The organism is Streptomyces sp. TBY4 (genome assembly GCF_024213195.1).
In the GTDB taxonomy this organism is placed as follows: Bacteria; Actinomycetota; Actinomycetes; order Streptomycetales; family Streptomycetaceae; genus Streptomyces.
Window position 1 is genome coordinate 78,846 of sequence record NZ_JANAVF010000024.1, and the last position, 43,341, is coordinate 122,186.

The following is a 43,341-nucleotide window of genomic DNA, read 5'->3' on the forward strand; positions in this document are numbered from 1 at the left end:
GGCGTCTGCGTGATCATCCCGGGCCGCGACACCCACAACTGGGACTAGCAGCCGCTCCCGCAGGGGCCTTCGGAGAGAAGAGACCGACAAATGATCTCCGCGCCGGAATTACCCGGCGGCCCGGTCCCCGCGATATTCGATCTTCCTCGGCTCTTCCCCGCCCTTCTGATCCCCGCCCTCCTCCGATCCTGACCATCCGGCTTCCGGAAACGAACTTCCGGACCGAGCACAAGGAGAGAAAGTCCGATGACCGCCTACTCGGTGCTCGTCCCCTTCGTTCCGAGCCGCCCCGAGCAGCTCCTGCCCTTCGCCGGGCTCGTCCACTGGACCGGGGCCGAACGCCTCTGGCAGGGACAGAGCCTGGTCACCGAGACCCACCAGGCCTTCGCCCACGCCGCCGGCGCCGGATTCCGGGTCCCCGTCGGACTCGGAGTGACCCTGATGCCCCTGCGCCACCCCACGGAGGCCGCCCTCCAGGCCCGTTCCCTCGCGCTGATGACGGGTCAGCCGGTCCTCGCCGGCTACGGACCGGGAGCCCCCGCGGTGCAGAAGGCCCTGCTCGGAGCCCCGTACCGGAGCCCGCTCACCGCCGCCCGGGAGTACCTGAGCGCCGTACGCGCCGCCCTCGACGGCACGGACGCGGTCCTGGACGGGGAGTACCTGCACCAGGAGGCGCTGCTGCCGCCGGTGCCCGGACCGCCCGTAGAGATCGGGCTCGGGGTCCTGCGCCCCGGCATGGCGAGGCTGGCGGGCGAGGTGGCCGACGCGGCGATCTGCTGGCTGACCCCGGCCCGCTACCTGGCCGACACGATCGTGCCCGAGGTGCGCAAGAGCGCCGAGAGCGCGGACCGGCCGGCGCCCAAGGTGGTGGCCATGGTGCCGATCGCCCTGGCGGCGCCCGACCGGGACCCCGTACGCCTCGCCCTCGCCTCCAACCGGCACCACCTGAAGGCGCCGCACTACCAGGACATGCTCCGGCGCGGCGGTGTCGAACTCCCCGCCGCCACCGGTGCGGAGGCGGACGACGAGCGTGCGCGGGGCGCGGCCCTGGTCGCCGGCGACGCCTTCCTCTACGGGGAGCCCGCCGAACTCCTCGCGAAACTGGAGGCCTTCCGCGAGGCGGGCGTGGACGAGATCGTCCTCAACGTCACGGGAGTGGCCCAGCTGTACGGCGCCCAGGTCGCGAGCCGTGAACTGCGCTCGCTGCTCACGCTCCTGGGGCTGGCCTCCTGACCGGAGGCGTCCCGGACCCTCCGCCCGCAGCTCCGTACCGCAGCTCGCTCCGGCCCCCGCAGCTCCGTACGCCCTGACTTCCGGCCGCCCTCGGCCGATCCCCTCCAGCTCCGCGTCATCAGGCGCCCGCGTCCACCCACGCACTCACGTTAGGCATGTTCATGACACTCACTTCCGTCAAGGCCCACGCCTTGCAGTGGGGCACCGGACGCCCCCTGGCCGCACTCGCCCCCCGCCCGCCGTTCACCGCGACGGTCGTCCTGGAGGACGCCGCCCACCTCGACGCCCTCCTCGGCAGCGGAGTGGCCGGACCCGGCACCGTCGTCCTCGTCCCCGGGGACGAGCCGACCGCCGAGCCCGAGCCGCACGAGGCCACCGGCGCCCAGGTCATCGTCTGGCAGGGCTCCCTCGGCGAACCCGGCGCGGAGGCCGGCCTGCACCCCGACTTCTACCTCCAGGTCCAGGCGTACTCGATCACGCCCTACCTCTCCGTCCTCGGACCCACCCTGGTCCGCATCGCCGAGGAAGCCGACTTCCAGGCCTTCCTGGAGGACGCCGACCGGGCCCTGGAGGAAGGCGAGTTCTCCGCCTTCCTGACCCACCCCTCGGTCCAGCTCGCCGACCTCGGCGCCCTCGGCGGCAACGGCGACGGCGACGGCCCGGCCCTGCGCCTCTACGTCGCCGCCGACGGAGCCGTCAGCGTCGCCCCCGGAGTCACCCCGCTCGGCCCCGTCGGCACCCCCGCCGCCGCACTGCACCAGGCCTGGGAGGACTCCGCCGGAGCCCTGGCCGGCGTGCTCGACGAGGACCTGCGCCGCGAGCAGCTCGCCGCCCGGCCCTGGATCTCCCGCTACCTGGCCGCCGTCGGCGCCATCCGCGAAGCCGTCACCCGGGGTCTCGAACACCCCCGCGTCTCCGGCTTCGGCGGCCGCCTCGTCCCCGCCCTCGCCGACCACCCCGCACCGCAGGACACCTCCGGCGACAGCCCGGTGCTGCTCTTCACCGCCGAGCAGGCCCTGATCCACCACCCCGGGGACCGCCGCACCATCGCCCTCTCCCCGGACGCCGCCCAGGCCGCCGAAGCCCTGCTCGTCACGGGCAGCGCCCAGGCCGCCGCCGACCACGCCGACCCGGCCACCGTCGACGCCGTCGCCGCCTACTTCGCCGGCATCGGACTGCCCCTCACCGAGTCCGCCGCACCCCGTACCGCCACCCCCGACGCCACGGAAGGAGCGACCATCTGATGGGCGCCATACTGCTCAGCCCCGCCGCCGCGGGCACCGGCCTCACCGGCCGCGCCGCCGAGGCCGTCGCCGAACTCGGGGACCGCGCCGTCCTGTGCGACCTCTACGACGAGGCCGGCGCCCCCGTCTACCACGACATCGCCGGCACCACCCCGCACGAGGTCCGCGAACTCCTCTCCGCCCTGCGCCGCGTACCCGGCCCGGTCCTCGACCTCGCCGCCGGCTCCGGCCGGCTGACCTTCCCCTTCCTGGCCCTCGGCCGCGAGGTCACCGCCCTCGAACTCTCCGGCCACATGATCGGACTGCTCCGGGACCGGCTCGCCGCCACCCCGGCCTCCCTCCAGGGCCGCTGCACCCCCGTCCAGGCCGACATGAGCGACTTCTCGCTCGGCCGCCGCTTCGGCGCCGTCGTCCTCGGCACCACCTCCATCTCCCTCCTCCCGGCGGAGGCCCGCCCCGGCCTCTACCGCTGCGTACGGGAACACCTGGCGCCCGGCGGCAGGTTCCTGCTCACCACCGTCGAGGTGGACGCCGCCGACGACGGCAGCGACGAGAGCGAGATCCTCGCCCCCGGCGAGATCACCGGCCGCTCCTACCGGATGATCGAACAGTGGACCTCGGGCAACAGCTCCCGCACGGTCACCGTCATCCCCGCGGACCCGCCGGCCGAAGGCCCCGTCCACGTCGCCACCACCACCATCGGCGTGATGCCCGCACCGCTGCTGGTCGCCGAGCTCGAAGCCGCCGGCTTCGCCCTCCGCTCCACCACGCCCATCCCCGGCGGCGGCCGCCACCACGACGTCCTCCTGGAAGCCGAGGCCCTGTGATGACCACCGCCCTGCCCGCCCTGACCGGACGGGACGACGAGACCCCCGACCACGGCCACCCGGCCCTGTGGACCTCCCTGCTCCCGCCCTCCGCCCACAACGACGACGCCATCTGCGCCGTCTCCGCCCAGGGGATGTACGTACGGTTCGCCGACGGCAGCGAACTCCTCGACGGCGACTCGGGCCTGTGGAACGCCAACCTCGGCCACGGCAACCGGCACATCGCCGAGGCCTGCCACCAGGCCCTGCTGAGCGCCTCGTACCTGAGCGTCTTCCGCTACGAACACCCCTACGCCCGGCAGGCCGCCGAGGCCCTGGTGGAGCTCTGCGGAGCCGACCACTTCGCCCGCGTCCTCTTCTCCACCTCCGGCGGCGCGGCCAACGACCTGGTCATGAAGACCGCCCGGCACTACCACGCCCTGCGCGGCGCCGAGAAGCGCAAGATCATCGTGGGGCTGCGCGGCAGCTACCACGGCCTGACCTTCGGCGGCTTCGCCCTCACCGGCGAGAACCTCGGCCAGCAGGTCTACGGGGTCGACCAGCGCCTGGTGCGCCACGTCACCCCCAACGACCCCGCCGACATCGAGAAGCTGATGCGGGCCCAGGGATCCCAGATCGCCGCCGTCGTCGTCGAACCCGTCCTCGGCAGCGGCGCCCTCCCCCTCACCGACGAGTACCTCCAGACCCTCTTCCGGCTCCGCGAGGAACACGGGTTCCTGCTCGCCGCCGACGAGGTGGCCACCGGATTCGGCCGCACCGGATCGATGTTCGCCTCCCAGCTGTGGAGCGAACGCCCCGACCTGCTGGTCACCTCCAAGGGCCTGACCAACGGCACCTGCGCGGCCGCCGCCGTCATCGTCTCCCGGACCATCGCCGACGCCTTCCGCGAGGCCGACGCCACCCTGACCCACGGCGAGACCCAGGCCGGCACCCCCGTCACCTGCGCCGCGATCATCGCCACCATCGAGGAGATGCGCCGCCTCGACGCCGTCTCCCGGGGCCGGCGCGCCGCCGAGACCCTCGGCGCCCACCTGGACCGGCTCGTCGCCGAACACCCCCTCTTCGACTCCCACGACGGCCGCGGCCTCTTCCGCTCGCTGCGCATCCTCACCCCCGGGGGCGAACCCCTGCCGCAGGCCCGGGTCCTCGACCAGATCGCCGCCATCCGGGCGGCGGGCGCCATCGTCCACGCCGGCTCCCACGGCATCCAGATCATGCCGCCGCTCACCGCGACGGACGCCGAGATCGACGCCCTCATGGAAGCCGTACGGACCGGAGTCGAAGCCTTCTCCGGAGGGCTGCGGTGAACATCGCCTGGTCCGGATCCACCCGGCTGCTCATCGGCCCCGAGGGGCTCAGCGACTGGCTGGCGGACTTCGACGACGCCCACCCGGCAGGGGGGAGCCGTCCCGTCACCGCCCTGCTCCTCGACCCGGCCGTCGCGAACTCCCGCATCACCGCCCTGGTGACCGCGGAACTGGACCGGGCGGGACACACCACCCACACCATCGTCCCCGACGGAGACGGAGGCCCGGACGAGATCCTCGCCCTGGCCCACGACACTGCCGGCGCCGGACTCGTCGCCGTCATCGGCGGCGGAGCCCTCCTGGACCGCGCCAAGCTCCTGTCCGTGGCCCACGGGGACGAGCGGGCCCGCGCGGCCCTGCGCACCACCGGCCGCAGCGGACTGCTCACCCTGGACCCGCGCACCCGCCGCACCCGCCCGCTGCTCGCCGTACCCACCACGGTCGGCACCGGATCCGAACTCAGCCGGGTCGCCTGCCTGCCGCACAACAGCGGCAAACGGCTCGTCATGGGCGACGCCCTCGCCCCCGACGCGGCCCTGCTGGACCCGGCCGCCACCGAGACCCTGCCCGGCGAGCTGCTGATCGAAGGAGCCCTCGAAGCGGTCTTCCGCACGGTGGGCCCCTACGTCGGCAACCTCACCGACCGCGCCGTCGAGGACGCCCTCGCCCAGACCGCAGCCACCCAGCTGGTCCGCCTCGGCGGAGCACTGGCCCGGCAACTGGCCGACGGACAGGCCCCCGACGCCACGCTGCGCACCGACCTGGCCCGGCTGAGCGGACTGACCCAGTCCACCTGGCTCTGCTACGGCAGGGACCTGTTCAGCACCGAGGGCTGGATGATCGCCAACGAACTCTCCAGCGCCCTGGGCATCCGCAAGATGACCGCCGTCGCGGCCATCCTGCCGGCCCTGTGGCGGGCCGTCCTCGCCGGCGACACCCGGCTCGGCTCCGCCGCCCGCCTGCGGGGGATCTGGGAACTGCTCCGCTCGGCAGACAGCAGCGGCGACCCGCTGCCCGCCGAGCCGGTGGCAGGGATCAGCGCCCTGATGAACCGCTGGGGCATCGTCCGCGACATCGCCGTCACCCCGCAGCTGCTCGACGCGGTGGCCCGCAGGACCGTACGGGCCTGGGGCGCCGGCCTCCCGATGCTCGGCGGGCTGCGCGCCGCCGACGTCAACGCCCTGCTCAGCGAAGCGGCCTGACCACCTGCGCCGCACCGCACCCACAGACTTCCGCGCCGGCTCGGCGCGGGGACCGCACCACACCACCTCTCACGGAAGGAAAACCGTCATGGACAACACGTTCGAGAACGTTGCCGCCGATGTGAACCACCTGGAGCTCGGTCTGCAGGAGCTCGAGGTCATGGAGGCCCCGGGTTGGTGGACGACCGGTGGCGTCGTCGTCGGCATCTCCCTCGTCTCGGTGGTCATGACCTGATCCGACCCGGATCAGTTCCACCGCTCCACCCCCCCTCGTACACCCACACACAGAGAAGGAGTCAGTCATGAACGAGAAGTTCGAGGCCCCCGCGGCCGATGTGAACCACCTGGAGCTCGGTCTGCAGGAGCTCGAGGTCATGGAGGCCCCGGGTTGGTGGACCACCGGCGGTGTCGTCGTCGGCATCTCCCTCGTCTCGGTGGTCATGACCTGATCCGACCCGGATCAGTTCCACCCGCTTCACCGCACTCACTCACACACCACACACGAAGGAGAACAGCCATGAGCGAGCAGAACTTCGACAACGCGGCGGTCGTCGCGCAGGACGGCCTGGAGCTGGGCCTGCAGGAGCTCGAGGTCCTCGAGGCCCCCGGTTTCTGGGAGGGCGTGTCCATCGGCATCGCCATCTCCACGGTGACCATCGCCACCTGATCCACCCGCTTCACCCGCTTCACCGCACTCACCCACACACCACACACGAAGGAGAACAGCCATGAGCGAGCAGATCCTCGACAACGCGGCGGTCGTCGCGCAGGACGGCCTGGAGCTGGGCCTGCAGGAGCTCGAGGTCCTCGAGGCCCCCGGTTTCTGGGAGGGCGTCTCGATCGGCATCGCCATCTCCACGGTGACCATCGCCACCTGATCCCGCCCCGGCACCCCCGCTCGCAACTGAGCGGCGCCTGAAACGGATCGATGCGGACCGGGCCCGGCCGGGAAACCCCCGGCCGGGGCCCGGCCCTCGGCACCACCGCTCGACCGAACCACCCACACACCCGGCACACCCCGGAAAGGACGCGGCAGCGATGAGCAGCAGCAGCGACCCGGCCGTCTCGCTGAACGGCCTCACCAAGACCTACAAGGGCCTGCGCGCCGTCGACGCACTGACCGTGGACATCCGCGCCGGCCGTGTCACCGGCCTCCTGGGCCGCAACGGCGCCGGCAAGACCACCACCCTGCGGATGCTGCTGGGGCTCGCCACCCCGACCGCCGGCACCGCCACCATCCTCGGCAAGCCGTACGCCGAACTCCCCGACGCGGCCCACCGCATCGGCGTCAGCATGGACGGCATGGGCGGCGTCACCGGCGCCACCGTCCGCGGCGAACTGCGCATCTGGTGCACCGTGCTGGGCCTGCCCGCCGGCCGCGCCGACCAGGTCATGGAGTACACCGGCCTCGACTACGCCGCCGACCGCCCGGTCAAGGGCTGCTCCACCGGCATGCGCCAGCGCCTCGCCCTGGCCACCGCCCTGCTCGCCGACCCGGAGATCCTCATCCTCGACGAGCCGGCCAACGGCCTCGACCCGGACGGCATCCGCTGGCTGCGCGCCACCCTGCGCACCCTGGCCCTGGGCGGCCGCACCGTCATCGTCTCCAGCCACCAGCTCGCCGAGCTGGAGCAGACGGTCGACGACGTCGTGATCATGCAGCACTCCCTGCGCTACGCGGGCACCCTCGACGACCTCACCAGCGACGGCGCCGTCCGCCTGGAGGAGCGCTTCTTCGAGCTGGTCGACCCGGCCGCCACCGCCGTACCCGCCGCCGACCCGGCTCGCGCCGCAGGAACCCGTACCCCGGAAAGGAACTACTCCCGTGCGTAACCTCATCGCCGGCGAAACCCGGAAGGCCCTGACCGGCCGCGCCTGGTGGGCCCTGCCGCTCGCGGGAGCCTGGCTGTGCCTGATCACCACCTTCGGATACGTCTCCGGAGGCGAGAAGGCCATCGCCGACGGGTCCACCTCCCTGGCCGTCGGCCAGGACGTCGCCCGTTCCTGGATGATGATGTTCCTGCTGGCCGCCGTCTTCGGCGCCGTGCACGTCACCCGTGACTACGCCTCCGGCACCATGGTCCGCTCGGCGCTCCTGGCCGGCTCACGCTCCCGCCTCTTCGGCGCGAAGCTCGTCGTCGCCACCGCCGCCGGAGCCGCCTTCGGCCTGATCGCCGCCGCCCTCGGCGCCGTCAGCGTCTACCTCGGCCCGCTGCCCTTCGGCCTGGAGGCCGCCGCCGACGGCGAGACCGCGCTCATCCTGCTCGGCGTGTTCGCCTGCTGCACCCTGGCCGCCCCCTGGGGCGCCCTCATCGGCTGGATCGTCCGGAACCAGACCGGCGCCGTCGCCACCCTGATCGGCCTCACGCTCCTGGTGGACCCCGGGCTGCAGAGGCTGATCCCCGAGGCCGCCAAGTACCTGCTGACCATCGCGATGAGCTCCGTCTACCGGGACGTGAAGCCGGACCTGCTCTCGCTGCCCTGGGCGTACGCGGTCATCGCCGCCTGGCTCGCCGCCGCCTTCGTCGCCGGCCGCCACCTCGTCCGCACCCGCGACATCGCCTAGAGGTGCCCCGCAGATCCGGTCCGTCCGGCCCCGACCCACCGGACACGTCCTCATCGCCCCCTTGATCCGAGGTGCTTCCACCATGCCCGCCAAAACCGCCTTCGCGCCCGATCTGGAGCGGCCCCGCACCGCCGACGACGTGGCCGTGCGCGAACCGCTCACCGAAGACGCCCCCTGGGTGATCCAGCGCGGGGAGCACAAGCACTTCCGTACCGGCGAGGACCTCGCCCGCCTGGTCCGCCTCCTCGACGGAAGCCGCGACCACGACCAGCTCGCCGCCGAACTCGGCTCCCCCTGGACCCCCGGCCACATCGGCCGCGCGGTCCGCAGCCTCGCCGACTCCGACCTCCTGGAGGACGGCCGGCCCGTCAAGAAGCCGGCCCGGATCCGCTTCGCGGGCCCGCTGACCATCCAGTTCACCCTGGTCAAGCCCGAGCGGATGCTGCGCCGCCTCGCCCCGCTGGTCCGCCCGCTCGGCCACCGCCTCGTCCTCGGCGCGGCCGCGGCCGTCGTCCTCCTGGGCGTCCTGGCCCTCGCCGCCTTCGGCGCCACCCTCGGCGAGGCGCTCTCCAGCCCGATGCCCCTGTGGGCGTACGCCTGCGTGATGCTCGGCGTGGTCGCCACCACCGCCGTCCACGAGATGGCCCACGGAGCGGTCCTCACCCATCACGGCGGCACACCCAGCCGGATGGGCTTCATGCTCTTCTACATGTCGCCGGCGTTCTTCTGCGACGTCTCCGACGGCTGGCGGCTGCCCGGCAAGCACCAGCGCGTCCAGGTCGCCCTCGCCGGCATCGCCATCCAGGCCGTGGCCGCCGGGACCGCCGCCCTCGCGGCCCTCGCCGTCCCCGCCGGACCGGTCCGCGAGACCCTGCTGCTGGTGGGCCTCGTCAACTACATGGTCTGCCTGGTGAACCTGCTCCCGCTGGTCAAGCTCGACGGCTACCTCGCCCTCATGAGCCACCTGGACATCTCCCACCTGCGGGAGAAGGCCATGACCGACGCCCGCAGGGCCATGGCCCGGGTCGTCTTCGGCGGCCGCGGCTACGAGCGCGAACTGCCCGGCCGCGGCTGGTCCGTCCCGTACGGCCTGGCCTGCCTGGTCTTCCCGCTGTACCTGGTCTCCAGCGCCCTGACCCTCTGGTCCGGGATCCTCCAGCGGCTCGGCATCGCCGGCTCCTGCATGATGGTCTGCGCCCTCGGCTACCTGCTGTGGCGCCTCGGCAAGGGCGCCGCCACCCTGGTCCGCGAAGCCGTGCGGGCCGGTGCCCGCCCCGCCCGCATCGCCGCCACGGGAGTGCTCGCCGCCGCCGGACTGGCCCTGGCCGCCACGCTCGTACAGATCCCCGCCACCGTCTCGGCCGGCTACACCACCGAACGCGACGGCAGCCTCAGCCTCCTCGTCCCCCGGGGCGGCGGCGGCTTCGACCTCACCGAGGGCACCACCGTCACCCTGCGCCGCTCCGGGCTCTTCTCCCGGCCGCAGACCGGCACCGCCACCCTCGGCGAACCCACCGGCCACGACGTGCTCGCCCCGGTCACCGCCATGCTCCCCGTCGCCAGTGACCGCCCCTGGCTGGAGATGAAGGCGTACCCGCTGCACCGCGTCACCGCCACCCCCGCGCCGAACGGCACGGACCGCACCGGCGTCGCCGAGGTCCGGGCGGGCCACCACCCGCTCTGGAAGTGGTTCGCCGTCTCCTACCTCGGCCCGCTGCTCCCCTGACTTCTCCCGTACGCCGCCCACGGAGGCCCGCCATGTCCCTGCGACACGTTGCCCACTGCCCGCCCGGCACCCCCTTCTACGACCGTCCGGCCGCGATCACCGGCGCCGACGCCTTCCCGGCGGCCACCGCCGAGGCCCCCGCCGGGTGGACCCGTGAGCCGATGGGGGAGTGGACCGTCCTGACCCCGCCGGGACTCGAACTCCCCGGCCAGGGCTGGAAGATCCACGTATCGGCGACCGAGCGGACGGCCCCCGAGGTCCTCGACATCGTGAGCGCGTACTGCACCTCCCGCTCCCTGCTCTTCAAGTTCCTCACCAGCCCCTCGATGCTGATGCTGCGCAACAGCAAGTACGGGGACCGGGGCAGCAGCGGCAAGTTCATCACCCTCTACCCCCGCGACGAGGCGGAGCTGGAGACCGTACTGACCGAGCTCGACGCCCTCCTCGAAGGGCGCCCGGGACCGGCCGTCCTCAGCGACCTGCGCTGGGGCGCGGGCCCCCTGTACCTGCGCTACGGAGGCTTCAAGCTGAAGCTGGGCCCCGGCCCGAACGGCGCCCCCGTGCCCTGCATCGAGGACCCCGACGGCAACCTCGTCCCCGACGTGCGCGGCCCCTCCTTCCGCCCGCCGGCCTGGCTGGAACTGCCGCCGTGCGTCGTGCAGGCACTGGCCGAGCGGAGCCGCGGAGGCTCCCTCGGGGACTTCCCCTTCAAGATCACCCAGGCCCTGCACTTCTCCAACGGCGGCGGCGTCTACCGCGCCACCGACACCCGCGACGGACGCGAGGTCCTGGTCAAGGAGGGCCGCCCGCACGCCGGTCTCGACGACGCCGGGGCCGACGCCGTGGAGCGGCTGCGCCGCGAGCACGACGCGATGGCGGCCCTCGACGGACTGCCCTGGTTCCCGAAGGTCCTGGACTGGCGCCGCGGAGCCGAACACTGGTTCCTGACCCGGGAGTTCGTCGACGGCAACGCCCTGACCAAGGAGACCGCCGAGCGCAACCCGATGCTCCACCCGGTCACCGCCCGCGACACCGCCATGCCCGTGGCCGAGTACACCGCCTGGGCCCTGGACGTCCTCGACCGGATCGAGGCCGCCGTCGCCGCCATGCACGAACGCGGCCTGGTCTTCGGCGACCTGCACCCCAACAACGTCCTGATCCGCCCCGACGGCACCGTCGCCTTCATCGACCTGGAGACCACCCTCCCCATCGAGGGCCACACCGGCCAGGCCATCGGCGCCCCCGGATTCTGCGCCCCCGCCGGCACCACCGGCACCGCCGTCGACCGTTACGCCCTGGGCTGCCTGCGGCTCAGCCTCTTCCTGCCGCTGACCCCGGTGATGTCCTTCAACCGCCGCCGCTCCGAGGACCTCCTCGCGCAGATCACCGCCTTCTTCCCGGTGCCCGAGGGATACGCCGACCAGGTGCGGGCCGACCTCGGACACGCCCCGGCGCCCGCCGGCGGCCCGCTGGCCACCCCCGCACGCATCGCCACCGGCATCCTGACCTGCGCCACACCCGAGCGCACGGACCGCCTCTTCCCCGGCGACGCCGACCAGTTCCTGCACGGCGACGGCGGCCTCAACATCGCCAACGGCGCCGCCGGGGTGCTGTGGGCCCTGCGCGGAGCCGGCATCGACGTCCCCGAGGCACACGTCGACTGGCTGGCGGACGCCGCCCGGGCCGTCACCGATCCGCGCCCCGGCCTCTACGACGGACTCGCCGGCATCGCCTGCGTCCTGCACGACTTCGGACGCTCCGACGAGGCCGCCGCCCTCCTCTACCGCGCCCACGGCCTGCTGCCCACCGCCACCCTGCGCGACGGCAGCCCCGACCGCAGCCTCTCCGGCGGCATCGCCGGCCTGGGCCTTGCCCTGCTGCACCTCGGCGAGGACACGGCCGCCCGCGAACTCGCCGCCGCCCTCGTCAACAGCCCCACCCTGGAAGAACGCCCCGGCCTGCTGCGCGGAGCCAGCGGCGAGGCCCTCTTCCTGCTCGCCGCCGGTCGGGACGACGCCGCGCGCGTGGCCCTCGTACACGACCTGGAACTCTCCCGGCAGCCGCTGCCCACCCCCTGGCACCGGGTCCAGCTCGCCCACGGCGGAGCCGGGCAGGCCATCGCCGTGCACCACTACCTCGCCGCGCACCGGGACCCGTACCTCACGGCCGTCCACGACGCCCTGCTGACCGACCTCACCTCGCAGTTCCACCCGGCCTGCGGCCTGTTCACCGGCCGCGCCGGCGCGCTCGCCGCCCTGATCTGCACGGACGACGGCTCGGCGGCCACTGCCCGGGCTCTGGCCGAACTCCGGTCCGGCCTGGAACCGTTCGCGGTGGCCCACGAGAACGACCCGGACGCCACCGGCTTCCTCGGCGACCACCTGCTGCGCCTGTCCACGGACCTGGCCACCGGCTCCGCCGGGGTCCTGGCGGCGCTGACCGCGCCCCGCACGGCCGTCCTGCCCTACCTGCCCGCCCCGGCGCCGGTCCCGGCCGCCCGCTGAACCCGAACCCACCCACGTACGGAGTCCCGTATGCCCACCCACCTGACGGTCAGCATCAGCATGACCGAGGAGGCCCCGTCCTCGGCGGCCCCCGAAACCACGGCCGTACGCCTCGTGTCCTGCCTCCCCGCCTCGTGGACGGTGGTCCCCCTCGCGATGACCACCCGCTCCGCGACCCTCTCCCTGACCACCCCGGACGACACCCGGCCCCCGGCGGTCCTCGAAACCCTGGACACCGCCCTGTCGACCCCCGCCTTCACGGGCTGGATCCGCAGCTGACCCGCCGCCCCCGAACCGCCACCCCCCGGACCACCCGCAGGCCGCCCATCCCCCGTAAGCGGCCTGCGGGTGCGTTCCTCCGTCCGGGCCCGGCCGGTCAGGGGCGCGGCGGGACGAGCATGCGCTCGGTGCCGAGGTCGTTGGCGCGGGTGTCCTTGTACAGGGTGGTCTCGCCGTCGCTCCACCGGACGACGAGGTCGTTGGTGAGGCCGTCGCCGGTGTACTGACCCGTGGTCATGAGCACGCTGTGGGTCCAGGTGCCGTGGGGGCCGTGGATGCCCCGCTCGCGGCCCAGGCCCCTGGTGGTGGGGCCGGCGTAGGTGCTGAGCGCGCCGGTGGACCAGCGGACCATGAGGTCCCACTTCCGGTGGCCGGAGAACTGCCCGGAGGTGAGCAGGGTGGCCTTCTTCCAGGCGTTGTTGGGGTTCTTGAGTTTGTGCTCCCGGCCGAGAGTGCCCGCGCCGACGTCGGTGTGGAGGCCGAGTTCGCCGTCGGACCAGCGGACCATGAGGTCGGTGACGTAGGTGGCCGCGTTGAACCGCCCGGCGGCGATCTGGGCGGCGTACTTCCAGACGGATCCGGAGGGGGCCATCTCGGTGACGGATCCCAGGCCGTTGGCGCCGACGTCCCCGTGCAGGGTCATCCGGCCGTCGTCCCAGCGGACCATGAGGTCGAACTGGTCGGAGCCGGTGAAATCGCCGGCCGTGAGGGTGGCGACCGCCTTCCAGCCCGCGTTCGGCGCCGCGAGCCGCCGCTCGGGCAGGAAGCCGCCGTCCCCGTCACCCGGGAAGAGGGTCACCTCCCCGTCGGTCCACACGACGAGCAGGCTGCTGCGGCCGCTGCCGGTGAAATCGCCGGAGGCGATGTGCCGGGCGTGGGTCCACAGGCTGCCGGGACCGGGCAGCAGCGGGCCGTCCGCGGAACCCCGGTAGGGCGGCCGGGAGAGGGAGCCGGGATCGCGGCCGGCGTTGGCGTCTTCGTACAGGGCCTGCGCGTCCTTGCCGTACACGGGCGCGTACGTCATCCAGGAGTCGTTGCCGCCGCCGTGGTGGCCGCCGGTGTTCCCGACGACCTTGCCGGTGCGCTTGGCCGCGTCGTAGTCCTTGATCCAGGGGCCGCCGGACACGCCGCCGTAGAAGCCCTTGCACAGCATCCGCATCTGGCGGAAGCCGCCCAGCCGGGTGGTGGGCACGTCACAGCGGATGGCCCTGTGCTTCGGGTTGACGCCGGGGGCGGACGGGTAGCCGACGACGGTGACGCGGTGCTCGTAGGTGCTCCCCGGGGTGAAGGCCAGCGCCCCCGTGACCTTCTCGACGCGCCCCCTGGCGTTCGGCTCGACCAGGACGAAGGCGAGGTCCAGGTCGGAGACGGCGGCCCTGCTGTTCGACGTGTAGCGGGGGTCCGTGTACACGCCGTCGGCCTTGACCGGGAAGATCCCGAACGGCTGGGCGCGGGCCGCCCTGCCGTGGCGGTACTGCGGCACGAAGACGGCGTGGTTCGCCGGCCCGGCCATGCCGACCGCGCAGTGCCCCGCCGTGAGCACCATGTTCCTGCCGGCGCTGCGGACCACACTGCCGGTGCAGGAGGTGTCGGCGTTGCCGACCCCGGACTCCCGGTAGAAGAAGGTCCCCACCATCGGCATGCCGTCGAAGTAGGTGCCGTTCGGGGTGCCGGACGGGGCGGTGGGCAGGGCCCTGTTCCGCGGGCCGGCCGGCCCGCCGGCCGTGCCCCGGCCCCGCGCGTCGTCGACGGGTACGGCGGCGGCCATGCGCTCGGCCGTCCAGTACGCCTCTTCGGCGACGACCCTGGGGCCGACGGGCTCCGCGGTGGCGCTCGGAGGCACGGTCGCGGCCGGCGCGGGACCGGTGGCCAGGGCGGACGCCGTCACGGCGACGGCTACGGCGAGGGCGACGGCGGTGAACCGTCCGGATCTCAAAGAACCCACCTTCCGTCTTCCGCCTTCCGTACGCCGAGATCGTCGATGGACAGACAAAGAGATCACACGGGCGGGACGAAGACCGCTGCGGCCGGGATCGCCGCGCTGGCGCTGCTCCTGATGGCGCCAATGCGGTGGCGCGGGGGAGCGGTGCACCCGACACTGACCCCTTGTGTCCATGAACCTCCAGGCCGGCCCCCTGTGTACGCGCGCCTCGCTCGCCGCCGAGCTGCGCGCGCTCGGCCTGCGCCCCGGCGAGACCCTCCTCGTGCACTCCTCCCTGAGCTCGCTCGGCTGGGTCTGCGGGGGCGCCGCCACGGTGGTCGCGGCGCTGCTCGACGCCCTCGGCGACGCGGGGACCCTGGCGGTGCCGACGCACTCGGGCGACAACTCCGACCCGGCGCAGTGGTCGAACCCGCCGGTGCCCGAGGCCTGGTGGGCGGAGATCCGCGCCTCGATGCCGCCCTTCGACGCGCGCACCACGCCCACCCGCGGCATGGGCGCCGTCCCGGAGGCCGTCCGCACCTGGCCGGGCGCCCTGCGCAGCGGCCATCCGCAGACCTCCTTCGCCGCGGTGGGCCCGTACGCCGCCACGATCACCGACGGCCACGCGCCGGACTGCGGGCTCGGCGAGCGCAGCCCGCTCGCCCGGCTGGAGGAGGCCGGGGCGCGGATCCTGCTGCTGGGCGCGGGCTTCGGCTCCTGCACGGCCTTCCACCTGGCCGAGTACCGGATCCCGGGGCGGCTGGTCGACAACTCCTTCGCCCTCATGACCCCGCAGGGCCGCCGCTGGACCACGGTGCGCGATACCGCGGTCTCCTCGGACGACTTCGGGGAGCTGGGCGCGGCCTTCGAGAAGGACCGCCCGGTGGTCCGGGGCACGGTCGGCGGCGCGCAGGCCCGGCTGTTCGACCTGGCCGAGGCCGTCGCCTACGCCGAGACCTGGCTGCCCGGCAACCGGCCGCCGGCCGCCACGGCCTGACGCCGGGACGGGGCAGGCCGTACGGGGGGGCGGACCCGTCAGGCCGCCGTGGCGGCGGAGTCCGCCCCGGGCCGCCGGCGCTCGAGACCGCGGGCCATCCGCTCTTCCAGGTGCTTGCGGCAGCCGGGCCATTCCGCCGCGGTGACCGAATAGATCGCCGAGTCGCGGAGCAGGCCGTCCTCGCCCGGGGCCCAGGACCGGGACCAGTTGCGCAGGACGCCCTCGAAGCGTGCGCCGACCCCCTCGATCGCGGCCCGCGAACGGGCGTTGCGGGCGTCTGTCTTCAGATCGAGCCGGGCCACGCCCCAGTTCTCGAAGGCGTGCCGGAACAGCAGGTACTTGGCCTCGGTGTTCACCCCCGAGCCCTGGGCCGAAGCCGCGAGCCAGGTGAAGCCGACCTCGACCGCGCACAGCCCCTCCCCGGTCGTCGGCCACGGCCGGGGGTCCCAGTAGGCGGTGACCCCGACCGCCCGCCCCGACGCCCGCTCCACCTGCGCGTACGGGGCCAGTTTCCCCGCGGCGCGCCGGGCGAGCTGGGCGTCGATGTACGCCCCGACCCGGTCCGCGGTGGGCACCCACGTGAACCCGTAGGGGCTGCGGTCCTCCTCCGCCGCCACGGCCAGGTCCGCCGCGTGGCGGTGCCCCAGCGGCTCCAGCCGTACGAGCTCGCCGTCCAGGACCGGTCCATCGAGTACGAAGGTCATGGCCCGCAGGGTTCCAGAGCGGCCCGGCCGTGTCGCGTGAATTCGGCGGCGCCGGGACAGGGATCCGCACGAGCGATCTATACAAGCGTCTTGTACATCCGTCATATACGGATGTACAGTTCTGGCGCGGGGTCATACCGGCCCCGCATCCGCACCGTTCAGGGGGAACCGCCATGACGAACACCGCCGCCCAGGCCACCCGCGCCACCCTGGCCGTCGACGGCCGCGCCCTGTCCTACCTGGACTTCGGCGGTGCCGGCCGGCCGCTCCTCGCCCTGCACGGGCACCTCTCCGAGGGCGCCTCCTTCGCGGCCCTGGCCGCCGCCCTCGGGCCGCAGTGGCGGGTGATCGCGCCCGACCAGCGCGGCCACGGGGACTCCGACCGCGCCGCCGAGTACACCCGCGCCGGCTACCTCGCCGACCTGGTCGCCCTCCTCGCCCACCTCGGGATCGACCGGACCGTCGTCCTCGGCCACTCGCTCGGCGGGATCAACGGCTACCACCTGGCCGCCGCGCACCCCGGGCTGGTCACGGCCCTCGTCGGCGTCGACACCCCCGCCGAACTCCCCGGCCACGGCGGGTCCGGGCCCCTGGACTTCGTACGGAACTTCCCGTACGAGGCCCCCACCCGCGAGGAGCTCCTCGCCGGCTGCGGCCCGCTCGCCCCCGCCCTCGCCCCGGCGCTGCGCCCGCTGCCCGGGGGAGCCGGCTGGCGGCTGCCGTTCCACCCCCAGGACACCGTCGACTCCGAGGGCCTCGTCCGCGGGGACCACTGGAAGCAGTGGCTCGCCACCGACTGCCCCGCGCTGCTGGTCCACGGCCTGCGCAGCCAGGTCCTCTCCGCCGGCCTGGCCCGGGACATGGTCGCCCGGCGCCCCGGCACGGCCTCCCGCGCCCTGGACACCGACCACTTCGTGCAGGTGGGCGACCCGGAGGGGTTCGCGGCCGCCGTCGGCGAGTTCCTGGCCGGCGTCTGACCCGCCGCGTCCGCCCCGGAACCGGGCCGTCGGCCCTCATGGGCGATAGAACCCGGGACAGTCCGGACCCCCGCGGCTACGCTGCGCGCAGTTGATCAAGTGGTGTGGGGGCGGCCGGTGTTGGAGCGAACGGCGACACGGGTCTGCCCGTTGTGCGAGGCCACGTGCGGGCTCAGCATCACCCTCTCGGACGAGGTCGTCACCCGCGTCAAGGGGAACCGGGACGACGTCTTCAGCAAGGGGTACCTCTGCCCGAAGGGCGCCTCCCTCGGCCGGTTCGACAGCGACCCCGACCGGCTCACCGCCCCGCTGGTGCGCCGCCCCGACGGCGGTTTCGACGAGGTGGGCTGGGCCGAGGCCTTCGCCGCCGTCGAACGCGGCCTGCGGGGGGTGACGGAGCGGTACGGCAAGGACGCCGTGGCCCTCTACATGGGCAACCCGGTCATCCACACGCTGGCCCTGCCGCTCTACATGCTCGTGCTGCGCGAACGCCTCGGCACGCGGAACGTCTACTCCTCCACCACCCTCGACACCATGCCCAAGAGCGTGGCCTGCGGATGGATGTACGGGGACCCGCTCGCCTTCCCGCTGCCCGACATCGACCGCACCGACCACCTGCTGGTCCTGGGCGCCAACCCCATGGAGTCCAACGGCAGCCTGTGGACCGTCGCCGACATGCCGGGCCGCCTCAAGGCGCTGCGCGCGCGGGGCGGGCGCCTCGTCGTCGTCGACCCGCGCCGCACCCGCACCGCGGACCTCGCCGACGAGCACGTCCCGATCCGCCCGGGCACCGACGCCCTGCTGCTGCTCGGCATCGCGCACACCCTGTTCGAGGAGGGCCTGGCGAAGGACCCCGGCCCCGGCTTCGCCGGCTTCGACGAGCTGGCCGTCCAGGTCAAGGGGTTCGCCGCCGAGGACGTCGCCGACGCCTGCGGGATCCCCGCGGGAACCGTCCGTACGCTCGCGCGCGAGCTGGCGGCGGCGCCCACGGCCGCCGTGTACGGACGACTCGGCACGTGCACCACGGAGTTCGGCACGCTCACCAGCTGGCTGGTGGACGTGGTCAACATCATCACCGGGAACTTCGACCGCCCCGGCGGCGTGCTCTTCGGCGAGGCCCCGCACGCCACCCGCCGCCCCGCCGAGCCCTTCCGCACCGGACGCTGGCACAGCAGGGTCCGCGCACTGCCGGAGACCAACGGCGAACTGCCCACCGCGACCCTCGCCGACGAGATCGAAACCCCCGGCGAGGGGCAGGTACGGGCCCTGCTCTGCATCGCCGGGAACCTGGTCCTCGCCTCCCCGCAGGGCGAGCGGCTGGACCGGGCCCTGCCCGGCCTCGACTTCATGGTCTGCGTCGACCCCTACCTGAACGAGACCACCCGCCACGCGTCCGTCATCCTGCCGCCGCCCAGCGCCCTGGAATCACCCCACTACGACGTGGTCCTGGCCGGCCGCTCCGTCCGCCGCAACGCCCGCTTCTCCCCTCCCGTACGGGCCCTGGCGCCCGGCCGCCCCAGCGAGGCGGAGATCCTCGCCCGGCTGGTCCTCATCGCCTCGGGCAAGAGCGCGGCCGGGGACCCGGACAGCGTGGACGAGGCACTGACCGACCTGACCCTGCGGGCCGCCGCCGGCCGCCCCGGGGCGCCCCTGCGCGGGCGCGAACCGGCCGCCCTCAAGCGGGAGCTGACCGGGGACAACGCCCTGGAGCGGCGGCTCGACCTGATGCTGCGCCTCGGACCCGCGGGCGACCTGTTCGGCAAGCGCCCCGGCGGCCTGAACCTGGCCCTGCTCAAGGAGACCCCGAACGGCATCGACCTCGGACCGCTGCGGCCCCGCCGCGAGGAGGTCGTGATGACCGCCTCCGGCCTGGTGGAACTGTGCCCGCCCGCCATCACCGGGGACCTGCCCCGGCTCGACGCGAGGATGCGGGAGCTGGACGCCGGCGGGTTCGTGCTCATCTCCCGCCGTCAGCTGAAGTCCGTCAACAGCTGGTCGCACAACATCGCGACCCTGTCCGGCGGGACCAACCGCTGCTCCCTGGAGATCAGCACGGAGGACGCCGGGCGCCTGGGCGTCACCGCCGGCGACCTGGTCCGGGTCCGCGGCCGGGCCGGGGAGGTGGTGGTCCCGGCGGAGCCCACCGACCGGCTGCGCGCGGGCGTGCTGAGCCTCCCGTACGGCTGGGGGCACGGGCGCCGCGGCAGCCGGCTCGCGCACGCGGCCACCCAGCCGGGCGTGAGCATGAATGCGCTCACCGACAGCTCGGTCGTCGACCCGCTCTCCGGCACGGCCGTCTTCAACGGGGTTCCCGTACACGTGGAGAGGACCGAAGCGGAAACGGAAAGATGAATTCCGGGCGGTTCGAATGGTGCGTCATTTGAATTCCTGATCCCTCCGGGTGAAAACTTTTCAGACATCCCGCGCCTCCCTAGACTGGCCGAGAAGTTCCGATCGCCAGTCAATGGAGATTCCGTGAGTCTTGCCCGTCGCATTGCGATTCCCGCCGTTTCCCTGATGCTGCTCGCCGGAGTGGCCACCGCGGCGAATGCCGTCGAAGAACCCGCGCAGGAATCCTTGTTCGGCCCGGTGTGCTCCCCCACGCAGACCGCCATCACCGATGTTCCGCACCGGCTTTTCGCCGCCTGGAACAACGGGGACGCGGCCGGGGTCGCCGCCCAGTTCACGACGGACGGGCACATGATCCCGAGCAACGGCGCCTACCTCACCAGCCGGAGCGCGATCCAGTCCTTCTACCAGGGCGCCTTCGCCGGTCCCCTCGCGGGCACCCGCATGATCGGCAAGCCGCTCTCCGTGCGCTGCCTGTCCACCTCCACGGCCGTGATCGACGGGCTCGGCGGGCTGCTCAAGCCCGGGGACACCTACACCGAGCCGGAGGAGGTGCCGATCGGCCAGCGCATCATCGTCTCCTGGACGGCGGTCCGCGTCGGCAACACCTACTACATGAAGGAATTCCAGAGCACCACCATTCAGGGCTGATCGGCGAGCCGGCTGCCGCGAGGGAATTTAAAGAAACGGAGAGTTTCGTTGCCACGCACGGTGCTGGTCACGGGCGGAAACAGGGGAATCGGGCTCGCCATTGCCGAGGAATTCCTCGGACGTGGCGACCGGGTTGCCGTCACCTATCGGAGCGAACCGCCGGAGGGTAAATTCTTCGCGGTCCGGTGCGATGTCGCCGACCCGGAACAGATCGACGCCGCATTCGCCGCGGTCGAGGCCGAACTCGGCCCGGTGGAGATCCTCGTGTCCAACGCGGGGATCACCGAGGACCGGCCCATGCTGCGGATGCAGGAGGAGCAGTTCTCCCGGGTCATCGACACCAACCTCACCGGCGGCTGGCGCTGTGCCCGGCGGGCCCTGCCCAAGATGCTGCGCGGCCGGTGGGGGCGGATCGTCCTCGTGTCCTCCGTCGCCGGACTGCGCGGGAACCAGGGCCAGGTCAACTACGCCGCCAGCAAGGCCGGCATGGTCGGCATGGCACGCTCGCTCGCCCGCGAGGTCGCCACGTCCGGCATCACCGTGAACGTGGTGGCGCCCGGCCTGATCGAGACCGACATGACCGCCGCCCTGTCCGGAGCCCGCAAGGACACGCACCTGGCGGAGATCCCGGCGGGCCGGGCGGGCCGGCCGGAGGACGTGGCCGACACGGTGGCCTGGCTCGCGGGGGAGCGGGCCAGCTACGTCACGGGCGCGGTCGTGCCCGTGGACGGCGGCCTGGGAATGGGGCACTGATCCCATGACCACCACGACTCCTGCCACCACCGGCGGCCTGCTCGCCGGCAAGCGGATCGTCATCACCGGTGTGATCACCGAGCGGTCCATCGCCTTCGCGGCCGCCCGGGTCGCCCAGGAACAGGGCGCCCGGATCCTCCTCACCGGCTACGGCCGGATGTCCCTGGTCGAACTGGTCTCCCGCCGGCTGCCCGAGAAGCCGCCGGTCGTGGAGCTCGACGTGACCGACCCCGGGCACCTCGCCCGCCTCCCGGAGCTGGTGGGCGAGCACCTCGGCGGGGTCGACGGAGTACTGCACTCCATCGCCTTCGCCCCGCCGAGCTGCCTCGGCGGATTCCTCACCGCCCCCTGGGAGGACGTGGCCACCGCCGTCCACACCTCCGCCTACTCCTACGTCTCCCTCGCCAAGGCCCTGCTGCCGCTGATGGGCAGCGGCGGCTCGGTGGTCGGACTCACCTTCGACGCCACGAAGGCCTGGTCGGGCTACGACTGGATGGGCGTGGCCAAGGCCTCCCTGGAGTCCGCCAACCGCTACCTCGCCCGGGAGGCGGGCCCGCTCGGCATCAGGTCGAACCTGGTGGCCGCAGGTCCCCTGCGGACCAGCGCCGGGAAGGCCATCCCGGGCCTCGCCCGCACCCAGGACGACTGGGCGGCGAAGGCCCCCCTGGGCTGGAACATCACCGAGACGGAGTCCACGGCACGGGCCTGCGCCGCGCTGCTCTCCGACTGGTTCCCGGCGACCACGGGCGAGATCGTCCACGTCGACGGGGGACACCACGCGATGGGCGCCTGACCGCGCCCCAGCACAGCCCAGCACAGCGCAGTACGAAAGGGGTGGTGCCCCGGGCCGCACGCGCGGCCCGGGGCACCACCCCTCCTGCGATCCGCGGATCAGAGCGCGAAGCCGGTGCCCGCCTCGGGAGCGAGCAGCCGCCCGGCCGCACCGGCCTTCTCGAAGGCGGCGCTGACGGTGGCCTGACCCTCCGTGAAGTGCTGCCAGCCGTCCTGGTGCACGGCGAGCACCTTGCGGGCACCCAGCAGCTCCGCCACCTCCACCGCCTGCTCCGAGGTCAGCGAGAGCAGCGTCGGGCCGAACGGGGCGAGCTGCGCCGCGCCCACGTGCAGCACCGCCAGGTCCACGCCGGCCCCGCCGAGGCGCTCCGCCAGGGCCTTCACCGGCTCCAGGGAGACGTTGTCACCGCTGACGTACACCGTCGGCAGGCCCTCGCCGCTGAGCAGGAAGCCGGTGACGGCGCCGAGCATCTGCTCGGTCCCGGCCGGTCCGTGCTGCGCGGGGACCGCGGTGACCGTGAGGCGGCCGCCGTCCGGGCGCTCCAGTACGTGCTCGGCCCACGGCGCCAGCCCGGTGCCGCCGACGCGCTCCGCGGACTGCTCGGTGGTGAGCACCAGGGCGACCTCCTTCAGGAAGGCGCGCCCGGCCCCGTCGAGGTTGTCGGGGTGCTGGTCGTGCGACAGCAGGACGGCCGCGACCGGGCCCAGCTGGTCGGGGGTGAGCGCCGGTCCGGCCACCTTGTGCAGGGCGACCGGGCCCAGCTCGTAGGAGGAACCGGCGGTGTCGAAGGTCGGGTCCGTCACGAACCGCAGCCCGCCCAGGTCGATGACCGCGGTGGGGCCGCCCACCACGGTGACGGCGAGCTGTCCTGCGGTGTTCTCTGACGTCATGGAACTGCTCCTTGTAAAGGTGAGAAGCGGGACTCTGCAACGTGGGGGGGAATCGGGAGGGGGGAATCGGGAGGGGGAAGGAGGAGGCAGCAGCGGCGGCCCGTCAGCCGGGTTCCACCACCACCAGGCCCCCGGTGAATCCCCGCGGCAGCCGCAGCGGGTGCCAGCGGTGGCCGACGTCCTGGTCCGGAGCCCCGGCCAGCGAGCGCACTCCGGTGCCCACGGCCTTCACGTACGCCTCCCGCCTGGTCCAGACGTCCAGCCACAGCAGGTCCCCGGCCAGGCCCGAGGCCAGGCCGAGGCGGGCGCGTTCGGCGGGGGAGAACAGCCGCCGGGCCAGCTCCCCGGCGCGGGGGACCGTACGGACCTCCTCGAGGTCCACGCCGATCCGGGTCCCGGGCGCGAGCCCGGTGCCCACGGCGACGCAGACCACACCGGCGGCGTGCGCGATGCTCACGTCCACCCCCGGGGCGTCCGTCACCCAGGGCCGCCCGGCCCGGTCCACGGCGAGGCCCACGCGGGCGGGCGGCCGCCCGAGCAGCCGCCCCAGCACGTCGCGCAGGACGAACCGGGCCAGGACGAACTCGGCCCGGCCCAGTGGATCGGAGACGGCCTCGTAGCGGGCCCGTTCGTGCGGGGGCAGCGCGGCGGCCGCCAGCTCCGCCACCGCGCCGTCCGCCAGCCCGCGCCCATCGGCCCACCAGGCGCGCACGACACCGGGGCGCGCGCCGGCCCGGCCGGCCGCGGCGAAGCGGCCCGCCGGGGCGACCCGCCCCGCCGCGGCGGCCACGGCGGCCGGCGCCGGCTCCAATCCGCTGCGGGTCACGGCCGGCCGGCCGCCAGTACCCGGTCGGCGAGCTCGTCCTCGGTCAGGCCGAAGTGCGAGGTGAGGGCGCTGATCCAGCGCTCCAGGCCGAAGGCCACGCAACCGGTGAAGGCGGGCTCGCCGTCCGCGGTGCGGATGTCGCAGCGCTCGCCGAAGAAGTTGCGGTGGAAGTTGAGCGAGCCGATGGCCAGCGAGCCGTCGAAGACGAACTCCTCCTTCACCGGGAAGAGCTGGGCCATCAGTGCGCGTCCCGCGCTCGCGTCGAAGAACGGGTCGCTGGCGGCCTCGATCCCGACCGGCAGCCCGAGCTCCGCCAGATAGCCCGTGATCTTCTTCCGGAACAGCTCCAGGTGGGCCAGGACCTCGTCCCGCCCGCCGACGCACACGATCTCCCGCATGCTGAAGCCCAGCAGCCGGCGCAGCGCGTCGTAGTGCGTCTCGCGGCGGAAGCAGGTGGCGACGGTGGTCACCTTGTGGGGACCCTCCAGCGTGCGGCCCGCCAGGTCCAGGTAGACGTTGTAGCAGGCCGCCGAGGGCAGCGCGTACGAGGCCTCCGTGAGGTGCCCGGCGGGGAGCGAGGGCTCCCGAGGTCCGCCCGTCGCGTACTCGGGAGCGGCCTCCTCCGTCAGGGCCGCTCCCAGGATCGCCAGCTGCGGGAAGTTCTGGAAGTAGTCCAGCCGGTGCAGGTCCTCGACCCGCATCAGGGGCGGGTACTGCACCGCGTCCGCGCCGACCTCGGCCGCCCAGCCGGTGAACACCCCTTCCAGCGCGGCCCGCAGCCGCAGCGCGCCCGGCCCGAGGGTGGCGAGGCCTCCGCGCGTCGAGGGGCTGCGCAGCGCCTCGGTGACCGGGCTACTCGGACTCATGGAAGAACCTCTTTCGAATCGAGTTGATCGTACGGAAATCCGACGGGGTTACGTTCTCCATCAAGATCTCTTCGCCCGTCTGTTCTTCCAGTACGTAGAGGAAGTTGACGAAGCCGAGGGAGTCGAGGATGCGGTTCTCGACCAGGTCGAGCTCCGGATCGATCGAGGTCAGGTCCGGCCGCTTGGTCAGCAGGTACTGGATCACGGCGTCGAAGCCGGTCACGGTGCTCATGAGCGCGGCAGAACGTCGTCGGTGAAGATGCCCTCGTTCACGAGGAAGCTCATCGAGCGCTTGAGCATCTTGCGCTCCAGCTCGTGGAAGGCCGGGTCGGCCAGCACCTCGGTGCGCACCTGGTACGGGTTGGGGATGCCCGCGTCCCTGAAGGCCGCCGGGTTCACCAGACCGTCGACGGACTTGCGCAGGTACCGCTTGAGGTACAGCTCCAGCTCGGCCAGCTCCTCCGTGCTCAGCTTCTCCCGCAGCTGGCGGTGCAGGTGCGAGACGATCTGCCGGCCGAAGGCGACGTGCCGGGACTCGTCCTGGTGGTGGATCGCGTTGATCTTGCGGATCGTGGGGTGCAGCCGGTCGTCGTCGCCCATCCGCTTGTTGAAGAAGTCGACGACCTCTTCGAAGAGCAGCAGCCGCGCGAAGACGAGGAAGTGGGCCGACTCGCCCTCGGACTTCATCTCCAGCTGGACGCCCTTGTCCGGGTAGACCTTGCCGCCGTACAGCAGGCAGAACCGGGCGAAGAACCACATGTGGGCGTTCTCCTCGCCGATCATGTGGTGGAAGTACTCCGAGGAGAGGGCGAAGTCCTTCGTGTGGATCCGCGCGATGATCTCGGTGATCAGCTCACGGATGCCGTCGACGTTCAGGCTGTAGAAGTTGACGCTCTCCCACTTGCTGATCGCCCACTTCTGCTCCTCGGTGAACGACTCGGCCACCTTGGTCCCGTGGATGGACAGCAGCTCCGGGGACATCCAGTACTGGTCCTCCGGCAGCGTGTCCGGCCAGTCGAACATCGTGTACGGGTCGTAGTGGTCGCGCTCGGACATCGACACGAGCCGGTCGAGTATGGACTGCAGCTGCTCGTCGGCCTGCAGCACGGGCGTGCTCATCGGATCCTTTTCCTCTCTCAGTTGCCGGAGCCGTTGGCGGCCACGGCGCTCTCGCGCGGAGCGGGCTGCTCCGCCGAGAGCTGGATGTCCGTCTGGTGGCGCGGGTGGGCGAACAGGCCGTCGCGGCGGTAGCCGTTCACCGGTTCGTCCGCGTGGTGTTCCGTGGGCAGCAGCCGGTTCAGCAGCGAGCCCGTGAAGGCCCCGGCGATCTCCGGGTGCGGGGCCTCGGCGTGGTGGTCGGCCAGGATCACGAAGGCCGGGTCCACGTTCTTGACCAGGCCGTCCTCGTCCACGACCTCCAGCCACGAATGGGCGAGGTCGAGCATCCCCATGATCCAGCCGCGCCGGGTACGGGCCTCGAAGCCGGCCTCCCGGCACCGCTCGGCCAGCTCCAGGCAGACCGAGATGCAGGGGGCGTAGCCCTGGGCCAGCACCTCGTCCTTGCGCCACTGGAGTTCCTCGGGCATCCGGCCCCAGCGGAACCGGTCGGGCCCGTACGAGGTCACGATCGCGCGCAGCTCCTCCGAGACGATCTCCCGGCGTTCCCCGGAGGTCACGAGCACCCCGGAGGCGGTGAGCCCGGCGGTGCCGCTCGCGGTGATGTCCTTCTCCCCGAGCAAGGCTCCCTCGGGCCCGATTGACAGGGACTCCGTCCAGCCGCCGCTGAGCTCCGGGTGCGGCGTGGCCAGGTTCCAGTCGGTGCGCTCCGGTTCGCCCGGGCCGTGGGCGGCCGGCGGGGTCAGCGCGACCGAGTAGTTCCAGCGCTGCGGCCGGAACAGGGTCCGCGGATCGGCGTGCATCCAGCGCAGGGCGTAGCGCATCGTCTTCTCGGGGACGGAGGTCCCGGAGCCGGAGTAGAGCGCGAGGTTCACCAGGTCGAAGCGGTCGAAGCGCTCGGCCCCCGGTGTCCCGCCGTGCGGCAGGCCCGCGCGCAGCAGCTCGTCGAGGATGTCCGGCCCGCACTGGAGCAGTTCGAGCGCGGCCTCCCGCTCCACCCACTCGTCGCGCAGCTCCGGCGGGATCACCAGCAGGTCGCGGAGGGATTCGAGCCAGCCCTCAAGGCCGCGCGGAGCGGTGGGGCGGGTCCACGGTTTGGCTTCGATGGTCATGCACGGCTCCCGGAGGACGTCAGGTGGGTGGGGGCGACCGCCGAGAACGCGGCGCGCAGCGCCGCCTTGTCGGGCTTTCCGTACGAGGCCGTGGGGATGTCCGGGACGAACTCGAACCGCCCGGGCACGTGCGCCGCGCCCAGGGCCCCGCGCACCGAGGCGCGCAGCTCCTCCACGAGGCCGGGCCGGCCGGTCTCCGGCGGGTCCTCCCGGGGGACACAGACGGCGACCAGGGCCTCGCCCGTGACCGGGTCGGGCACGCCGATGACGGCGGCGCGCAGGACGCCCGGATGGGCCGCCAGCACGTTCTCCACGGCCTGCGGATAGCAGTTGGTCCCGTCCACGATGACCAGGTCCTTGGCCCGCCCGGTCAGGTAGAGGTAGCCGTCCTCGTCGATCACCCCGAGGTCGCCGGTGCTCAGCCAGCCGTCCCGCAGGACTTCCCCGCTCAGGTCGGGCCGCTGCCAGTAGCCCGCCATCACCGTGGGTCCGGACACCTCGACCGCTCCTTCCGTACGGGGCCCCAGCGCGCGGCCGTCCCCGTCCGTGACCCGGAGGGACACCCCGGGCACCGCGCGGCCGACCGAGCCGAACAGCTCGGGCCGGGACGCGGCGGCCGCCGCGTGGTCCTCGGGAGCCAGGCTGGTGATCGCGATGGCCTCGGTCAGGGCGTAGCTCTGCCGCAGCCGGGGGCCGAGGCTGCGGACCGCCTGGGCGAGCCGGTGCGGGGTCACGGGCGCACTGCCGTAGCTGACGGCCGCGAGCCCGGAGAGGTCGGTCTCCGCCAGGCCGGGGTGGTCCAGCAGCCGGTACAGGTACGGCGGGTAGAGGTACGTGGTGACCGGCCGGCCCTCCGCGGAGGCCTCGGCGATCCGCGCCAGCAGCGCCTCCGGGTCGAACTCGTCGAACAGCTCGACGCTCACGTGGTGGCGCAGCAGGCCGCAGGCGATCGCGCCCGCGGCGTGCGCCATCGGGGTCATGGCCAGGAACCGCAGCCCCGGCGGCGGGGCCGCGCCCGCCCAGGCGCCGGCCGCCGCGGCCAGCGCGCCGAAGGTGTACACGACCCCCTTGGGCAGGCCGGTGGTTCCGCCGGTGTACAGCACCCGGGCGACATCGTCCTCCCGGGCCGCCACCGGCAGGGGCGCGTCCGAGCGGGCGGCGGCCGCCGCGAGCAGGTCGGTCACGTCCGGGTCCTCGACCGGGCCGAGCCCGAACAGCAGCTTCACCCCGGCGGCGCGGGCGAGTTCCGCCATGCGGGGCCCCGGCAGGATCGGCCCGGCGCAGGCGAGGATCACGGCGGCGGGGGCGGCGTCGCGCAGGATGTGCGCGGCGACCTGCTCGCCGCCGGCCGCGTACACCGGGGTGTAGCTGATGCCGAGCAGGTGCGAGGCCAGGCCCACCGCCGACATCTCGATCGGGTTGGCGGCCAGCAGGACCAGCCGGTCCCCGCGGCCCAGCCCCGCGTCCCGCAGGACCCGGGCCGTGCGGTAGGCCAGCGAGAGCAGGCCGGCGAAGGTCATGGACCGCTCGCCGTGGATCAGCGCGGTGCGCTCGGCGCGGGCGGCGAACTGCTCGACGGCGCTGGTGACGTACGCGGCGGGGGCGCCGGAATCGGGCGCGGTCACGGGGTCTCCTTCCCGGGGGCGGTGGTGGCGGTGGTCGTGGTCGCGGTCGTCGTGGTCGTACGGAAGCGGCAGGCGGAGCCGCCGGTGCGCAGGCACTCCACGCGGTGATCGCTGACCTGCGTCTTCAACCCCTCGAACCAGCCCGCGCGCATCTGCGGGCACGGGCACTCGTACCCCTCCAGCGTTCCGGCGCGCGCGAGCATCTCCAGGGCGAAGTTGCGGGTGACCGCCGTCTCGAAGGACTCCTCGCCGCTGACCTTGTTGGAGGCCTCCACGGCGTCCCCGGTCATCAGCTCCGAGATGCCGGTCAGCGCTCCGGCCAGCTCGGCGGCGGAGAGCCCCGGGCCCAGCCCCTCGTCCCGCGCGTAGGCGGCGGCGATCCGCCGGGTGACGAACTGCATGGCCTCCGCGTTCACCTCGTTCGCCGCGTCCTGGCCGAACCGCCGCGCGACCCCCTGGTACCAGCGGGCGTCGTGCAGCCACCAGAACTGGCGCAGCAGGTCGGCGGAGGGCTCGCCGGGGTCTGCCGGTCCGGGCGCCTGGGAGGCGGAACTGGTCACGGTGTCCTCGTCCTTCGGATCGGAGAGCGGATGGGAGGGGAGAGCGGGCGGCAGCGGTTCAGACCGCCTCCGGGGCCCGGCCGAGCACGAGGCTCACGTTGTGGCCGCCGAAGGCGAAGGAGTTGGAGACGGCGGCCTCGGGCGCCGCCGCCCGGGGAGCGCCGCGTACGTGGTCGAGCGCGCACTCCGGGTCCGGCCGGTCGAGGTTGGCCGTCGCCGGGAGGCTCCGGTGGTGCAGGGCGAGTACGGTCGCCGCCGCCTCCACCGCGCCCGCCGCGCCCAGCAGATGGCCGATGGCGCCCTTCACCGAGCTGACCGGGGGCCCGTCCTCGCCGAACACCGAGCGGATGGCCCGCGCCTCGGCCAGGTCACCGGCCTTGGTGGCGGTCCCGTGGGCGTTGACGTAGCCGATGTCCCGGGGAGCCAGCCCCGCGTCCGCCAGCGCGCGCCGCATGGCGTCCGCCGCGCCCGCGCCGTCGGGCCGCGGCGAGGTCGGGTGGTGGGCGTCGCTGGTCGCGCCCCACCCCAGCACCCGCCCGTAGGCGTGCGCCGAGCGGGCGCGGGCGTGCGCGGCCCGCTCCAGGACGAGGATCCCGGCGCCCTCGGCCAGTACGAAGCCGCTCCGGTCCAGGTCGAACGGGCGGCTGGCCGCCGCCGGATCACCCGTCCCGGCGCGGGCCAGCGCCCGGGCGTTGCCGAAGGAGGTGGCCACGGAGGGGGCGAGCGCGGTGTCGGTGCCCCCGCAGACCACCACGTCGGCGGTGCCCTCGCGGATCAGCCGCAGCCCCTCGGCCACCGACATCGCCCCCGCCGCGCAGGCCGTGGCGATGGAGCTGCTGAGTCCGCGCACGCCGTGGCGCATCGCGATCCGGGCCGCCGCCATGTTGGGAAGCATCCCGGGAAGCAGGTACGGGCTGACCGCGGCCCGGCCCCGGGAGGCGCGGCCCACGGCCTGCTCCTCGTACGTGGCGAGCCCGCCGGCGCCGGTGGAGACCACCACCGCCACCCGGTCCGCAGCCACGTCCCGGCCCACCGTCAGCTTGGCGTCGCCGAGGGCCTCGTCCGCTGCGGCCAGCGCCATCAGCACGAACCGGTCGACCGACCGGGCCTCGGTGCGCGGCACCAGGTCCAGGGCGGAGATCTCGGGGGCCACCCCGGCCACGTCGGCGCCGGTCGCGGCCCACACCTCGCCCTCCAGCCGGCGCAGCCCGGAGCGCTGCGCCGCGAGCCCGTCCACGAAGGCAGGTACGCCGGTCCCCAGCGGGGTGACCAGCCCGATCCCGGTGACCCAGACGTCGTACTGCTCCCGGAGCCCGCTCCTCACGACCCCTCCCCGGCAGCCGGTGCCGCGGGCCGTACGAGCAGGGCGCGGGCGTTCGCGGGGGCGCCGTCCGGGCCCACCTGCTCCACGAGCAGCAGCAGCGCCTCGCCGGCGTCCCCGCCCTCGGCCAGGAAGCGGGAGACGTCCAGGGCCTCGCCCAGCGGATCGGCGGTCGCCGCGTCGGGGCTGAAGCAGATCACCGGACCGGCGAGCCCCCAGCGCCTGGCGATGTGCCCGACCACCGCGTTGGGCACGGACTGGAAGAACAGCAGGGGCGCCGCGGGCCGGCCGGCGTCCACGGCGGCCGCGGTCGCCGTGTGGGTCTCCAGGTCGCCGCCCCGGGAGGCCAGCACGATCGCCGTGCGCCCGGCCCGTCGTACGAGCTCCTGCGACTGGGCCGCGCCCGGAGTCCCGTACACCTGCTCCAGGCAGCGGTCGGCGGCGGCCGAGGCCATCGGGCTGAAGGAGGAGACGGCGAAGCCGGCCAGCGGCGCCGGCAGCCCGGGGTCGCCCGGGGCGGGCCAGACGCCCTCCGCGAGGACCTCCACGGCTGCCGCGTACTCGGGCGAAAGGGTGGGGGACAGGGTCATGGCGCGCTCACCACCAATGCGGTGTTGGCCCCGCCGAAAGCGGCGTTCAGGCTGAGGACGTGCCGGGGGGAGACCCGGCGGGGCCCGCCGAGGACCAGGTCCAGGCGGCAGTCTTCGTCGGGGCCCGAGTGGTTCGCGTTCACGGGGAGTTCCCCGCTGCGCAGCACCAGCAGGGCGACGGCGAGTTCGAGCATTCCGGAGGCCTCCAGGGCGTGCCCGTGGAGGGACTTCGTGGAGCTCACCGGGGTGCTGTCGACGGCCTCCCCGAGGGCGAGCCGCAGGGCTGCGCTCTCCGAGGAGTCGTTGGCGGGCGTGCCGGTGCCGTGGGCGTTGACGTAGCCGATGTCCGCGGGCGCCAGCCCGGCCCGGTCCAGCGCGGCGGTGATCGCCCGCGCCATGCCCAGCCCCTCGGGGTGCGGCCGGCACACGTGGTGGGCGTCGCCGGCCAGGCCCCAGCCGGACAGGACGGCGAGCGGCCGGGCACCGCGCGCGGCGGCGGCCTCCGCGGACTCCAGGACCACCGCGCCGACGCCGTCGCCGAGCAGCAGGCCCTTGCGGCCGGCGCTGAAGGAGCGCAGGACGCCGTCCGGGGCGAGCGCCCGGCCGGCGGAGAACAGCGCGAAGTTGTCCTCGTCCACGAGGTAGCCCGCGGAGACGACCACGCGGTCCTCCCGGCCGGTGCGGATCCGTACGGCGGCCTCGGAGACCGCCGTGCTGGCGGCGACACAGGCGTTGGTGTAGGTCCGGGCCGCGCCGAGCAGCGCGCAGGCCCGCGCCAGCGCGGCCGCGGTCTCCGAGATCGCGGACTTGCCCTGGACGGACAGCGGTCCGCGGGCCACCGCCGGATCGGTGTGCCGGCCCAGCAGCAGCGGCGCCTGCGCCCGCTCCGCCGGAGACAGCCCGGCCTGCTCGCAGGCCTCCTCCACGACCCGGCGCAGCTCCTCGTCCAGGTCGGGCGAGCCCGGCAGTACGGCGGCCACGCCCGTGCGGTACCGGTCCGTGGCGAACCGCCCGACCGGTCCGAACGCCGCCCGGGAGGCGGCCAGTCCCCGCCCGAGGGCCTCTTCGCCGCGGCCGAAGGCGCTGGTGACGCCGAGCCCGGTGATGACGACCGTGCGGGCGGCCGTCCGGTCGGCCGCGGTCACGAACTCCTCCCGCCCGGCGCGGGCGCGGCCAGGGCGCCCGCCAGCACCGCCACGGCGCCGTCGACCGTGTCCATGGCCTCCAGCTCCTCGTCGAGGTCGATCCGGATGCCGTACCGCTCCTCGACCACGTGCACCAGCCAGGCCAGCTGCAGCGAGTCGATCCGCTCGCCCACCTCGTCCGGGGCGCACTCGTCGTGCTGGGCCAGCAGGGCGATCACCTCCGGGCGGCCGGGGGCGGGGGCGGGGGACGGGCCGCTCACGCCGAGCCGGCCGGGGCCGCGACCTGGGTCCGGCGCTGCTCGACCTGGGCGGTGAACTCGCCGATGGTCAGGGTCTGCAGGGCCTCGACGTCCTCGTCGGTGAACTTGACCCCGTACTCCTCCTCGACCTGCATGACGAGTTCGGCGATGGTCAGCGACTCCAGCTCCAGGCCGTCGTCGCCGATGGGGGTGGCGTCCGTGACCCCGGCCGTGTCGAGGTTCATGGTTTCGAGGGTGTTCACTACGAATGCGCGCACAGGGGTGCTCATGAACGGGCTCCTTGTATCAGTGTTCGTACGGGTGTTCAGGACGTGGCCGGACACCGGGGACGAGTGGGGGTGTCGGTGTCCCGTGTAGAGGTGTGGCTCGCGGTCCCGGTCGGTGACCAGCGCAAGCACGCGCACGCGCTGCTGCGGCGGGCCGCGGCGGCGGTACTGGGCGTCGGGCCCGAGGGCCTGGCCGTGGCCCGGGAGCCGGGCGGACGGCCCTACGTGGTGTCACGGCCCGGCGCCCGGGAGCGCGGGCCGCGGTCGCCCCTCCGGGTGAACGTGAGCGTGAGCCACACCCGCGGGCTGACCGCGGTCGCGGTCTGCACCGGCGGGGACGTGGGCGTGGACGTGGAGCCGGCCCGCGAACTCCCGGCGGTGGCCCTCGCCCGGCGCTGGTTCGGCGAGGAGGACGTCCGCTGGATCGAGGGCCACGCACCCGACCTGCGGGCCCGGGCCCTGCTGTGGGTCTGGACGCACAAGGAGGCACTGGGCAAGGCGCTCGGCACCGGACTGGCCGGCGGAGGCCGGCTGCGACCGGTTCCGCTGCCCGCCCGCGGCCTGCCGCCGGAGCCCGCGGGACCCGCTGCGACGCTGCGCGAGATCTTCCCCGGTTCCGGCGTGACCAGCGCCGTCCCCGGAGGCCCCGAGGGCTACGTCCTGTGCGTGGCGGGCGGCCCGGGCACCGAGGGCACCCCGGTGTCGGTCACCCAGGTGGACGGCTGAACTCCCGCTCTGCGCCGAGGCGGTGCCGCGCGACCCCCCGGAGCTTCCGCAAGGCGCTACCGGGTCCGCGCACGGCCTGACGGCCCTCCCGTGCGGCCCGGCGGGCTCTTGGTGCGGCGTGGCGGGCCGTGCGTGCGCTGCCACCGGCTTCCCGTGCGGCCTGGCGGACTTCCCGTGCGGCGCGACCGCGATCCCGGGCGTCCCGGCGGGCCGTGCGTGCGCTGCCACCGGCATCCCGGCCGGCCCGGCGGTGTTCCCGTGCTGTTCCATCGGGCTCACACCCGTTCCACGGCGGCAGCCGGCTGCGCGGCAGCCCGGAGCGCGGCCGGGTCCCGTACCGGCTTGCCGGTGGTGGTCCGGGGGAGGGCGGCCAGGGCGTGGATGCGGCGCGGCAGCTTGAAGCCGGCCACCCGCTCGGCGAGCAGGCCCTCCACGGCCCGCGCCGTGGTCTCCCCGTCGAGGACGGCGTAGGCCTCGATGGCCCCGTCGTGGACCACCACCGCCTCCCGTACGCCGGGCAGTTCGGACAGGGTCCACTCGACCTCGGTGAGGTCGACCTTGAGCCCGCCCACCGACACCTGGGAGTCCAGCCGGCCCAGCACGGCGAGCAGACCGGTCTCCGGGTCGAGCGTCGCGGCGTCGCGGGTGCGCAGCCAGCCGTCCGCCCAGCGGTCCGGGACGGCCGGACCGAGGTACGGGCCGGCCGGCCGCCGTACGAGGAGTTCGCCGTCCACGACCTTCGCCTCGATCCCCGGAGCCGTGCGCCCCGTGGCCGGCCGCGAGGCCCCGGACAGGTCGGCCGCGAGCACGCCCGTCTCCGTCATCCCGTATACCTCGCCCAGCGGTACGCCGTACCGCGCGGCGAAGGCCTCGGCGACCCCGGGCCGGACCGGCTCGCCGGCGGATATCGCCCCGACGAGCTGCGGCAGCGGCGGGGGAGCGGAGACGGAGGCCAGCAGCTGCGCGTGGAACGGCACGCCCGTGATCACGGTCGGCGCGGTCCGCGCGGCCACGGCGGCGAGGATGCCGTCGGCGCTCATCCGCTCCGGCAGCACGATCTCGACCCCCGCGTGCAGGCTGTGCAGCACCCCCGCCATCAACCCCATCGCGTGGATCAGGGAGTTGAGGACCACGATGCGCGCGCCCCGCCGGGGCATGCCGGGGATCAGGGTGTAGCGCAGGACCTCGGCGACGAGATCCGAGGCCGTCCGCCCGATCACCTTGGCGGGGCCGGTGGAACCGGAGCTGAGCTGGACGAGCGCGTGCCCGCTCGCGGCCGGACGCCCGCCGGGATACGGCTCGGTCACCGTGTCGACCGCGTGGAAGCCGCGCAGGACCCCGAGCCGCACCGGCCCGGCGGGCCGGACGAGGAACTGGGGAGCCGTGCGGCGCAGCGCCCGCTCGCTCTCGTGGGCGGTCAGCCGGTGGTCGAGCAGGATCACCTGGGCCCCGGTCCGCCAGGCGGCCAGCAGATGGGTGAGCAGCGCGAGCGAGGGGGGCAGCTGCAGGGCCACCGTTCCGCCGCTGCGCAGTCCGGCCTCCGCCAGCTCCGTGCGGCGGGCCCCGACCGCGCGGCGGAAACCGTCGCGATCCAGCCGTTCACCGATGTGCACCGCGGGCTCGGATCCGTCGTGGCAGGTGTGCAGGAGGAGCTCGTCGACCCAGATTCCGTCGTGCTGATCCGGATCGACCGTCCCGGGCCCGGGGCCCCCGAAATCGCTGATCACGAACAAACATCTCCCCGTCGCACTGCCCCGTTGCGCTACCGAATAGCCCTGACTGGCTCGGCAGTTCCGCATAATAGAAACGACCCCTCAGGGACTGTCAAGCGTCATATGAAAAGCGCGACAGCATTCTTGCGGAATTGCGAATTCCTACTCGCGGGTTGCCTTGTGGGGCCGGTTGTGCGGTGCGGAAATGGTTGACTGAACAGGGACTCCCTGTAGGGTCTGCCCGTGTTGAACGGGGAGATCAATCATTCCCCGATTTCCCTCGCAGGGAATCGGGACGGGACCGGCATCCATCGAGGCGATCTTTCCCGGGCTGCATCGTCCGTCCGGAATTCAGTCATCAGATCTTTCTATCGGATCCGGCTGTCGAATCCGTCCCTCCATGACCTCATGAGGTGAGCATGCGCACTCTCCTGGTGGATAATTACGACTCCTTCACCTTCAATCTGTTCCACCTCCTGGCGGAGGCCAACGGGCAGGAGCCCGTCGTCATCCGCAACGACGAGCCGGGGTGGAGAATCAGCCACCTGGAGGGGTTCGACAACGTCGTCCTGTCTCCCGGACCCGGCACCCCGGAGCGCCCGGAGGACTTCGGCATCTGCACCGAGATCGTCCGCGCGGCGGACCGCCCGGTCCTCGGCGTGTGCCTCGGCCACCAGGGCATAGCCCACCTGGGCGGCGGCTCCGTCCGGCGGGCCCCCGAGCCCCGGCACGGCCGGGTCTCCCCGGTCGAGCACTCCGGGACGGACCTCTTCGCCGGGATCCCCTCGCCCTTCGACGTCGTGCGCTACCACTCCCTCACCGTGGCCGACCTGCCCGAGGACGTCTTCGAGGCCACCGCCTGGGCGCCGGGCGGCATCCTCATGGGCCTGCGCCACCGCGAACGCCCGCTGTGGGGAGTGCAGTTCCACCCGGAGTCCATCAGCAGCGAGCACGGACTGCTGATGATGCGCAACTTCCGCGAACTCACCACCCGCTGGCAGGAGGAGCACCCCGCCGCCCGGCCCCTCGCACCGGCCGCGCCCCCGGCCGCACCCGCCCGCCCCGCCCCGGCCCGGCACCTGCGCGTCCTCACCGAGCGGCTGCCCACCGACTGGGACCCCGAGATCGTCTTCGACGAGCTGCTGCGCGGCGGGAACCACCCCTTCTGGCTCGACAGCAGCCGCAGCGACGGCGCCACGGGCCGCTTCTCCGTCATGGGGGACGCCTCGGGCGACCTGGCCCGCGTGGCCACGGCCGACGTCGCGGCCGGCACGGTCACCGTCGTCTCCGAGCGGGACGGCGTCCGCAGCGCGCAGACCGCCGAGCGCCCCTTCTTCGACTGGATCGACGAGGACCTGAAGTCCCTGCGCGTGGAGCTGCCCGAGCGCTCCGAGAACCCCTGCAACTTCGCCCTCGGCTGGGTCGGGTACCTCGGCTACGAACTCAAGGCGCAGTGCGGGGCCGGTCCCGTCGTCCACCGCTCGCGGCAGCCCGACGCCACGATGGTGTTCGCCGCCCGCGCCCTGGCCTTCGACCACCTGACCGGCACCACGCACCTGCTGGCCCTGGCCCCCGCGGACCCCGCCGCGGACGATGCCGAGGCGCTCGCCCAGGGCGCCTCCGCCCGCGCCTGGCTGCGCACCACCGCCGGGCGGCTGCGCGCCCTCGCCGGCCGGACCGCCGACACCGACGTGCCCGCGCAGCCCCTGGACGCAGGCGACCTGAGCCTGCGGCACGACCGGGACGCCTACCTGGAGCGCATCCGGCGCAGCCAGGAGGACATCGCCGCCGGCGAGACCTACGAGGTCTGCCTCACCAACGAACTGCACAGCGAGGCGAAGGTGGACCCCTGGGAGGGGTACCGCTTCCTGCGCCGCACCAGCCCGGCGCCCTTCGCCTCGCTGCTCCTCTTCGGTGACCTCGCCGTCCTCAGCACCTCGCCGGAGCGGTTCCTGCGCGTCACCGCCGAGGGGCTGGCCGAGTCCAAGCCGATCAAGGGCACCCGGCCGCGCGGCGCCACCCCGGAGGAGGACGAGGCGCTGCGGACCGATCTGCGGACCAACGAGAAGGACCGCTCCGAGAACCTGATGATCGTCGACCTGGTCCGCAACGACCTCGGCCGGTGCGCGGAGGTCGGCTCGGTCCACGTGCCCAAGCTGTTCGACGTGGAGACCTTCGCCACGGTCCACCAGCTCGTCAGCACCGTACGGGCCACCCTGCGCCCCGGAGTGAGCGCGGTGGAATGCGTGCGCACGGCCTTCCCGGGCGGTTCCATGACGGGCGCCCCCAAGATCCGTACCATGCAGATCATCGACGAACTGGAGGAGGGCCCGCGCGGTGTGTACTCCGGAGCGATCGGCTACTTCTCCCTGTGCGGCGGCGCCGACCTCAGCATCGTCATCCGCACCGCCGTCGTGACCGAGGAGGGCATCCGCTACGGAGTCGGCGGCGCCATCGTCGCGCTCTCCGACCCCGCCGACGAGTTCGAGGAAACCATCACCAAGACCACCCCGCTGCTCCGCCTCCTCGGCAGGGGCTTCCCCGGCCGGGACGGGGCGGACGGGCCGGCGGACGCCGAGCCCCTGGTGTCCCGTTGACCGCGCCGGGCCGCGCCGACCGCCTCTTCGCGCTCACCGCGTACGGGGCCCTGCGCGAGGTCCCCGCGCCGGAGGCCCCGGGCACGCTCCTCGCCGCGGACTCCTGGCTGGTCGCCGACGGCCGGGTCCGCGCCCTGGCCCGGCACCGCAGCCGGTTCACCGAGACCTGCGCCGAGAGCGCGGCCCTGCCCGCCGCGCTCCTGGACACCTTCTGGACCGCCATGGCTGCCCTGCTGCCCCGGGAGGAGGGCCACTGGTTCCCGCGCGTCGAGCTGGAGACCGCCTCCGCGGACGCCTCCCCGGACACGGTGCTGCCCGGCGGCCACCGGCTGCTGTACCGGCCGCGCCCCGCCCCCGCGCTCTCCACGACGTCCCGGGTCTGGGGACTGGCCGTCTGCGACCCGCGCCGGACGCCCCGTCACAAGGGGCCGGACCTGGGCACCCTGGCCGCGGTCCGCTCCCGGGCCGCGGCCGCGGACGCCGACGAGGCGCTCCTGGTCACCGCGGACGGGGTGGTGCTCGAAGCGGCCAACTCCTCGCTCCTGTGGTGGGAGGAGGACGTCCTGTGCCATCCGCCCGCCGAGCTCCCCGTCCTCCCCGGGGTCACCGCCTCGCTGCTGCTCGAGCGGGCGGCGCGCACGGGAGTGACCGTACGGCCCGTCCGGCGCAGGCTGTCCGCGCTCGCCGGACGCGAGGTCTGGGTGGTCAACGCCCTCCACGGGCTGCGCCCCGTCACCGCCTGGACGGGAGGCTCCCTCCCGGTCGGCGCCCCGCGGCACGCCGCGGCGTGGCAGAGCTGGCTGGACGGCCTGCGCAGCCCGCTCCCGGCCTGAGCCCGGCCCGGGTGAACCGCCGCCGGCCCGTGGGCCCCGGCGGCGGTTCACCCTTCCCCTTCGGCTCACCGGCTATTCGGCCGCCGCGATCGGCTGCAGCCGGCGCGGGATCGTCGAGCCGGCCGGATCGGTCCGGGCCAGATCCCCGGAGAGCACGGCCTGGTGCAGCTGCTGGAGCGGAGCGGACGGCTCCAGCCCCAGTTCGCGTACGAGGGAGGCCCGCAGCTTCTGGTAGGCCTCCAGGGCGCGCCAGCCCCCGCCCGAGCGGTGCAGGGCGCGCATCAGCTGCCCGCAGAAACCCTCGTGGAGGGGGTGGCGGGCCACCAGCACCCGCAGTTCGGGGATCACCTCGGCGCAGCGGCCGAGCCGGATGTCGGCCTCGATGCGCCGCTCCAGGGCGGCCGCGCGCTGCTCGTTGAGCTGGAGCACCTCCAGTTCGAGGATCGCCCCCGCGCGTACGTCGACCAGCGCCGGGCCCTGCCACAGCGCGAGCGAACGGCCCAGCAGGTCGGAGGCGGCACGGTAGTCGCCGATGTCGTAGGCGGCCCGGCCCTGCACCGCGAGCCGCTCGAACTCATGGGCGTCGACCTGCCCCGGAGGCACCTGGAGCAGGTAGCCGCCGAAGCAGGTGACGAGGACCTGCTTGGCGTCGAGCGCCGGGTCCCGCCCCAACGCGGCGCCGATCTTCCGGCGTAACTGGAGGATGTAGGTCTGCAGCGTGGTGGTGGCACTGCGGGGAATCTCCTCGCCCCAGATCTCCTCCATCAGCGTCGGCACGGTCACGACCCGCCCGGTGTGCAGGGCGAGCAGGGCCAGCAACTGCCGGGGCTTCGTCGCGGTCGGAACCACCGAGACGCCGCGCTCCTGGGCAGTGAGCGACCCCAGTACTTTGATCTCCATGTGTGCGCTCTCCCTCATCGGGCCGGCCCGGCCCGGAGCAGCCGGTCCAGCGAACTCCCACTGGTCAGGTGGACGTAGCGGCCGGGGTCCTTGCACGACATAACCGGTGCATGTCAGCACGGGCCGCTAAAGCGCCGATGAGGCGGCAGGCCGGGCGGACCCGGCCGCTCCCCTACGGTCGCGGCCCCTCCGCGGGCGGCACGGGCTTCGTGTGGAGGACTTCGCGGGCCTGTTCCGCGGCGCGGGTTATGCCCTCGCTGACGAAGTCGACGAAGCGGGCGATGTTCTCGAGGCGGGTGGCGGCCGGGGTGCCGGGGCCGAGCACACCGACGCCCTGCCGCGCCGTTTCCACGAGCACGGCGTGGGCGCGGGCGCTGGCGATCATCCCCTGGTACCAGACGTCGTCGTCGACGACGTAGCGCTCGCGGCGGCCCTCGTCCGGTTCCCGGCGGACGAGGGACTGGCCTTCGAGGAACGTGATGGCCTTGGAGACGGACGCCGGACTGACCTGGAGCCGCCGGACGAGCTCGGACGCGGTGAGACTGCCCGCGTCGGTGGTGTAGAGGGCGGCCAGCACCCGGGCCGTCATCTTGGACAGGCCCGACTGCATGAAGATGCCGGCGAAGGTCTCCTCGTACGCGCGCACCGCCTCGGCATCGCGCCCGTCGGCCTGCGGGGACGTCTGCGGCCCGCGCGGCGCGGCCTGCCTGCTCCGGTGGGCGCGGCGTTCCGTGGCGCGGTGGGCCAGATCGGAACGGTAGGAGGCCGGACCGCCGTTGCGCATCACCTCGCGCGTGACCGTCGAGGTCGGGCGGTCGAGGCGCCGGGCGATCTCCGCGTAGGCGAGGCCGTCGGCCAGCCCCAGCGCGATCTGCTGGCGCTCCTGCTGGGTGAGTCTGCCTCCCGGCACCGTTCTCTCCTTCTGTAGACGCTCCCAGCATAGCGTTCACTCCCGGTTCATTGCAACGGGAGATCGCCTTCCGTTGCGTTGAATCTCATTCCATTGCAACGAAAACTCTCACTTGACCTGCGTAAATGCCGATCTCATGCAACGAGTATGTTGCCTGATCCTGGAATGCAACGTAGCTTTTCTATTGTCGGAAACAAACAGCGAAGCGCACAGGAGAGAACGATGCAGACCTTCACCACCACCGCCCCGATCGCCACCGTCCTCGACGTCCCCGCCGGCCGGATCCGCCTCATCGCCGCCGACCGGACCGACACCACCGTCGAGGTCCTGCCCGCGGACGCCTCGAAGGGCCGCGACGTGAAGACGGCGGAGCAGACGACGGTCGCCTACGCCGACGGCGTCCTGCGCATCGAGGTTCCCGAGGCGAAGAACGGACTCCTCGGCGCCACCGGATCCATCGAGGTCACCGTCCAGCTCCCGGCCGGCTCCCGCGTCGAGGCCGGCACGGCCGCCTGCGAGTTCCGGGGCGTCGGACGGCTCGGGGACGTCGTCTTCGAGGGCGCGCAGGGCACGGTCGAGCTCGACGAGACCGCGAGCGCCCGCCTCACCCTCCAGGCCGGCGACATCTCGGTCGGCCGCCTGGGCGGCCCCGCGGAGATCAGCACCCAGCAGGGCGACATCGCCGTCGCCGAGGCCGTGCACGGCACGGTCGTGCTGCGCACCGAGTCCGGCAACGTCTCGGTCGGCGCCGCCGCCGGATCCTCGGCCTCCCTGGACGCCGGCACCTCCTACGGCCGGATCCACAACGCGCTCACCAGCACCGCGGGAGCAGCCGCCCGGCTCGACATCCACGCGACCACCTCGTACGGCGACATCACCGCCCGAAGCCTCTGACCGCCGGCGACGCGCACATGCCGCAGCTGCCGCCGCTCACACGACCGCCCCGCCCCGCCATGGAATGGCGAAGCGGGGCGGTCGTGCGAGTCCCGTGATCAGGCGCGGCAGCGCAGCATCTCCAGCGGGGGGTTCTCGGCGAGGTTCGCCCAGTGCTCCGCACCGAACTCGCGCAGGCCGGCCTCCGACACCGTGATCGGGGTCCAGGTGAGCCCGCTGAACCCGGCCGCCTTCAGGGAGTTCTCGTAGACCTCGCGGCGCGGGAAGTTCGCGATGAACGAGACCGGCGGGTCGAGCAGCGCCGTGGTCCGCACCTTGAACCCGGTCTCGACCTCCTCACCGGTGAGTTCGGTGCGGAAGCCGTACTTCTCCGGGGTCGGCCCGTCGAAGCGGTAGTCCGGCGACTGGTTGATGAGGAAGAGCTCGGCGCCCGGCTTCAGGCTCCGGTGGATGTTGCGGCACATCCGCTCCGTGGTGGCGATGTCCGAGGCGTAGTTGAGGAGCTGGACGGCCAGCCCGACGTCGAAGGGCTCCTCGAAGGACCGCAGCTCGGCCGCGTCGCCCACCTCGTAGCGCACACCCAGGGGGTCGCGCTCCTCGATCGCCTGCGCCACGGAGACCAGCTCGCCGGAGATGTCGATCCCGAGCACCTCGGCCGCGCCGCGACGCTTGAGCTCACGGCTGTAGAAGCCGGTGCCCGAAGCCACGTCGAGCACCGACTTGCCCGTCACGTCCCCGACCAGGGCCAGGAATCCGGGCACGATCGCCCACTGCTCCAGCGGAAGGGCCTTGAACCCCTCGTACGCCTCACCGATCTTGTCGTACTGCTCCTGTGCACTCATGGTGCCGTCCTCCCCGTTGTCTTTCACCGTGCAACAGGGCCCGGCTCCGCCCATGACCGCGGCGGACCAGGCCCTCTGACCGGCAGTCTCTCCCAAACGGACAGGCTGTCGGCCTTGGTGAAACCCACGAAAACGGACGTTCCCTCCCGGCCTCCCACACAGCCGGGCGTCATTGAATTCGGTCGGGGAGGACGGTCAGTTGGCCCAGGATCCCCTGGCCTGGTACGCCGGAGTCCACATGGTCTTCATGACCAGGCGCAGCGGAGCGGGCATGACGGAGCTGACCTTGTCCACGTTCTCCTGCGTCGCCTCGTCGAGCACCCAGGGGAAGAACTCCGCGGCGCCCTTGAAGCCGAGGCTGTCGCGCTGGTCGGCGATGAAGGCCTTCCAGTCCTTTTCGGTGAGGGCTTCCTGGATGTAGGGGAGGCCGTCCTTCTCCTCGTGGGCGAGGTGGGTTTCGAGGGAATCGCCGAGGAGGGTGACGGCCTCCGCGAGCTCGTCCGTCTGGGGCTGGCCGTCAGCAACAGCAGCCTCGATCCGGGCGAGCAGGGGGTCGATCTGCTCGTGTTCGGCTTCGAGCTCCGCGAGGACGGAGAGCGCTTCGGGGCGGTTGGCGAAGCCCTTGGCCATGCGGGGCCACAGGTCGCGGTCCTCGCCCTCGTGGTGGATGAGGAGCTGGGTCTTGAAGATCTCCCAGCCCGTCAGTACCCGCTTGCGTGCGGTCGGGTCCTCGAGGGAGCGGCCGGCCACGGCCTTCTCCAGACGCCGGATGTCACGCCGGAAGGCGTCGTGGCTGACCAGCATGATCGTGAGGTCGACGTAGTCCTTGTTCTTGGCCATGGTCGTCTCTCCTTTCGACTCCGGTCGACGATCCGCTCGGGCCGCCGAAATAATTCGTTAGCTAGCTACGTTAATCAGTATCGCGATGGCCGACTGCGCTGTCAACCAAGGGAGTCAGGCGGTCTTGCGGCCGATGACGGCGGTGGCGTGGCCGGGGAGTTCGAAGGTGTCTTCGATGGTGAGTCCGGCTTCTTCCATCCAGGAGCGGCATTCGGTGGGGGTGTACTCGTTGCCGGCGGGGGACTGGAGCATCATCGTGAGGCTGAGGAGGAGGGTGTCGGTGCTGGTGCGGTCGTCGTTGACCATGGGGTCGTAGACGATGACGGTTCCACCGACCGGGACCCGGCTGGCTGCCTGGGCGATGAGGCTCTTGCGGGCCTCGACGGGGCAGTCGTGGAGAACGTTGCCGAAGATGACGACGTCGGCGGAGGGGATGTCGGTGTCGTAGAAGTCGCCGCCGTGGAAGCTGATCCGGTC

Annotated in this window: 46 protein-coding genes (1 of these 46 cut by a window edge); 25 read left to right on the plus strand and 21 right to left on the minus strand. The window is 73.4% G+C overall.

The window, feature by feature from the left end; all coding sequences use genetic code 11:
- From NLX94_RS36215 to NLX94_RS36285, 15 genes are all read left to right on the plus strand, one after another.
- Positions 1-48 carry the end of a hypothetical protein gene (locus NLX94_RS36215; RefSeq protein WP_254387516.1) on the plus strand. It extends 147 nt beyond the left edge of the window, so the window shows 48 of its 195 coding nt (coding positions 148-195); the start codon falls outside the window, past its left edge; it ends in the stop codon at positions 46-48.
- Positions 49-246: 198 nt separating this feature from the next.
- Entirely contained in the window at positions 247-1,233 is a 987-nt protein-coding gene (locus NLX94_RS36220) for an LLM class flavin-dependent oxidoreductase (RefSeq protein WP_254387517.1), read from the plus strand.
- A 161-nt stretch (positions 1,234-1,394) separates the two neighbouring features.
- Positions 1,395-2,477 (plus strand): daptide biosynthesis RiPP recognition protein, encoded by a 1,083-nt coding sequence (mpaB, locus tag NLX94_RS36225; RefSeq protein ID WP_254387518.1) that lies wholly within the window; start codon positions 1,395-1,397, stop codon positions 2,475-2,477.
- Positions 2,477-3,304, plus strand: a complete 828-nt coding sequence (mpaM, locus tag NLX94_RS36230; RefSeq protein ID WP_254387519.1) for a daptide-type RiPP biosynthesis methyltransferase — start codon at positions 2,477-2,479, stop codon at positions 3,302-3,304. The genes mpaB and mpaM overlap by 1 nt, the downstream gene beginning before the upstream one ends.
- Positions 3,304-4,611 carry a daptide-type RiPP biosynthesis aminotransferase gene (gene mpaD / locus NLX94_RS36235; protein WP_254387520.1) on the plus strand — a complete coding sequence of 436 codons (1,308 nt, stop codon included), beginning with the start codon at positions 3,304-3,306 and terminating at the stop codon, positions 4,609-4,611. The genes mpaM and mpaD overlap by 1 nt, the downstream gene beginning before the upstream one ends.
- Positions 4,608-5,813 carry a daptide-type RiPP biosynthesis dehydogenase gene (mpaC, locus tag NLX94_RS36240; protein ID WP_254387521.1) on the plus strand — a complete coding sequence of 402 codons (1,206 nt, stop codon included), beginning with the start codon at positions 4,608-4,610 and terminating at the stop codon, positions 5,811-5,813. The genes mpaD and mpaC overlap by 4 nt, the downstream gene beginning before the upstream one ends.
- Before the next feature lie 88 nt (positions 5,814-5,901).
- Positions 5,902-6,048, plus strand: a complete 147-nt coding sequence (locus NLX94_RS36245; protein WP_254387522.1) for a daptide-type RiPP — start codon at positions 5,902-5,904, stop codon at positions 6,046-6,048.
- Positions 6,049-6,115: 67 nt separating this feature from the next.
- Positions 6,116-6,262: a daptide-type RiPP gene (locus NLX94_RS36250; RefSeq protein WP_254387523.1), complete on the plus strand. Its 147-nt coding sequence runs from the start codon at positions 6,116-6,118 to the stop codon at positions 6,260-6,262.
- Between the two features lie 68 nt (positions 6,263-6,330).
- A complete protein-coding gene (locus NLX94_RS36255) occupies positions 6,331-6,480 on the plus strand; it encodes a daptide-type RiPP (RefSeq protein ID WP_254387524.1) in 150 nt (49 codons plus the stop codon).
- Between the two features lie 61 nt (positions 6,481-6,541).
- A complete protein-coding gene (locus NLX94_RS36260; RefSeq protein ID WP_250744242.1) occupies positions 6,542-6,691 on the plus strand; it encodes a daptide-type RiPP in 150 nt (49 codons plus the stop codon).
- Between the two features lie 160 nt (positions 6,692-6,851).
- Complete coding sequence (locus NLX94_RS36265) at positions 6,852-7,646, plus strand: ABC transporter ATP-binding protein (RefSeq protein ID WP_254387525.1); 795 nt, start codon at positions 6,852-6,854, stop codon at positions 7,644-7,646.
- Positions 7,639-8,379 carry an ABC transporter permease gene (locus NLX94_RS36270; RefSeq protein WP_254387526.1) on the plus strand — a complete coding sequence of 247 codons (741 nt, stop codon included), beginning with the start codon at positions 7,639-7,641 and terminating at the stop codon, positions 8,377-8,379. Before NLX94_RS36265 ends, NLX94_RS36270 begins: the two co-directional genes overlap by 8 nt.
- Before the next feature lie 82 nt (positions 8,380-8,461).
- Complete coding sequence (gene mpaP / locus NLX94_RS36275; protein WP_254387527.1) at positions 8,462-10,105, plus strand: daptide biosynthesis intramembrane metalloprotease; 1,644 nt, start codon at positions 8,462-8,464, stop codon at positions 10,103-10,105.
- Between the two features lie 32 nt (positions 10,106-10,137).
- Complete coding sequence (lanKC, locus tag NLX94_RS36280) at positions 10,138-12,609, plus strand: class III lanthionine synthetase LanKC (protein WP_254387528.1); 2,472 nt, start codon at positions 10,138-10,140, stop codon at positions 12,607-12,609.
- A gap of 30 nt (positions 12,610-12,639) precedes the next feature.
- On the plus strand, positions 12,640-12,888 hold the full coding sequence (locus NLX94_RS36285; protein ID WP_254387529.1) for a hypothetical protein: 249 nt from the start codon (positions 12,640-12,642) through the stop codon (positions 12,886-12,888).
- 97 nt (positions 12,889-12,985) lie between these two features.
- Here the strand turns inward: NLX94_RS36285 and NLX94_RS36290 are convergent, their stop codons facing one another.
- Positions 12,986-14,824: a serine protease gene (locus NLX94_RS36290; RefSeq protein ID WP_254387530.1), complete on the minus strand. Its 1,839-nt coding sequence runs from the start codon at positions 14,822-14,824 to the stop codon at positions 12,986-12,988.
- 178 nt (positions 14,825-15,002) lie between these two features.
- On the opposite strand from NLX94_RS36290, the gene NLX94_RS36295 reads away from it, so the two are divergent.
- Positions 15,003-15,806 carry an aminoglycoside N(3)-acetyltransferase gene (locus tag NLX94_RS36295; RefSeq protein ID WP_254387531.1) on the plus strand — a complete coding sequence of 268 codons (804 nt, stop codon included), beginning with the start codon at positions 15,003-15,005 and terminating at the stop codon, positions 15,804-15,806.
- 38 nt (positions 15,807-15,844) lie between these two features.
- On the opposite strand, the gene NLX94_RS36300 is transcribed toward NLX94_RS36295, so the two are convergent.
- The gene (locus NLX94_RS36300) at positions 15,845-16,510 is read right to left on the minus strand and encodes a GNAT family N-acetyltransferase (protein ID WP_254387532.1); all 666 of its coding nucleotides are present in this window, start codon (positions 16,508-16,510) and stop codon (positions 15,845-15,847) included.
- A 173-nt stretch (positions 16,511-16,683) separates the two neighbouring features.
- On the opposite strand from NLX94_RS36300, the gene NLX94_RS36305 reads away from it, so the two are divergent.
- The 5 genes from NLX94_RS36305 to fabI all read left to right on the plus strand — a co-directional run bounded on the left by NLX94_RS36305 (position 16,684) and on the right by fabI (position 22,033).
- Entirely contained in the window at positions 16,684-17,487 is an 804-nt protein-coding gene (locus NLX94_RS36305; RefSeq protein ID WP_254387533.1) for an alpha/beta fold hydrolase, read from the plus strand.
- Between the two features lie 120 nt (positions 17,488-17,607).
- Positions 17,608-19,839 (plus strand): molybdopterin-dependent oxidoreductase, encoded by a 2,232-nt coding sequence (locus NLX94_RS36310; protein ID WP_254387565.1) that lies wholly within the window; start codon positions 17,608-17,610, stop codon positions 19,837-19,839.
- Between the two features lie 123 nt (positions 19,840-19,962).
- Positions 19,963-20,487, plus strand: a complete 525-nt coding sequence (locus tag NLX94_RS36315) for an SgcJ/EcaC family oxidoreductase (protein ID WP_254387534.1) — start codon at positions 19,963-19,965, stop codon at positions 20,485-20,487.
- A gap of 48 nt (positions 20,488-20,535) precedes the next feature.
- Positions 20,536-21,240: a 3-oxoacyl-ACP reductase family protein gene (locus NLX94_RS36320; protein WP_254387535.1), complete on the plus strand. Its 705-nt coding sequence runs from the start codon at positions 20,536-20,538 to the stop codon at positions 21,238-21,240.
- 4 nt (positions 21,241-21,244) lie between these two features.
- Positions 21,245-22,033 carry an enoyl-ACP reductase FabI gene (fabI, locus tag NLX94_RS36325; protein WP_254387536.1) on the plus strand — a complete coding sequence of 263 codons (789 nt, stop codon included), beginning with the start codon at positions 21,245-21,247 and terminating at the stop codon, positions 22,031-22,033.
- A 98-nt stretch (positions 22,034-22,131) separates the two neighbouring features.
- Here the strand turns inward: fabI and NLX94_RS36330 are convergent, their stop codons facing one another.
- From NLX94_RS36330 to NLX94_RS36390, 13 genes are all read right to left on the minus strand, one after another.
- Positions 22,132-22,923, minus strand: coding sequence for an MBL fold metallo-hydrolase (locus NLX94_RS36330; protein ID WP_254387537.1), 792 nt, complete (start codon positions 22,921-22,923; stop codon positions 22,132-22,134).
- A gap of 103 nt (positions 22,924-23,026) precedes the next feature.
- Positions 23,027-23,749: a 4'-phosphopantetheinyl transferase superfamily protein gene (locus tag NLX94_RS36335; RefSeq protein WP_254387538.1), complete on the minus strand. Its 723-nt coding sequence runs from the start codon at positions 23,747-23,749 to the stop codon at positions 23,027-23,029.
- Positions 23,746-24,615, minus strand: a complete 870-nt coding sequence (locus NLX94_RS36340) for a hypothetical protein (RefSeq protein WP_254387539.1) — start codon at positions 24,613-24,615, stop codon at positions 23,746-23,748. Before NLX94_RS36340 ends, NLX94_RS36335 begins: the two co-directional genes overlap by 4 nt.
- Positions 24,602-24,847 carry an acyl carrier protein gene (locus NLX94_RS36345; protein ID WP_254387540.1) on the minus strand — a complete coding sequence of 82 codons (246 nt, stop codon included), beginning with the start codon at positions 24,845-24,847 and terminating at the stop codon, positions 24,602-24,604. Before NLX94_RS36345 ends, NLX94_RS36340 begins: the two co-directional genes overlap by 14 nt.
- A complete protein-coding gene (locus NLX94_RS36350) occupies positions 24,844-25,734 on the minus strand; it encodes a diiron oxygenase (RefSeq protein ID WP_254387541.1) in 891 nt (296 codons plus the stop codon). Before NLX94_RS36350 ends, NLX94_RS36345 begins: the two co-directional genes overlap by 4 nt.
- Before the next feature lie 17 nt (positions 25,735-25,751).
- Complete coding sequence (locus NLX94_RS36355) at positions 25,752-26,843, minus strand: hypothetical protein (RefSeq protein WP_254387542.1); 1,092 nt, start codon at positions 26,841-26,843, stop codon at positions 25,752-25,754.
- Positions 26,840-28,468 carry an AMP-binding protein gene (locus tag NLX94_RS36360; RefSeq protein WP_254387543.1) on the minus strand — a complete coding sequence of 543 codons (1,629 nt, stop codon included), beginning with the start codon at positions 28,466-28,468 and terminating at the stop codon, positions 26,840-26,842. Before NLX94_RS36360 ends, NLX94_RS36355 begins: the two co-directional genes overlap by 4 nt.
- Positions 28,465-29,028, minus strand: a complete 564-nt coding sequence (locus NLX94_RS36365) for an L-2-amino-thiazoline-4-carboxylic acid hydrolase (RefSeq protein WP_254387544.1) — start codon at positions 29,026-29,028, stop codon at positions 28,465-28,467. The genes NLX94_RS36360 and NLX94_RS36365 overlap by 4 nt, the downstream gene beginning before the upstream one ends.
- 58 nt (positions 29,029-29,086) lie before the next feature.
- Positions 29,087-30,352 (minus strand): beta-ketoacyl-[acyl-carrier-protein] synthase family protein, encoded by a 1,266-nt coding sequence (locus NLX94_RS36370; protein WP_254387545.1) that lies wholly within the window; start codon positions 30,350-30,352, stop codon positions 29,087-29,089.
- Positions 30,349-30,939: a beta-ketoacyl synthase chain length factor gene (locus NLX94_RS36375; RefSeq protein WP_254387546.1), complete on the minus strand. Its 591-nt coding sequence runs from the start codon at positions 30,937-30,939 to the stop codon at positions 30,349-30,351. The genes NLX94_RS36370 and NLX94_RS36375 overlap by 4 nt, the downstream gene beginning before the upstream one ends.
- Complete coding sequence (locus NLX94_RS36380) at positions 30,936-32,084, minus strand: beta-ketoacyl synthase N-terminal-like domain-containing protein (protein WP_254387547.1); 1,149 nt, start codon at positions 32,082-32,084, stop codon at positions 30,936-30,938. Before NLX94_RS36380 ends, NLX94_RS36375 begins: the two co-directional genes overlap by 4 nt.
- Entirely contained in the window at positions 32,081-32,344 is a 264-nt protein-coding gene (locus NLX94_RS36385) for an acyl carrier protein (protein ID WP_254387548.1), read from the minus strand. Before NLX94_RS36385 ends, NLX94_RS36380 begins: the two co-directional genes overlap by 4 nt.
- A complete protein-coding gene (locus tag NLX94_RS36390; RefSeq protein WP_254387549.1) occupies positions 32,341-32,613 on the minus strand; it encodes an acyl carrier protein in 273 nt (90 codons plus the stop codon). The genes NLX94_RS36385 and NLX94_RS36390 overlap by 4 nt, the downstream gene beginning before the upstream one ends.
- A gap of 75 nt (positions 32,614-32,688) precedes the next feature.
- Between NLX94_RS36390 and NLX94_RS39520 the strand changes: the two genes are divergently transcribed.
- On the plus strand, positions 32,689-33,336 hold the full coding sequence (locus NLX94_RS39520; RefSeq protein ID WP_254387550.1) for a 4'-phosphopantetheinyl transferase superfamily protein: 648 nt from the start codon (positions 32,689-32,691) through the stop codon (positions 33,334-33,336).
- A gap of 275 nt (positions 33,337-33,611) precedes the next feature.
- On the opposite strand, the gene NLX94_RS36400 is transcribed toward NLX94_RS39520, so the two are convergent.
- Positions 33,612-35,063, minus strand: a complete 1,452-nt coding sequence (locus NLX94_RS36400) for an AMP-binding protein (RefSeq protein WP_254387551.1) — start codon at positions 35,061-35,063, stop codon at positions 33,612-33,614.
- 404 nt (positions 35,064-35,467) lie between these two features.
- On the opposite strand from NLX94_RS36400, the gene pabB reads away from it, so the two are divergent.
- On the plus strand, positions 35,468-37,645 hold the full coding sequence (gene pabB / locus NLX94_RS36405; protein WP_254387552.1) for an aminodeoxychorismate synthase component I: 2,178 nt from the start codon (positions 35,468-35,470) through the stop codon (positions 37,643-37,645).
- On the plus strand, positions 37,642-38,478 hold the full coding sequence (locus NLX94_RS36410; protein ID WP_254387553.1) for an aminotransferase class IV: 837 nt from the start codon (positions 37,642-37,644) through the stop codon (positions 38,476-38,478). Before pabB ends, NLX94_RS36410 begins: the two co-directional genes overlap by 4 nt.
- A 72-nt stretch (positions 38,479-38,550) precedes the next feature.
- Here the strand turns inward: NLX94_RS36410 and NLX94_RS36415 are convergent, their stop codons facing one another.
- Together NLX94_RS36415 and NLX94_RS36420 are read right to left on the minus strand one after the other, a co-directional pair.
- Positions 38,551-39,378 (minus strand): AfsR/SARP family transcriptional regulator, encoded by an 828-nt coding sequence (locus NLX94_RS36415; protein ID WP_254387554.1) that lies wholly within the window; start codon positions 39,376-39,378, stop codon positions 38,551-38,553.
- Positions 39,379-39,550: 172 nt separating this feature from the next.
- Positions 39,551-40,288, minus strand: coding sequence for a helix-turn-helix domain-containing protein (locus NLX94_RS36420; RefSeq protein ID WP_254387555.1), 738 nt, complete (start codon positions 40,286-40,288; stop codon positions 39,551-39,553).
- 222 nt (positions 40,289-40,510) lie between these two features.
- Between NLX94_RS36420 and NLX94_RS36425 the strand changes: the two genes are divergently transcribed.
- Positions 40,511-41,182 carry a DUF4097 family beta strand repeat-containing protein gene (locus tag NLX94_RS36425; protein ID WP_254387556.1) on the plus strand — a complete coding sequence of 224 codons (672 nt, stop codon included), beginning with the start codon at positions 40,511-40,513 and terminating at the stop codon, positions 41,180-41,182.
- Positions 41,183-41,280: 98 nt separating this feature from the next.
- Here NLX94_RS36425 and NLX94_RS36430 read toward each other — a convergent pair whose 3' ends face one another.
- The 3 genes from NLX94_RS36430 to NLX94_RS36440 all read right to left on the minus strand — a co-directional run.
- Positions 41,281-42,024: a class I SAM-dependent methyltransferase gene (locus tag NLX94_RS36430; protein ID WP_254387557.1), complete on the minus strand. Its 744-nt coding sequence runs from the start codon at positions 42,022-42,024 to the stop codon at positions 41,281-41,283.
- Between the two features lie 195 nt (positions 42,025-42,219).
- Positions 42,220-42,864: a hemerythrin domain-containing protein gene (locus NLX94_RS36435; protein ID WP_254387558.1), complete on the minus strand. Its 645-nt coding sequence runs from the start codon at positions 42,862-42,864 to the stop codon at positions 42,220-42,222.
- Between the two features lie 114 nt (positions 42,865-42,978).
- Positions 42,979-43,341, minus strand: a 363-nt coding sequence (locus NLX94_RS36440; RefSeq protein WP_302171442.1) for a methyltransferase, incomplete at its 5' end; no start/stop codon positions are given.

What these genes read in the sequence shown, in the direction of transcription:
- fabI (WP_254387536.1), top strand. Translation starts at nt 21,245, where the DNA reads ATGACCACCACGACTCCTGCCACCACCGGCGGCCTGCTCGCCGGCAAG.
- mpaB (WP_254387518.1), top strand. Translation starts at nt 1,395, where the DNA reads ATGACACTCACTTCCGTCAAGGCCCACGCCTTGCAGTGGGGCACCGGA.
- mpaM (WP_254387519.1), top strand. Translation starts at nt 2,477, where the DNA reads ATGGGCGCCATACTGCTCAGCCCCGCCGCCGCGGGCACCGGCCTCACC.
- NLX94_RS36255 (WP_254387524.1), top strand. Translation starts at nt 6,331, where the DNA reads ATGAGCGAGCAGAACTTCGACAACGCGGCGGTCGTCGCGCAGGACGGC.
- NLX94_RS36415 (WP_254387554.1), bottom strand. Translation starts at nt 39,378, where the DNA reads ATGGAGATCAAAGTACTGGGGTCGCTCACTGCCCAGGAGCGCGGCGTC.
- NLX94_RS36425 (WP_254387556.1), top strand. Translation starts at nt 40,511, where the DNA reads ATGCAGACCTTCACCACCACCGCCCCGATCGCCACCGTCCTCGACGTC.
- NLX94_RS36345 (WP_254387540.1), bottom strand. Translation starts at nt 24,847, where the DNA reads ATGAGCACCGTGACCGGCTTCGACGCCGTGATCCAGTACCTGCTGACC.
- NLX94_RS36355 (WP_254387542.1), bottom strand. Translation starts at nt 26,843, where the DNA reads ATGACCATCGAAGCCAAACCGTGGACCCGCCCCACCGCTCCGCGCGGC.
- NLX94_RS36265 (WP_254387525.1), top strand. Translation starts at nt 6,852, where the DNA reads ATGAGCAGCAGCAGCGACCCGGCCGTCTCGCTGAACGGCCTCACCAAG.
- lanKC (WP_254387528.1), top strand. Translation starts at nt 10,138, where the DNA reads ATGTCCCTGCGACACGTTGCCCACTGCCCGCCCGGCACCCCCTTCTAC.
- NLX94_RS36260 (WP_250744242.1), top strand. Translation starts at nt 6,542, where the DNA reads ATGAGCGAGCAGATCCTCGACAACGCGGCGGTCGTCGCGCAGGACGGC.
- NLX94_RS36430 (WP_254387557.1), bottom strand. Translation starts at nt 42,024, where the DNA reads ATGAGTGCACAGGAGCAGTACGACAAGATCGGTGAGGCGTACGAGGGG.
- NLX94_RS36300 (WP_254387532.1), bottom strand. Translation starts at nt 16,510, where the DNA reads ATGACCTTCGTACTCGATGGACCGGTCCTGGACGGCGAGCTCGTACGG.
- NLX94_RS36285 (WP_254387529.1), top strand. Translation starts at nt 12,640, where the DNA reads ATGCCCACCCACCTGACGGTCAGCATCAGCATGACCGAGGAGGCCCCG.
- NLX94_RS36375 (WP_254387546.1), bottom strand. Translation starts at nt 30,939, where the DNA reads ATGACCCTGTCCCCCACCCTTTCGCCCGAGTACGCGGCAGCCGTGGAG.
- NLX94_RS36245 (WP_254387522.1), top strand. Translation starts at nt 5,902, where the DNA reads ATGGACAACACGTTCGAGAACGTTGCCGCCGATGTGAACCACCTGGAG.
- NLX94_RS36305 (WP_254387533.1), top strand. Translation starts at nt 16,684, where the DNA reads ATGACGAACACCGCCGCCCAGGCCACCCGCGCCACCCTGGCCGTCGAC.
- NLX94_RS36250 (WP_254387523.1), top strand. Translation starts at nt 6,116, where the DNA reads ATGAACGAGAAGTTCGAGGCCCCCGCGGCCGATGTGAACCACCTGGAG.
- mpaP (WP_254387527.1), top strand. Translation starts at nt 8,462, where the DNA reads ATGCCCGCCAAAACCGCCTTCGCGCCCGATCTGGAGCGGCCCCGCACC.
- NLX94_RS36435 (WP_254387558.1), bottom strand. Translation starts at nt 42,864, where the DNA reads ATGGCCAAGAACAAGGACTACGTCGACCTCACGATCATGCTGGTCAGC.
- NLX94_RS36390 (WP_254387549.1), bottom strand. Translation starts at nt 32,613, where the DNA reads ATGAGCACCCCTGTGCGCGCATTCGTAGTGAACACCCTCGAAACCATG.
- NLX94_RS36295 (WP_254387531.1), top strand. Translation starts at nt 15,003, where the DNA reads ATGAACCTCCAGGCCGGCCCCCTGTGTACGCGCGCCTCGCTCGCCGCC.
- mpaD (WP_254387520.1), top strand. Translation starts at nt 3,304, where the DNA reads ATGACCACCGCCCTGCCCGCCCTGACCGGACGGGACGACGAGACCCCC.
- NLX94_RS36340 (WP_254387539.1), bottom strand. Translation starts at nt 24,615, where the DNA reads ATGAGTCCGAGTAGCCCGGTCACCGAGGCGCTGCGCAGCCCCTCGACG.
- NLX94_RS36330 (WP_254387537.1), bottom strand. Translation starts at nt 22,923, where the DNA reads ATGACGTCAGAGAACACCGCAGGACAGCTCGCCGTCACCGTGGTGGGC.
- NLX94_RS36220 (WP_254387517.1), top strand. Translation starts at nt 247, where the DNA reads ATGACCGCCTACTCGGTGCTCGTCCCCTTCGTTCCGAGCCGCCCCGAG.
- pabB (WP_254387552.1), top strand. Translation starts at nt 35,468, where the DNA reads ATGCGCACTCTCCTGGTGGATAATTACGACTCCTTCACCTTCAATCTG.
- NLX94_RS36350 (WP_254387541.1), bottom strand. Translation starts at nt 25,734, where the DNA reads ATGAGCACGCCCGTGCTGCAGGCCGACGAGCAGCTGCAGTCCATACTC.